This window comes from Streptomyces sp. NPDC001728 (assembly GCF_040297565.1).
Classification (GTDB): Bacteria; Actinomycetota; Actinomycetes; order Streptomycetales; family Streptomycetaceae; genus Streptomyces.
In genome coordinates this window covers 112535-167199 of sequence record NZ_JBEOZK010000005.1, presented here as the reverse complement: position 1 = coordinate 167199, position 54665 = coordinate 112535, and the positions used below count along the sequence as shown (strand labels likewise).

Sequence of the window (54665 nt, the reverse complement as noted above, 5' to 3'; positions counted from 1 at the left end):
GCCGGACGTGCCGCGCCCCGGTCACGTCGACGTTCACGGGCAGGGTCGCGGAGGCGCCGGTGAGCCGGGGCGAGGTCCACAGGACCTTGCCGTCGGCCTCGACCGAGAAGGCCACCTCCCCGTAGCCGTTGATCTCGTCGTCGATGCCGACGTCGGCGGTGAGGGTGGTGCATCGGCCGCCGAGGTAGACCTCGATGTCGGAGTCGGCGTGGGCGCCGATGCCCTTCTCGTAGGTCTGTCCGGCCAGGGTGAGGGGCCGGCCGTCGGTGGCGCCGGACTCGCCGTTGGATCGGTCGCGTTCGGGCGGGCCCCAGCCGTTGGTGGACCGGAGCCAGACCAGGTCGCTCGCCCAGGCGTCGCCGGTCGGCGGCGGGGGCATCACACCGGCCGCGAACCGCTGGACGGCGGTGCGGTCGGTGTCCCCGGCGCGGTGGCGGGCGGTCGCCGTGAGGGTCGCCTCGCCGGGTGTGGCGTCCGCGGCGGGGGTGACGGCGACCTCGACCCGGCGGGTGGTGCCGGCCGGGACGCGGTCGACCGGCGCGGCCGGGGTGACCCGCCAGCCGGCCGGGACGTCCAGGGAGACCCGTACGTCGGTGGCGTCCCGGGTGCCCGCGGTGACGTCCACGGCGACGGTGCCGGGCACCCCGGCGCCGAGCTCCTGCCCGGTGGGTGCGGCCAGGACGGCGGAGGCGCCCGGTACGGCGCCGCCGACCGCGCTGGTGTCGGTCAGGCGCAGTTCGAAGGCGCGGCCGGTGGACAGGGCGGCCGTCTTGACCCGGACCACTCCCCCGCGCTCGTCGCGGTCGTACCACCAGCCCTGGGAGGCGGCCTCGAAGGCGGCCCGGGAGCCGAGGGCGGGCAGCTCGCGCCCGTCGAGCCGGACGGTGCCGGGGGCGTCGCCGGTGTGGAGCGTGAAGGCGTACGGCCGGGCGGTCGGCTTGCCCGTGTACGCGCCCCGGCTCGCGCCGATCCGGACGGTCACGTCGCCGGGGCCGCTGTTCGGGGCACGCACCTCGGCGCGCTGGGTGGCGTACCGGCCGGTGCGGTGGTCGCGGGTGACGCCGTCGTCCTCGTACAGCTCGAAGGAGGAGCTGCCCTGGGGGTAGATGTCCCAGGCGATCGGGTCGCCGGGGGCGCGGTCGGTGTACGAGCGGATGTCGCCGGGCCACATGGGGACGGTCGCCCCGGCCCGTACGAAGAGGGGCAGCGTGTCGAGCGGGGCACTGTAGTCGTCGAGGGTGACGGGGCCTTCGTAGGTGCGCCCGTTCCAGTAGTCGATCCAGGTGCCCTTCGGGAGATGGATACCGTCGCGCTCTACGGCGTCCTTGTAGACGGGGGCCACGAGGAAGTCCTCGCCGCTGAGGAACTCGTACTTCGCGGCCTCGGTCGCGGCCTTCGGGTCGTCCGGGTACTCCAGGGCGAGCGGCCGGGCGAGGCCGACGCCGGTCTTCGTGGCCCGGTACGCATGGCTGTAGATGTACGGCAGCAGTGCCTCGTGGAGCTTGAGGGAGGCGCGGTTGACCGTGGTGTAGGGCTCGCCGTACCGGAAGGGCTGCTTGTCGTTGGCCGCCCAGCCGTCCATGGTCATGGTGACGGGCAGGAAGGTCTTCCACTGGAGGTCGCGGGTGTACGTCTTGGCGCTGCCGCCGAAGATGCCGTCGACGTCACCGGTGGTGTAGGCGAGTCCGGACATGGACGCGCCCGCGTAGGTGGGGATCTGCCAGCGGATGTACTCCCAGCTGCCGGACTGGTCGCCGGACCACTGGACGCCGCATCGCTGGGCGCCGGACCAGCTCTCGGGGGCCCAGGTGAAGCCGCGGGCGTCGCTGTGGGCCTCGATGCCGGCGTGGGCGTCCTTGCAGCCGTCGAGGGCGAACTTGTAGCCCTCGCCGACCCAGGCGACGTCGAGCTTGGCGACCCGCTGGCCGGCCTTGACCTGCTCTTCGAGCTTGTCGATGCCGTCCTCGGTCCAGAGGCCGAGCTTCATGCCGCGCTGCCCGAGCCCCGCGGAGGCCTCGGGGAGGTTCTCGTGGCCGCAGCCGTAGCCGTCGTTGACGAGCATCCACCCGTTGGGCATGTCGTTGGCGACGTAGCCGTCGGCGACCTTCAGGGCGTCGAGGGTGCGGCGCTCGCCCCGGTTGGCGTTGTGGAGGTAGCAGTCGGCGTCGCCGATCTCCAGGCCGTACACGGGCGGCAGGAAGGGCTTGCCGGTGAGCCGGGTGTACTGGCCGATGACGTCCTTGACGGCGTCGCGGCCGGTGCCGGCGAAGTAGTAGGCGTCGAAGCGCTGTTCCTTCGCGCTGGTGGTGACGGGCTCGGTGAAGGCGTAGGTGTTGGGGGCGTAGGTGTTGCGGTAGACGCCGTATCCGGCGGAGGAGAGGTAGAAGGGGACCGAGTTGGGGTGGCCGCCGTCGTTCCAGTTGTAGTCGGCGCCGACCTCGACGGTCTTGTCGCGGTGGGAGGTGTTGCCCCGCCCGTTCTGCATCCCGGCGCCGTAGAACTGCTCGGTGGCGCCGCGGTCGAGGGTCTGGGTGGTGCGGTCGGCGGTCCAGCTGAGGCCGCTGGCCTCGCTCCACAGCGAGGTGCCGTCGGCGCGGACGGCGGCGAAGCGGAGCGGGGACTTGTAGGCCCGCAGGGTCACCTTGGCGGTGCTCAGTTCGTAGCGGTCGCCCCGGTCGCGCCAGCGGGTGGCCGGGGGCGGGCCCTGGGGCAGGGTGATGTCGGTGCCGGTGGGGTCGGTGAACGTGCCGTCGGGGGCCAGTTCGATGCGGAAGGTATCGGCGGTGACGAAGCTGACCCGGGCCTGGGCCCGGCCGGCGGTCAGCCGGTAGACGGCTCCGTCGGCCGCGAAGGCGGTGACCTCGCCGACGGTGGTGCCGGGAGTCGGTGCGGAGGTGTCGGACGGTTCGGCGGTGGCGGTGGCACCGGGGCCCGCGAGGGCGGTGAGCAGCCCGAGCAGTGCACCGGCGACCGCAGCTCTCATGCGCATTGATGATTGCATGGGGCTTATTTAGCGCAGATTCGAGCATCGCGACAGGGCAAAAAGGAACCGCCCCCGGACTTCGTCAGGAAGTCCAAGGGCGGTTGCACAAACGGGAGTTGCGCGGGAGGGGTACTACAGGGCGACGCCCAGGAGTGCGTCGACGGCGCGGGAGACGAGTCCGGGGGCGGAGTCGTCGTCGCCGCCCTCGGCCGTCTGGAGCGCGGCCCAGCGGTCCACCGCGGCGAGCGCGGTGGGGGTGTCGAGGTCGTCGGAGAGCGCCTCGCGGAGCTCCTCGACGAGCGCGTCGGCGGGGGTGCCGTCGGGGCGGGAGACGGCGGCGCGCCAGCGCCCGAGGCGCTCCACGGCGTCCTGGAGGACCTGGTCGGTCCACTCCCAGTCGTCGCGGTAGCGGTGGGAGAGGAGCGCGAGCCGGATGGCGGCCGGGTCGACGCCGTCGCGGCGGAGCTTCGAGACGAAGACCAGGTTGCCGCGCGACTTGGACATCTTCTCGCCGTCGAGGCCGACCATGCCGGCGTGGACGTACGCCTTGGCCATCGGGAACTCGCCGGTGAGGGCCTGGGCGTGGGAGGCGCCCATCTCGTGGTGCGGGAAGATCAGGTCGGACCCGCCGCCCTGCACGTCGAAGCCCATGCCGAGGTGGTCGAGGGCGATGGCGACGCACTCGATGTGCCAGCCGGGGCGGCCCGCGCCGAGGCTGGCGCCGTCCCAGCTCGGCTCGCCCTCGCGGGCGGCCATCCAGAGCATCGGGTCGAGCGGGTTCTTCTTGCCGGGGCGCTCCGGGTCCCCGCCGCGCTCGGCGGAGAGGTGGCGCATCAGCTCGTCGGTGTAGTTCGAGACCTGCCCGAAGTGCGGGTCGGCGTCGACGGAGAAGTAGACGTCGCCTTCCAGCTCGTAGGCGGCACCGGAGTCACGCAGGCGCTCGACGAGCGGGACGATGCCGGGTATGGCCTCGACGGCGCCGATGTAGTGCTGCGGGGGCAGCATCCGCAGGGCGGTCATGTCCTCGCGGAAGAGGGCGGTCTCGCGCTCGGCGAGGCCGACCCAGTCGATGCCGTCGCGGATCGCGCGCTCAAGGAGCGGGTCGTCCACGTCCGTGACGTTCTGGACGTAGTGCACCTGCCGCTTGGTGTCGAGCCACACGCGCTGAACGAGGTCGAACGCGTTGTAGGTCGCCGCGTGACCCATGTGGGTCGCGTCGTACGGCGTGATGCCGCAGACGTAGATACGGGCGACGGGGCCGGGGGCGAGGGTGACTCGTCCGCCGGTCGCGGTGTCGTGGATCCGGAGGTCGCGGCCCTTGCCAGGAAGGGCGGGGACCTCAGAAGCGGGCCAGGCATGCATGACCCGAGCGTAACCGGACAGGTGTTCCGGATACGAACCGGATCCGGGATCTTGACCGATTAGGCGCTCTTGCGGGTCTCAGGCGTGCATGCATACCCCCCAGGGGTGCACACCCATCCCCCCGCGCCTTGGCCGAGACTTTTCGGTCGGTCTCAGACCGGCGGCCAGGGGATCGCCGGCCACTGCCCCGAGGGCTCCGGATGCCGTCCGGTGGCGCGCAGCGCCCCCACCCGGGCGCGTACCGCCGCCACCTCGGCGCCGGTCAGCAGTTCCGCCAGACGGGTGGCGAGCGGCGCCCCGGGCGCCAGCGAGCGGTCGAGCCCGTCGAGTACCCCGGCCGCCTCTGCGGGCAGCTCCTCGCCCGCCCAGCCCCACAGCAGGGTGCGCAGCTTGTCGTCGACGTGGAAGGTGACCCCGTGGTCTATGCCGTAGAGGTGCCCGTCGGGGGCCGGGAGCAGATGCCCGCCCTTGCGGTCGCCGTTGTTGATCACGGCGTCCAGGACGGCGAGCCGCCGCAGCTCCGGGGTGTCCGCGTGGACCAGCAGCGCCGTGCGGTCCTCGTCGACCTGGGCGGGCCCGACGGCCTTCCAGCCCTCTCCCGGCTCGGCGTCCTCGGTGAGGGCGAGCAGCCGGGCCCCGGGATCGGCCTCGATCCACAGCTGGACCATGCCCTCGCCGTACGGTCCGTCGCGGAGCACCGTCGGCGGCACCAGGCCCCAGCCGGTCGCCTCGGAGATCTCGTACGCGGCGACCTCCCGCTGCGCGAGGGTGCCGTCGGGGAAGTCCCACAAGGGCTGCTCCCCCGCGACCGGCTTGTAGACGCAGGCCGCCTCGCGTCCCTCGTAGGCGACGGAGCAGTACAGGACGGCGTTGGAGGCCTCGCGGACCCGGCCGCGGACGGTCAGCTCACCGTGGGCGAGCAGCTCGGCGTCCTGGGTCGAAGGGCTGCTCATGCTCCGCGGCGGTATCCGTTCTGACGCGGGCAGACATGGCCCTCGGGGTCCAGCGGCAGGCTGCAGAGCGGGCAGGGCGGACGGCCGGCGTTGACCACGTCCAGGGCCCGCTTGGCGAAGGCCCGCGCCTGGGCGCCGCTGAGGCGGACCCGGAGCATCGGCGGGCCGTTCTCCTCGTCCTGGAGCATGCGCTCCTCGGCCTCGGCGAGGTCCTCCTCGGAGTCCACGTCGAGCTCGACGAGCGCCTGCGCCTCCACGATCATGCGCTGCTCCTCGCCGTCCCAGGCGAGTGCCATGGTGCCGACCCGGAACTCCTCCTCGACCGGTACGTCGAGGGGGGCGCTGTCCGAGACCTCGGCGGGGGCGACGGCGGGGACGGGCGCGTTGCCCCCGGTGCGGCGGACGACCTCGTCGAGGAGTTCGTCCATGCGCTCGGCGAGCGCGGCGACCTGCGTCTTCTCCAGGGCGACGCTGGTGACCCGGCCGGCCGCGGACGCCTGGAGGAAGAACGTACGGCGGCCAGGCAGCCCGACCGTACCGGCCACGAAACGCTCCGGTGGGTCGTAGAGGAACACCTGACGGGACACGTTTCCCGGCTCCCTTGCGTCTCGACAGTCGTACTACAGCGGCGCGTCCACCCTACTGCGCGAAGGGATCACGGTGCGCCCGCACCGCCCCCGACGGCGGCCGTCCCGCTGCTGTCGGGGTGCTCGCGGGGGCCGAACCCGGCGAAGTCCCCGGTGTCGCCGAGGCGGAGGAGGAAGGGACGCGTGCGCGTCCAGCGGATCACGGTGACCGAGCAGGGGTCGACGTGGATGCGCTGGAAGAGGTCGAGGTGGAGGCCGAGGGCGTGCGCCACGAGCGACTTGACGATGTCGCCGTGCGAGCACATGACGTAGCAGGCGTCCTCGCCGTGCTCGGCGTCGATCCTCGCGTTCCAGTCGTGGACGGCGTCGACGGCGCGGGCCTGCATCGCGCGCATGGACTCGCCGCCGGGGAAGGCGGCGGCGGAGGGGTGCGCCTGGACGATCTCCATGAGGGGTTCGTCGTTCAGCTCGGCCAGTTTGCGGCCGGACCAGTCGCCGTAGTCGCACTCGTTGACGCGGTCCTCGACGTACAGCGGAACGTCCGGGCGGGCTTCGAGGAGGGGCCGCACGGTCTCCCGGCAGCGCTGGAGCGGGCTGGAGACGACGGCGGCGAGCGGGACGTCCGCGAGGCGCCCGGGGAGCGCGGCGGCCTGCGCGGCCCCGCGCTCGTCGAGGGCGATCCCGGGCGTGCGCCCGGCGAGGACCCCGGAGGTGTTGGCGGTGGAGCGTCCGTGCCGGACGAGGATCAGCGTGGCCATGGCCGCCAGCCTAGGCGGTGTCCGGCGGTTCCCCGGCGGGCGGGGAACCGGTCGTTCTCCCGGCGGCCCGGAGGGCGGTCGGGGAGGTCCGGGCGGATCCACGCGTGCGTACCGGGGCCGTTCGATGGAGAATACGGCCCGTGATCGTGGACTCTGCCATCTACCGGGACGGGCGCCGTACGGCCGGGCCCTCCGACCTCTCCGACGCCCTGGCGGAGGCACGCGCCACCGGGGACGCCTTCCTCTGGGTGGGGCTCCACGAGCCCACGGAGGCGGAGTTCGACCATGTGGCCTCCGAGTTCGCCCTGCACCCGCTCGCCGTCGAGGACGCCCTCAAGGCCCACCAGCGGCCCAAGCTGGAGGTCTACGACGACTCGCTGTTCGCGGTGCTCAAGCCGATCGTGTACGAGCCGGAGAGCGACCGGGTCTCGTCCGGCGAGCTGATGCTGTTCATGGGCGACTCGTTCGTGGTGACGGTGCGGCACGGCGAGGGCGCGCCGCTCGCGGAGGTGCGTCGGCGACTGGAGGCCGACCCGGAGGTGCTGAAGCACGGACCGACGGCGGTGCTGTACGCGGTGAGCGACACGATCGTGGACCACTACCTCGATGTGACGGGCGAGCTCCAGGTCGACCTGGAGGAGCTGGAGGCGGACGTCTTCGCGCCCTCCGGGGGCAATCCGACGAACACCGCCGCGCGGATCTACACGGCGAAGCGGCAGGTCCTGGAGTTCCGGCGGGCCAGCGGTCCGCTCGCCGGGCCGATGGCCCGGCTGACGGCGGGCTCGGTGCCGTTCGTGAACGAGCACTCGCAGCCCTTCTTCCGGGACGTCAACGACCATCTGCTGCGCTCCAACGAGCAGGTGGAGGGGCTCGACCGGCTGCTGTCGGACGTGCTGTCGGCGCATCTGGCCCAGATGGGCGTGCGGCAGAACGACGACATGCGGAAGATCTCGGCGTGGGCGGCCATGGCCGCGGTCCCCACGATGGTCGCGGGGATCTACGGGATGAACTTCGATCACATGCCCGAGCTGCACTGGGCGTGGTCGTACCCGGTGGTGATCGGCCTGATGGCGGGCATCGTCCTCACGCTGTACCGGATGTTCAAGCGGCGCGGCTGGATGTGAGGCCGCGCCCCGGGACCCCGGGGCCGGCCTGGGAGCCGGGACCGCAGGCACGGGTCAGAAGGCGGGGGCGGGGGCAGCGGGGCCGCCGAGGGCGTCGAGTCGCTCGGGCATCCGCAGGTCGACCATCCGGTGCCACCCGGCGACCCGCTCGTACGCGTACATGGCGTTGATCCCGGCGGCGAGGACGGCCGCCTTGGGCCTGGGCCAGTCCAGGATGCGGCCCATGTGGCGCATGACGGCGAGGCTGACGTCGCGGTAGACCCGGATCTCGGCGAGGGCCGAGTCGCGCAGGGTCCGCTGGATGAGCCGGCCGTGGCCCGCGCGCGCGAGGCGGAGGAGTTCCTCGTGGCAGTAGGCGAGGTGGTTGGCCTCGTCGTTGTCGATCATGCGGATGGCCCGGCCCAGTTCGGGGTGGTCCCCGAAGTACGTCACGAGCATGGTCATCTGGTCGGCGGCCCGCTGCTCGGTGACCCTGCTGTGGGCGAGGTAGACGATCACGTCCTTCTCGGTCAGCCGCTGGTCCCGGCGGAGCTTGTCGTGCGCCAGACCGATGCCGCGCTGTTCGAGCAGCATCGTGTAGTCGGTGTCCGGCGGTACGGGGACGGGTTCGAGGCCGCGCTTCTTCATCAACGCGTTGAAGATCCGCCCGTGCTTGTCCTCGTCGGCGCCGTGCCGGGTGATCTTGGGCGTGAGCTCCTTCATGCCGGGGGCGACGAGGGCCGCGATCCGGGCGTTCTCCCAGCCGCCCTGCGACTCACCGCTCGCCGCGATCGAGCAGAAGAGCCGGAAGGACTCGTCCTCGTCGATGATTTCCTGGAACAGGCTCCTGGCCGTGAGCATCGCCGCCACCTCCGTGCGGACGTCCGCGTTCCGTACGTCCCGGGAGACCGAGTCAAGTGCCGTCGGCGCCGAGGGGCAACAGGAGGGCTCCCAGGGCTCGGCCGAAAGAGTGAGCCCGGAAGGCGTAACCGGGGGGCCCGTGGAGCGTTGTGCTGCATGACGGCCGTGGCGGGGAAGACCCCCGAGCCCCCACCACGGCCGCAGAAACCACTTCTCGACGGCGCTCCCGCTGTTACGCCAGGCCCGCCCGCTCCATCGCCTCGACGCCCGCCCGCAGGGCCGCCAGCCGCTCGTCCAGGGTGAAGCCGGCCGGGGCGAGGGTGAGGGTGGTGACCCCGGCCTCGGCGTACGCCGTCATCCGCTCGGCGATCCGCGCCACGGAGCCCAGCAGGGTGGTCTGGTCGATCAGGCTCTGCGGCACGGCCGCCGCCGCGCCCGTCTTGTCGCCGGCCAGGTACTTGTCCTGGATCTCGGCGGCCTCCTTCTCGTAGCCCATGCGCTGCGCGAGCTGGTTGTAGAAGTTCTGCTTGCGGCTGCCCATGCCGCCGACGTAGAGCGCGGTGTACGGGCGGAACACGTCCGCCAGGGCGTCGACGTCCTCGCCGAGGGCCAGCGGCAGGGTCGGGCAGACGTCGAAGCCGTCCATCGTCAGACCGGCCTTCTCGCGGCCCGCGCGCAGGTGCCGCAGCGCGGTCTCCTCGAGATGGGCGGCGGAGGGGAAGATCAGCAGGGCGCCGTCGGCGATCTCGCCGGTCTGCTCCAGGTTCTTCGGTCCGATGGCGGCGATGTAGAGCGGGATGTGCTCGCGCTCCGGGTGCACGGTGAGCTTGATCGGCTTGCCGGGGCCGCCGGGCAGCGGCAGCGTCCAGTGCTCGCCCTCGTGGGTGAGGCGCTCGCGGGACATCGCCTTGCGGACGATCTCGACGTACTCGCGCGTCCTGGACAGCGGCTTGTCGAACTTCACGCCGTACCAGCCCTCGGAGACCTGGGGTCCGGAGACGCCGAGGCCGAGCCGGAACCGGCCGCCGGTGAGCGAGTCCAGGGTGGCGGCGGTCATCGCCGTCATCGCGGGCTGACGGGCCGGGATCTGCATGATCGCCGAGCCCACGTCGATCCGCTCGGTCTTCGCCGCGACCCAGGCGAGCACGGTGGGGGCGTCGGAGCCGTAGGCCTCGGCGGCCCAGCACACGTCGTAGCCGAGGCGGTCCGCCTCCTGGGCGACGGCGAGGTTGTCGCCGTCCATGCCCGCACCCCAGTAGCCGAGGTTGATGCCGAGCCGCATGTCCACGCACCCCTTACCCATCAGTAACGTCCCTGTGGGCCGGACTCTAGCGCGCGGCCGGGGCATCCGTCAGGACGTGGTTGTCCACAGGCTCTCTCCGCGTGGTGCCCTGGCCAGTAATCTCGCGCCCATGGAGCAGAGGCATCTCGGACGTACCGGCCTGCGTGTGTCGCGCATCGGACTCGGCACCCTCACCTGGGGCCGGGACACCGACGAGCACGACGCCGCCGAGCAGTTGAAGGCGTTCTGGGACGCGGGCGGCACGCTCGTGGACACCGCCGACGTGTACGGCGGGGGCGAGGCCGAGTATCTGCTCGGACGTCTGATGGAGCGGCTCGTCTCCCGGCAGGACCTCGTCCTCTCGACCAAGGCCGGCAGCGTGCCGGACCCCGACCGGCGCACGGACGGCTCGCGGGGGCACCTGCTCGCCGCGCTCGACGCCTCCCTCGCCCGGCTCGGCACCGACCACGTCGACCTGTGGCAGTTGCACGCCTACGACCCGTACACGCCCCTGGAGGAGTCCCTCCAGGCCCTCGACATCGCCGTACGCAGCGGGCGGGCGCGGTACGCGGGCGTGTCGAACTTCTGCGGCTGGCAGCTCGCGAAGGCGGGCACCTGGCAGCTCTCCGGGGACCGTACCCGGCTCGCGGGGGCGCAGCTGGAGTACTCGCTCCTCCAGCGGGGCGTGGAGCGCGAGGTGCTGCCCGCCGCCCAGGACCTCGGGATAGGCCTGCTGCCCTCGTCACCGCTCGGACGGGGGGTCCTGACGGGCAAGTACCGCACCGGGACCCCGACGGACTCGCGGGGCGCCTCGGAGACGATGGCGCCGTTCGTGGAACCGTACCTGGACGAGGCGGCGAGCCGGATCGTGGACGCGGTCGCGACCGCCGCCGACGGCCTCTCGACGACCCCGCTGCACGTGGCGCTCGCCTGGGTCCGCGACCGGCCCGGAGTGACCGCCCCGATCGTCGGCGCGCGCACCGCACGCCAGCTCACGGCCGCGTTGTCGGTGGAGACCCTTAGTCTTCCTGACGAGATCTGTCGGGCGCTGGACGATGTGTCGGCGCCCGTGCACCGCTATCCGGATCACGACTGGAGCACCTTGTGACCGAGCCTTCCGGGGAGACCGCGCCCGAGGCACCCGAGGACGTGGAGCCGACCGAGGACGCGCAGGAGGCCGACGCCACGGCACCGGTCGCGGTCGGGGACCCCTCCGAGGAGCCCGCCACGCAGGACGGGCCGAGCGACGAGCCGAAGGACGAAGCCGGGGCCGCAGACGAGGCCGACGCCGACGCGGCCGACGCCGACGCGGCCGGTGCCGGAGCTGCCGACGCGGCGGGGGCCGAGACCGGGGAGGCCGTCGCCGAGGCCGCCGACACGCCCGAGTTGAGTGACGCGCAGGCCGAGCTCGCCGCGCAGCGGGAGCTGCGGGCCAGGATCGAGGCGCGGAAGGCCGAGAAGGAAGGGCCGCTCGCCAGCGGCGCCAAGCTGAGCGGCACGGCGGCCGACCTCCTCGCGGCCGTACGGGCCGTCGAGGGCGGCTCGGCCCCGGGCACCGCGTTCTACGAGGCCCCCGCGCCCGCCCCCCGGCGCCCCTCCCCCGAGGCGTCCCCGGCCGCGACCGTACGGCCCCCCGCGCCCCCGCACGCCCCCGCACCGGCCCCCGGCACCACCGAGGCCGTACGGGAGGTCCTGGCCAAGGGCGGCGCACCCGAGGCGCTGGCCGGGCAGGTCGCCGGCGCCCTCGGCGAGGGCGCGGCCTCGGCCCTGCTCGACGACCCCTGGCAGCTGCTCGCGGTGCCCGGGGTGCGCACGGAGCAGGCCGACGGCTTCGCACGGGCGCTGCTCGGTGCCGCGTGCGGCCCCGACGACCCCCGCCGCACGGTCGCCCTGACGGTGTGGCTGCTGGAGCGGGCCGCGCTCCAGGGGCACACCGCCCTGGAGATCCAGGCCGTGCGCGCCGGACTCACCGGGCACCGGGTGCCCGACCCCGAGGCGGCGGTCGGGGAGGCGATCTCCACGGGCGCGGTCCTCGTCTTCCAGGAGGAGGAGACCCCCGCGGAGGAGCCCGAGGCGGACGAGACGGACGAGGAGCCCGAGGCGCCCGTCTCCGAGGAGCCCGCCCCGCCCGTGCTCCTCGGGCTCGACCGGTACGCGCTCGCGGAGGAGAGCCTCGCGGACGGTCTCGCCCGGCTGGTCAAGACGGCGACGGCCGACGACTGGGACGGCTCCGAGCTGGAGCGCGCCGCCGGTGCGCACGGCCTCGTGCTGCACACCGGCGGCGAGGCCTCCCGCGCCGAGCCGGTGGCCCTCGCGGCGGCGGCCCGCGCGCGCGGGCTGCGCACCCTGGTCGCCGTCCACGCCGACAGCGGACGCCGCGCCCTCGGAACCGAGGCGGCGGACGCGGTGACGGTCGCCGCGCTGCTCTCCGGTACGGCGGGTCCCGGCCGCGACGAGGAGGGCGCCTTCGCGCTGGATCTCCTGGTGGTGCTCGACGCGCCGCAGCTGGACGTGGAGACGGCCGCGATGCTCGTGGAGTCCCTTCCGGACGGCTGCCGTCTGGTGCTGAGCGGCGACCCGGAGGTCCTGGGCGCGCCCGGTGCGGGGCGGGTCTTCTCCGATGCGCTCGCCGCCCGGGTGTGCCCCCGGATCGCCTCCCGGCTGCCCGACCCGGGGCCGCTCGGCGAGCTGGTCTCGGGCATCGGCGCCGGAGAGCTGAACCAGGTCGAGGCCCCCGGCAAGGAGATCGTGATCGTCCCCGTGCGGGACGCCGGCGAGGCCGTGCACCGTACGGTCCAGCTGGTGGCCGACTCGGTGCCCCGGGCGATCGGGGTGCCCCCGGAGCAGACACAGGTCCTCACGGTCGGCCACGGCGGCTCGGCGGGGACGCGCGCGCTGAACGCGGCGCTCAAGCAGCGGCTCAACCCCGGCCCCGGCCGCTTCGGCGGCTACGACCCGGGGGACCGGGTCGCGTACGCGCCCGTGCCGGGGCGGACGGTGACGGGCACGGTCCTGTCGGCCGACGCCGAGGGCCTGCGGCTGCGGTGCGCGGACGAGGAGATCCTCGTACCCCGGGACCGGGTGGAGTCGGCGCTGCGGCACGGCTGGGCCCTCACCGCCCACCAGGCGGCCGGGGCGCGCTGGCCCGCGGTGGTCGTGGTGCTGCCCGGGGACGCCGCCGGGGGCCTGAGCAGGCCGTGGGTGTACACGGCCTTCGGCCGGGCGGAGCGCCATCTGTCGGTCGTGCACGGCGTGGACCAGGCGCTGCCGCGTGCCGTGGCCGAGGGGGTGGTTCCGGAGCGTACGACGCGGCTTCGGCCGCTCCTCGAAGCCCTGCTGGCCGTGCCCGAGGAGTAGACCGGGCAAGGACCGCCGGAGGGCCGGGACACCACGATCGGTGTCCCGGCCCTCCGCCGTCTCCCCCGGCTCTCCGTACCGTCAGGAGCCGGAGCCGCCGGCCCGTTCCTCCGCGTCGCCGTCGCCGTCGCCGCCCTCGTCCTCGTCCTCGTCCTCGTCGAAGACGGAGCTGACGTCGAAGCGGCAGATGATCCGTTCCGGATCGGCGTGGTCGAAGGGGGCGTTGAGCCACTCCCCCGGTTCCGGGAGTTCCTCGGCGGCGGTGACCCAGAGCGTGGAGTCCCCCTCCTCCAGGCCGAACTCCTTGTGCCGGGAGGCGATCTCGTCGGGTTCGAACTCGCCGAAGAGCACGCCCAGCGCGGCGAGCGGCGAGACGCCGGCCCTTGCGGCCGGTCCCGTGGTGTCCGCCGGGCCGTCGATCTCGGCGACGCGGCGGGCCTGGGCGAGAAGTCGTTGGGGTTCCGCCACGGCGTAGTCGCGGCGGATCAGCACGCTGAGGGCATGGGGTTCGTCAGGTCCGGCGTAGGGCGGCAGGGCGCCGTCCGCTCCGGGGATCTCGAAGGGGGTGACCTCGTCGTAGCGGTCGTAGAGGAGTTCGTCGTACGCCTCGGCCGCCGTGGCGAGGGCGTTGAAGGCTTCGTAGACGGCCGGGTCGTCGTCCCCCGTGCGGCGTTCGACCGCCGCGAGGTGACGGTCCAGTGCGGCTTTGACCGCCTCGGCGGCGGCGCGTACCTCGGCAGCGGTGGGCTGCGCAGCATCAGACATGGGACAGACGCTATCCGTACCGGGCCGGTGCCCGCACAATAGATGCGATGCCGGAATACGAATTTGTCGACGTGTACGTGCCGCGCGGCGTCTCCCGCAAGGAGGCGGCGCGGCTGCTGACCGACCATGCCGAGTACGGACACTGGGAGTTGGACCGTCTGAGCCTGCACCGGGACGGGAGCCGCAGGGTGCGGCTGAAGCGGCGGATCATCCGCCAGGTCCGGGCGACCTGGTAGCGGAACAGGACGGCGAGAAGGGGCCCCGGTGCGGGGCCCCTTGTGCGTGGTGCGCGACCGGGGCGCCTCAGGCGGCGTTGCGGGCGCGTCGGTAGATCAGCGATCCGGCGAGCAGCAGACCGGCACCGGCGGGGACGATCACGCCGAGCGGCCCGGAACCTGTCTCGGCGAGCTCCTCGACGCCGCGCGGCGGAGTGAGGACCTGTGTCCCGGGAGTGTTCGGCCCGACCTCGCCGGGGGTACCCGGGTGACCGGGAGTGCCAGGAGTACCGGGAGTACCGGGCGTGCCAGGAGTACCAGGGGTGCCAGGCGTACCAGGGGTGCCAGGGGTCCCGGGCGTACCAGGAGTGCCGGGAGTACCAGGGGTCCCAGGGGTCCCCGGGGTCCCCGGGGTCTCCTCCCCGTAACCCGTGTCCCCGTCGTCCTCGCCGTAGCCGCCCTCCTCGCCGTAGCCCCCGTCCGCGCCGTTCGCGCAGTCGTTGCCCGCGACGGCGTTGCCCAGGCCGATGCCCGTGACGCTGTTGCCGCACACGTTCACCGGGACATCGACCGGCACCTCGACGGTGTTGCCGGAGGCGACCCCGGGAGAGCGGCTGGTGTGCCCACCGGCGGACGAGCCGCCGGGACCGCCGGGCCCGGAGATGTCGGCACAGGTGTTTCCCATCGCCGGATTCAGCACTCCGACGACATTGACGGTGTTTCCGCAGGCGTTCACCGGAACGTGCACCGGGACCTGGACGGAATTTCCGGACGCGACGCCCGGGGAATTCGTGGCCGTACCGTACGCACCGGAATCGGCGTGCGCGTATCCGCCACCGATGGCGGCGAAAACGCCTCCGGCTGCCGCAACGATGACCAGACCCTTGCGCGTGACCTGTCGCATAGCTTGTTTCCCTGCCTGCTCGGCTTCGAAAGAGTGCCACCGGGCCGAGGACCCGGGGCGGAAATGGCCACCGGCCCCGGAGTGCATGGCACGCACTCCGGGGCCGGACCGGCTCACACCCTCACGGGGCGAGGCACAACGTCAGGCGTTGACGCAGGTGTTGCCGAAGGCGGGGTTCAGCAGGCCGATCACGGAGACCGTGTTGCCGCACAGGTTCACGGGGACGTGAACCGGAACCTGGACGACGTTGCCCGAGAGGACACCGGGGGAACCGATGGCGGCACCCTGGGCACCCGCGTCGGCAACGGCCATGCCCGCACCCGCGAGAACGAGACCGCCAGTGGCAGCCGCAGCAGCGACGACCTTCTTGATCATTATTCCTCCTAGTTGGAAACGCGGTCCCAGCCGCGGACCGCAACACCTGTAACGAGGGGGAATGGTGGGGGCTACGAGCCTCCGAGTTCATTCACTCTTTCTGGTCACATACAAACGCGCGAACGAATTCGGCGGGCTCCGTCAGCAGGCATCGATGAACCGGTCCAGAACCCGCGCGCCGAACTTCAGCCCGTCCACGGGCACCCGCTCGTCCACACCGTGGAACATGCCGGCGAAGTCCAGCTCCGGCGGCAGCTGGAGCGGGGCGAAGCCGAAGCAGCGGATGCCGAGGTCGTCGAAGGACTTCGCGTCGGTGCCGCCGGAGAGCATGTACGGGACGGCGCGGGCGATCGGGTCCTCGGCGCGCAGCGCCAGCTGCATGGCGTCGACCAGGGCGCCGTCGAAGTCGGTCTCCAGGGCCTTGTCACCGTGCACGTCCTCGCGCTTCACGTGCGGTCCGAGGATCCGGTCGAGGTCGGCCAGGAACTCCTGCTCGTAGCCGGGCAGGAAGCGGCCGTCGACGTGCGCGGTGGCCTGGCCGGGGATCACGTTCACCTTGTAGCCGGCGCCGAGCATGGTCGGGGCGGCCGAGTTCCGCAGGGTGGCGCCGACCATCTTGGCGATGCCGCCGAGCTTGGCGAGGGTGCCGTCCATGTCCTCGGGGTCGAGCGGCGTGCCCAGCGCGTCCGACAGCTCGTCCAGGAAGGAGCGGACGGTCTTGGTGACCCTGACCGGCCACTGGTGGCGGCCGAGCCTGCCGACCGCCTCGCACAGCTCGGTGATGGCGTTGTCGTCATTGGTCATCGAGCCGTGGCCCGCGGTGCCCTCGACAGTCAGGCGCATCCAGTGCATGCCCTTCTGCGCCGTCTCGACCAGATAGAGCCGCAGGTTCTCGTTCACGGTGAAGGAGAAGCCGCCGACCTCGCCGATGGCCTCGGTGACCCCGTCGAAGAGGTCCCGGTGCTTGTCGACCAGGTGCCGGGCGCCGTAGGTGCCGCCGGCCTCCTCGTCGGCGAGGAAGGCGAGGACGATGTCGCGCGGGGGCTTGCGGCCGCTGCGCAGCCGGTCCCGTACGACCGCGAGGGTCATCGCGTCCATGTCCTTCATGTCGACGGCGCCGCGGCCCCAGACGCAGCCGTCCGCGATCTCCCCGGAGAAGGGGTGGTGGGTCCAGTCCTCGGCGTTGGCGGGGACGACGTCGGTGTGGCCGTGGATGAGCAGGGCCGGGCGGGACGGGTCCTCGCCCTCGATGCGGGCGACCGTGGAGGCCCGCCCCTGGTGCGACTCGATGACCTTCGGTTCGAGTCCGACCTCCGCGAGCTTCTCGGCGATGTACTCCGCGGCCGCCCGCTCGCCGGGACCGGAGTGGTCCCCGTAGTTGCTGGTGTCGATGCGGATGAGGTCGCGACAGAGGTCCACGACCTCGTTCTCCGCGGTGACGGTTCGGCCGGTGTTCGACTCGCTCACGCTGCTTCCTCCCACTACGTGCCCCACGTGATTGCTTCGGTGCCCGCCCATCCTCCCGCGTGCCCCCGCCCACGCCCAAGGGCGGCCCTCGGGCGACATGCGCCCGGCACACGACGGGGCCGCGCCGGGGGCCGGCCGGGGTGGTGATCGGGGTGGTGATCGACCACCCCAGATGTTTGCTATTGTTTTCCACGTCGGAAGGGCCGAGCGGCCAGGAAGACAGACACCTTGTCCGGGTGGCGGAATGGCAGACGCGCTAGCTTGAGGTGCTAGTGCCCTTTATCGGGCGTGGGGGTTCAAGTCCCCCCTCGGACACCAGACGGAAGTCCCGGTCGAGATCATCTCGACCGGGACTTCCGCTTTTGTACGTGCGGTCACGAGGCGGAGCGGTGAGACGGAGAGCGAAGGCGCCGGCCGCGCCGCTGCCCCAGCGGGACGGGGTCGATCCCGTCCGCGTACGGCTCCCCGACGATCCGGACGGGGCGTGGGCGACCGTACGGGACCATCTGCTCGACCGGTACGCGGCGGCCGTCGGGGCCGGGCGGGTCGAGGAGATGCTGCGCGAGGGCCGGTTCGTCGGGGTCGACGGGCCCGTGGCCGGGGACGATCCGTACACCGTGGGCCGGTATCTCTGGTTCCACCGGGACTTCCCGGTGGAGGAGCCGGTACCGTTCCCGGTCGGGGTCGTGTACCGGGACGAGCGGATCGTGGTCGCGGACAAGCCGCACTTCCTCGCGACGATGCCCCGGGGCCGGCATGTGACCGAGACCGTGCTCGCCCGGCTGCGGCGGGAGCTCGGGCTGCCGTTCCTCCAGCCCGCGCACCGGCTGGACCGGCTGACGGCGGGACTGGTGCTCTGCGTCGTACGGCCGGAGGACCGGGGGGCGTACCAGACGCTGTTCCGGGACCGGCGGGTGCGCAAGGAGTACGAGGCCCTGGCTCCGTACGACCCGGCGGTGGCGCTGCCGGTGACCCTGCGGAGCCGGATCGAGAAGGAGCGCGGGGTGATGGCCGCCCGGGAGGTGCCGGGCGGCGAGCCGAACGCGGAGAGCCGGATCGAGCTGCTCGGGCACGCGGGCGGGCTCGGGCGGTACCGGCTGGTGCCGGAGACCGGGCGGACCCATCAGCTGCGGGTGCACATGAACGCGCTGGGGCTGCCGCTCCTGCACGATCCGGTCTATCCGGTGGTCCGCGCGGACGGGCCGGAGGACTTCGCGCGTCCGCTGCAACTGCTCGCGCGGACGCTGGAGTTCACCGACCCGTTCACGGGTGAGGGACTGCGGTTCGAGAGCCGGCTGGCTCTCAGTGGCCTCGGCTGATCCACTCCTGGAGGTGCGGGGCCTCGGCGCCGATGGTGGTGGTGTCGCCGTGCCCCGTCCGCACCACGGTCTCCGGAGGCAGGGTGAGGAGCTTCCCGCGGATCGAGTCGACGATCGTGGGGAAGTCCGAGAAGGAGCGACCGGTGGCGCCGGGGCCGCCTTGGAAGAGGGTGTCGCCGGTGAAGACCGTGCCCAGCTCCGGGGCGTACAGGGAGACCGCGCCGGGGGCGTGGCCGGGCGTGTGCAGCACGGTGAGGTCGGTGCCGGCGATGGTGAGGACCTGGCCGTCGGCGAGTTCGCCGTCGGGGCTGTGGTCGGGGTGGGTCTGCTTCCAGAGCGGCTGGTCGGCGGGGTGGAGCAGGATGCGGGCGCCGGTGGCCGCCGCGAGCGCCGGGGCCGCGTCCACGTGGTCGTTGTGGGCGTGGGTGCAGACGATGGCGCGCAGGGCCCGGCCGTCGAGGGCGGCGAGGATGGCGTCGGCGTCGTGGGCGGCGTCGACGACGATGGCCTCGGTGTCGTCGCCGACGATCCAGACGTTGTTGTCGACGTTCCAGGTGCCGCCGTCGAGACTGAACGTGCCGGAGGTGACGAGGTGGTCGATGCGGGCGCTCATCACAGCACCACCACCGAGCGGAGGACGTCGCCCTCGTGCATGCGGGCGAAGGCCTTCTCGACGTCGCCGAGGCCGATGGTCTCGGTGACGAAGGCGGCGAGGTCGATGCGGCCCTGCTGGTGCAGGTCGATCAGCATCGGGAAGTCGCGGGAGGGCAGGCAGTCGCCGTACCAGGAGGACTTGAGCGCGCCGCCGCGGCCGAAGACGTCGAGGAGCGGCAGTTCGAGCTGCATCTCGGGGGTGGGGACGCCGACGAGGACGACGGTGCCGGCGAGGTCGCGGGCGTAGAAGGCCTGCTTGTACGTCTCCGGGCGGCCGACGGCCTCGATGACGACATCGGCGCCGAAGCCGCCGGTGAGCTCGCGGATGGCCTCGACGGGGTCGGTGGAGCGGGAGTTGACGGTGTGGGTGGCGCCCATCGCCTTCGCCGTCTCCAGCTTGCGGTCGTCGATGTCGACGGCGATGACCTTCGCGGCTCCGGCGAGGCGGGAGCCGACGATCGCGGCGTCGCCGACGCCTCCGCAGCCGATGACGGCGACGGTGTCGCCGCGGCCCACGTTCCCGGTGTTGATGGCGGCACCGATGCCGGCCATGACGCCGCAGCCGAGGAGGCCCGCGACCTCGGGGGCGACGGCGGGGTCGACCTTGGTGCACTGCCCCGAGGCGACGAGGGTCTTCTCGGCGAAGGCACCGATGCCGAGGGCCGGGGAGAGCTCGGTGCCGTCGAGCAGGGTCATCCGCTGCTTGGCGTTGTGGGTGTCGAAGCAGTACCAGGGGCGACCCCGGCGGCAGGCGCGGCACTGGCCGCACACCGCACGCCAGTTGAGGATCACGTAGTCGCCGGGCTCGACGTCGGTGACGCCCTCGCCGACCGACTCCACGATTCCGGCGGCCTCGTGGCCGAGCAGGAAGGGGAACTCGTCGTTGATGGCACCCTGCTTGTAGTGCAGGTCCGTGTGACAGACACCGCAGGCCTGGATCTTCACGACGGCTTCACCGGGGCCGGGGTCGGGGATGACGATCGTCTCGACCCGTACCGGTTCGTTCCTGCCGGGGGCGATGACCCCCTGAACGTGCTGCGGCATCGCGAACTTTCCTTCCTCCGAACGGATCTTGCAAGGCTCTTGGGTACCACTATCTCCCGACAAAACGCGAGACGGGGCCGATTCCCGGTGGCGTACGGCGTCCTCACGGAGCCAGTACGTCCAGCTCCTGGAGGGCGCCGACCGCGATCTGCCGGGTGAGTTCCTCGGCGCGGACGGCGTCCCGCTCCCGTACCGCTTCGGCGACCTGGACGTGGAGGGTGACGGCGGCCGGGTCGGGGTCCTCGAACATCACATGGTGGTGGGTGCGGCCGGTGAGGACCTCGGCGACGACGTCCCCGAGGCGGGCGAACATCTCATTGCCCGAGGAGTTGAGCACGACCCGGTGGAAGGCGATGTCGTGGACGAGGTACTCCTCCAGGCGCCGGCCGCGCGAGGTGGCGACCATGCCGAGGGCCTGCTCGGTGAGCTCCCGGCACTGCTCGGGTGTGGCGTTCACCGCGGCCAGGCCGGCGGCGACGGGCTCGACGGCGGAGCGGAGCACGGTCAGCGAGCGGAGCTGGCGGGGGCGGTCGGCGCCGGCGAGGCGCCAGCGGATGACCTGGGGGTCGTACACGTTCCAGCTGGCGGTGGGGAGCACGGTCACGCCGACGCGGCGGCGGGACTCGACGAGGTGCATGGACTCCAGGACGCGGACGACCTCGCGGACCACCGTCCGGGACACGTCGAAGCGCTGGGCCAGCTCGTCGGTGCGCAGCACCGTGCCGGGCGGGTACTCCCCCGCGGTGATCGCGAGACCCAGGGTGGCGAGGACGTGGGAGTGGAGCCCCTGGGCCGGTGTCGTCATGGTGGCAAGCCTATGCGCGCCCGCCTGGATGATCACATCGGGAATTAAAAGTACTACTTTTATGTCACAGCCCCTTGAATACGTCGTACCCAATGGGTTTCATGGGCGCGACGGATCGATGTCGAAGAAGACAGCGAGGCACCACCCATGAGCACCACCCCCCACCCCCAGGTCGTCGTCGTGATGGGCGTCGCCGGAACCGGCAAGACCACGATCGGCCCGCTGGTCGCGGAAGCCCTCGGCCTCCCCTACGCGGAGGGCGACGACTTCCACCCGGCGGCGAACGTGGCCAAGATGACGGCCGGCATGCCTCTGGACGACACCGACCGCGAGCCCTGGCTCGACGCCATCGGGGGGTGGGCGCACGGCCGGGCCGGGCTCGGCGGTGTGGTGAGCAGTTCCGCGCTGAAGCGGAGCTACCGGGACCGGCTGAGGGCCGCCGCTCCCGGTGTCGTCTTCCTCCATCTGACCGGCGACCGGAAGCTCATCGAGGAACGCATGGCCGGCCGCAAGGGCCACTTCATGCCGACGGCGCTCCTCGACTCCCAGTTCGCCACCCTGCAGCCGCTGCAGGACGACGAGGCCGGCGTCGCCGTCGACGTCTCCGGCACCCCCGAAGAGATCACCGCCAGGGCCGCCGCCGCGCTGCGCCGGCTCACCCACTGACCCCCGAGGACTCCACCGTGACCAGTCTCAGCGTCGAGATCCTGGCAGCGGACGCCGCCGAACCCATCACCTCGGCAGGCAACGCCCAGCTCGGCATCGCCGTACTCGCCGGCATCGCCGTCATCGTCCTGCTCATCACCAAGTTCAAGCTGCACGCCTTCCTGGCGCTGACCATCGGGTCGCTCGCCCTCGGCGCGTTCGCGGGGGCCCCGCTCGCGGACACCATCAAGTCCTTCACCACCGGCCTCGGCGCCACCGTCGCCGGTGTGGGCGTGCTGATCGCCCTCGGCGCGATCCTCGGCAAGCTGCTCGCCGACTCGGGCGGCGCCGACCAGATCGTCGACACGATCCTCGCCAGGGCGAGCGGCCGGGCCATGCCGTGGGCGATGGTCCTCATCGCCTCCGTGATCGGGCTGCCGCTCTTCTTCGAGGTCGGCATCGTGCTGCTGATCCCGGTCGTGCTGCTCGTCGCCAAGCGCGGCAACTACTCCCTGATGCGGATCGGCATCCCGGCCCTCGCCGGTCTCTCCGTGATGCACGGGCTGATCCCGCCGCACCCCGGCCCGCTCGTCGCGATCGACGCGGTCGGCGCCAACCTGGGCGTCACCCTCGCCCTCGGTCTCGTCGTCGCCGTCCCGACCGTGATCATCGCCGGACCGGTCTTCTCCCGGTACGCCGCCCGCTGGGTGGACATCCCGGCCCCCGAGAGGATGATCCCCACCCGTCCTTCCGAGGACCTGGAGAAGCGTCCCGGCTTCGGCGTCACCGTCGCGACCATCCTGCTGCCCGTCGTCCTGATGCTGGTCAAGGCGCTCGTCGACATCGTCGTCGACGACCCCGAGAACGGCGTCCAGAAGGTCACCGACGTCATCGGCTCGCCGCTGATCGCGCTGCTCGCCGCCGTCATAGTGGGCATGTTCACTTTGGGCCGGGCGGCCGGCTTCACCAAGGACCGGCTGTCCTCGACCGTCGAGAAGTCCCTCGCCCCCATCGCCGGCATCCTGCTGATCGTCGGCGCGGGCGGTGGCTTCAAGCAGACCCTGATCGACATCGGCGTCGGCCAGATGATCCTGGACTTCTCCGAGAACTGGTCCATCCCGGCCCTGCTGCTCGCCTGGCTGATCGCCGTCGCCATCCGGCTGGCGACCGGCTCCGCGACCGTCGCGACGATCTCGGCGGCGGGCCTCGTGGCACCGCTCGCGGAGGGCATGTCGACCAGCCACACGGCGCTGCTCGTCCTCGCGATCGGCGCGGGCTCGCTCTTCTTCAGCCACGTCAACGACGCCGGGTTCTGGCTGGTGAAGGAGTACTTCGGGATGAGCGTCGGCCAGACGATCAAGACCTGGTCGGTGATGGAGACGATCATCTCGGTGGTCGGCATCGTGTTCGTCCTGCTGCTGTCGCTGGTGCTGTAGCGCAGGCATGAATCGCAGGTGAGGGCCGGTCGTGGCTGACAGAATGTCGGCCATGACCGGCCCTCACGCGCTCAAGCCCTTCCTCCTCGCCTTCCCCGGCCCGCTCCGGGACCGGCTCGTCGCCGCCGTCCTCGCCGGCGAGAAGACCGCCACGACGGGACTCCTCGTCGAGTGGGAGGTCGAGAACGAGGAACTGCCCGAGGTGGGCGAGCGCTCGGCGGTCATCGGCTCGGACGGCCGCGAGGTCGCGGTCGTGGAGGTCACGGAGGTCCGGCTGGTGCCGCTGGGCGAGGTGGACCTCCGGCTCGCCCTCGACGAGGGCGAGGGCTTCCGGTCGGTCGCGGAGTGGCGGGCCGCCCATGAGCGCTTCTGGCACAGCGAGGAGATGCGGGAGGGGCTGGGCGACCCGGACTTCGTGGTGGACGACGGGACGCTCGCGGTGGTGGAGCGGTTCAGGGTGGTGGAGCTGATTCAGGGGGGCTGAGGGGCTGAGGCAGTCAGGGGCCGAGGGGCTGGGAGGGCTGAGGGGACCGAGGGGCGACGGCGCCCCAGGGTCGCCACACCCGTCGGCCCGCCGCCCTCGCCACTACGCGCCCCGTCAGCCCACCGCCCTCGCCACTACGCGCCCCGTCAGCCCGCCGCCCTCGCCACTACGCGCCCCGTCAGCCCACCGCCTTCGCCGCCGCTCGCCCCGCCGCCCTTCCCGAGAAGATGCAGCCGCCGAGGAAGGTGCCTTCGAGGGAGCGGTAGCCGTGGACCCCGCCGCCGCCGAAACCGGCCGCCTCGCCCGCCGCGTACACGCCTTCGAGCGGCTCGCCGTTCGAGGTGAGGACGCGGGAGTCGAGGTCCGTCTCCAGGCCGCCGAGTGACTTGCGGGTGAGGATGTTGAGGCGTACGGCGATCAGCGGGCCCGCCTTGGGATCCAGGACGCGGTGCGGCGCGGCGGTGCGGATGAGCTTGTCGCCCAGGTACTTGCGGGCCCCTCGGATCGCCGTGACCTGGAGGTCCTTGGTGAAGGGGTTGGCGATCTCACGGTCGCGCGCGGTGATCTCGCGGCGCAGGGCCGTCTCGTCGATGAGGTTCTCGCCGGTGATCCGGTTCATGCCCCGCACGAGGGCGCACAGGTCGTTCTCGACGACGAAGTCGGCCCCCTTGTCCATGAACGCCTGGACGGGGCCGGGGACGTCGGCGCGGGCACGGCCGATGACGTCGCGGACCGACTTGCCGGTGAGGTCGGGGTTCTGTTCGGAGCCGGAGAGGGCGAACTCCTTGCCGATGATCCGCTTGTCGAGGACGAACCAGGTGTGGTCGTGGCCGGTCCGCATGATGTGTTCGAGGGTGCCGAGGGTGTCGAAGCCGGGGAAGAGCGGCACGGGCAGCCGCTTGCCGGTGGCGTCCAGCCAGAGCGAGGACGGTCCGGGGAGAATCCGGATGCCGTGCTTGGCCCAGATCGGGTTCCAGTTCTCGATGCCCTCGGTGTAGTGCCACATCCGGTCGCGGTTGATGTGGTGGGCGCCGGCCTTCTCGGCGACGCCCAGCATCAGGCCGTCGACGTGCGCGGGCACGCCGGAGAGCATCCGGGCGGGCGGGGTGCCGAGCCGCTCGGGCCACTGGGCGCGGACGAGGTCGTGGTTGCCGCCGATGCCGCCGGAGGTGACGATCACGGCTTGGGCGCGCAGTTCGAAGGTCCCGGTGGGCGTGCGGGTGCTGGCGGTGCCGCGCTCGGCGCCGGAGGGTTCGAGGATCTCGCCGGTGACGGTGTCGACGGCGCCGGCGGTATTGGCCAGGCCGGTGACCCGGTGGCGGAAGCGGAACCGGACGAGGCCGCGCGCGACGCCCTCGCGGACCTTCCGCTCGAAGGGGGCGACGAGGCCGGGGCCCGTACCCCAGGTGATGTGGAAGCGGGGGACGGAGTTGCCGTGGCCGTTGGCGTCGTAGCCGCCGCGCTCGGCCCAGCCGACGACGGGGAAGAGGCGCACCCCGCGCGCGCGGAGCCAGGCGCGCTTCTCGCCGGCGGCGAAGTCGACGTACGCCTCGGCCCACTTCCGGGGCCAGTGGTCCTCGGTGCGGTCGAAGCCGGCGGTGCCGTACCAGTCCTGGAGGGCGAGGGCGTGGCTGTCCTTGACGCGCATCCGGCGCTGCTCGGGCGAGTCGACGAGGAAGAGACCGCCGAAGGACCAGTGGGCCTGGCCGCCGAGGGACTGCTCGGGTTCCTGGTCGAGGAGGATCACGGTGCGGCCGGCGTCGACCAGCTCGGCGGTGGCGACGAGCCCGGCGAGGCCGGCCCCGATCACGATCACATCAGCGTCGTAGGGCATGGACCGCATCTTGGATACATGCATGTATCGAGTCAACCGTCCTGACCACCCCCGGCGCTCCCGTTTTCTAATGTCAAGCATTAATATGAATGCATGGCGAGGACATCGGGGCCCGAGACCCGGGACAGACTGATCCGCGCGGCGGAGGAGATCTTCGCCGCCCAGGGCGTCGACGGCGCACAGCTGCGGGACGTGGTCGCACGGGCGGGGCAGGCCAATCCGTCCGCCGTGCAGTACCACTTCGGCTCGCGCGCCGGACTCCTCGACGCCGTGATGGCCGGCCGCCAGGCCCGTACGGAGAGCGTGCTCGCCCCTCTGCTCGCGGTCGCCGCCGACGAACCCCGCGCCCTCGTCGAGGCCCTCGTCACCGCCGAGGCCAGCGAGCTGCGCACCGACCGGGGCCGTTGCTGCCTGCGGATATCCGCGCAGCTGAGCCATGAGAGCGGCGTGCGCGCCCGCACCCCCCACCCGACGCTCGCGGGCACCGACTACTGGCGCCTGATCGAGCGGATCGCGGACCGGCTCGCCGCCGACGGGCTGCCCGAGCCGCTCCTCCTGGAACGCCTCGACCTGGCGCTGACCGTGGTCGGCGCGGCGATGGCGGACCGGGCCCGGCAGTACCTGGCCGGCACCGAACCTCTCACCGATGAGGCGCTCTTCCTCGCCGACCTGGTCGAGACCACCACCGCCCTGCTGCGAGCCGCACAGCCGGAGCGGGCGCACCACCGAAAGGACCACTCATGAACGACCTCACCGGCAGGACCGTGATCATCACCGGCGGCGCCCGCGGGCTGGGCGCCGAGGCCGCCCGCCAGGCGGTCGCGGCCGGCGCGAACGTCGTCCTCACCGACGTGCTCGACGAGGAGGGCCGGGCGACCGCCGAGGCGCTCGGCGAGAAGGCGCGCTTCTTCCACCACGACGTGACCTCCGAGGAGGAGTGGGCGGCGGCCGTCGCGTACGCGGTGGCGGAGTTCGGCGGGCTGCACGGTCTGGTGAACAACGCGGGCATCTCCACCGGCGCCCTCCTCGAGACCGAGTCCGTCGAGCACTTCCGCAAGGTCCTCGACATCAACCTGACCGGCGTCTTCATCGGCATGAAGGCCGCGATCCCGGCGATGAGGGAGGCCGGCGGCGGCTCGATCGTCAACATCTCCTCGGCCGCGGGTCTGATGGGCCTGGCCCTGACCGCCGGGTACGGCGCCTCCAAGTGGGGTGTGCGCGGTCTGACGAAGATCGGCGCGGTGGAGCTGGGGACGGCGAAGATCCGCGTCAACTCCGTCCACCCGGGCATGACGTACACCCCGATGACCGCCTCCGTCGGCATCCAGCGCGGCGAGGGCAACTACCCGAACACGCCGATGGGCCGGGTCGGCGAGGCCGACGAGATCGCGGGCGCGGTCGTCTTCCTGCTGTCGGACGCCGCCTCGTACGTGACGGGCGCGGAGCTGGCGGTGGACGGCGGCTGGACCACCGGCCCGACGGTCAAGTACGTCATGGGGCAGTGAGCCCGGCGGCCGGCGCGGTGCCCCGGCGGGATCGGCGAATCCGGCGGTCGGCTCCGGCGGTTTTGCTTGGATGGCGGCATGAGCGCCGCTGAAGAGATTCTCGATGTCGTCGACGAGCACGACCGGGTGACCGGGCAGGCCCCGCGCGGTGAGGTGTACGCGCGGGGCCTGATCCATCGCTGTGTCTTCATCCGGGTCAGGGACGCGGAGGGCCGGGTCTTCGTGCACCGCAGGACGCCGACCAAGCTGGTCTTCCCCTCGCGGTACGACATGTTCGTCGGCGGGGTCGTCGGCGCCGGCGAGTCCTACGACGAGGCCGCGCTGCGGGAGGCCGAGGAGGAGCTGGGAGTGTCCGGGCTGCCCCAGCCCGAGCCGGTTCTGCGCTTCCTGTACGACTCCGGGGGCGTCGCCGGGAAGTGGTGGTCCGCGGTCTACGAGGTCCGCTGCATCCTGCCCGTCCACCCGCAGGTGGAGGAGGTCGCCTGGCACGGGTTCCTGACGGACGACGAACTGGCCGCACGGCTCGGCACCTGGGAGTGGGTGCCGGACGGCCTCGCCGCGTACGAGCTGCTGCGGGCGAGGGCGGCGGAGGGGACGTGACGGGCCGGCCGGTCACCCGGCCGTTAGGGTGCACGGGTGAGCGATTTCGTGCAGAGCCTGCGGCTGTGGTTCGCGCCGCAGCGGGTCCGGGACGAGGGAGAGACCCCCGACTACCGTTTCTCCCTCGCCAACGAGCGGACCTTCCTCGCCTGGATCCGGACCGCGCTCGCCCTGGTCGGCGGTGGTTTCGCCGTCGACCAGTTCCTGCCGGACCTGCGATGGGGGGTACGGGTCGGGCTGGCGCTCGCGCTGCTCGCCGCCGGGGTGCTGTGCGCGCTGCGTGCGGTGAACCACTGGGTGCGCTGCGAGCGGGCGATGCGGCGCGGCGAGGACCTGCCGGTGTCCCGCTTCCCCGCGGTGCTCAGCCTCGTGGTGGCGGTGGTGGCGCTCACCATGGTGGTGGTCGTGCTCTTCGGCTGGGCGGGGCGTTGACGGCGGCGGATCCCGCGCCCGAGGCCCGGGATCCCGGGCTCCAGCCGGAGCGGACCCGGCTCGCGTGGCGGCGTACGACGCTGTCCTGCACGGTGGTCGCGGTGCTCGCCGTCAAGCTGGCCGTCCATGACGAGATCACGGCGGTGGGCGTGACGGGGCTCGCGCTGTCGGCCCTCGTGTGGATCGGTTTCCTGGCCGTCGCCCACCGCCGTATCCGGTCCCTGAGCGCGGCCCGGCCGGTACCGCTCTCGTACCGGGGCGCGTGGCTGGCGACAGGGTGCACGATCGCGCTCGCGGTGTTCGGGGCCGCGCTCATCCGGTGACGCGGGCCCGGGGAGCGGAACCCACCGGGCCCGGGAGCGGTCTCAGGGGACCGTGACCACCACCTTGCCGTTGAGGCCGCCTGCGGCGTTGGCGCGCTGGGCGTCGGCCGCCTGCTCCAGCGGGAACGTCCTGGCCACCCGTACGGTGAGCACGCCCGCGTCGACCAGGTCCGCGAGGGCCGCGAGGTCGACGGGGTCCGGCCGCACCCAGAAGTAGCGGCCTCCGAGGGCGACGACCTCCCCGTCGGCGATCGAGGCGAGCCGGCCGCCCGGGGCGAGCAGCCCGGCGGAAATCCGGAGGAACGGTCCCCCGATGGTGTCGAGGACGGCGTCCACCCCCAGCGGGGCGATGGCCCTGACCTGGGCGGCGAAGGTCGTCTCGTCGTAGCGGACGGGTTCGGCGCCGAGCTCCGCGACCCGCTCCAGCCCGGCGTCGCGTGCCGCGCCGATGACCCGGCAGCCGAGGTCGCGGGCGATCTGCACGGCCATCGAGCCGACGCCGCCGGCCGCCGCGTGGACCAGGACGGTGTCGCGCGGGCGGACCGCGAGGGCCTGGCGGAGCGCCTGGTAGGCGGTGAGGCCGACGAGCGGGAGGGCGGCGGACTCCTCGAAGCCGAGGCTGCGCGGCTTGCGGGCGAGGGTGCGGACGGGGGCGGCGACGTACTCGGCGAAGGTGCCGCGGGACAGGAAGTCCTCACGGACGTACCCCATGACCTCGTCGCCCTCGGCGAACTCGGTGACGGAGACACCGGGCCGTACGACGACTCCCGACACGTCCCAGCCGGGGACGACGGGGAAGACCGCGTCGAGCATCCCGTCGAGGTATCCGGCCTGGCACTTCCAGTCGACCGGGTTGACGGACGCCGCCCGCACCTTGACCAGGACGCCGTCGGGCCCGACCTTGGGGTCGGGCAGCTCGCCGTACTCCAGGACTTCGGGGCCGCCGTACCGGCTGTAGCTGATCGCCTTCATACCCTCGACCCTCGGTGCGCCGGGGCGCGCACGCAAGCGGGGGCGGTACGGGTGGGGGCGGGGGCGGCTCGTCCGGGGGCGCGGCCTTCCGGCGGCGGCGGTCCTGCCGGGCGAGGCCTTCCGGCGGGCGCGGGTCCTGCCGGGCGCCGGTTTCCGGCGGGCGCGGGTCCTGCCGGGCGCCGGTTTCCGGCGGGCGCGGGTCCTGCCGGGCGCCGGTTTCCTCGTGGGCCGGGCAACTGGCAGTCTTCCCCTGTCCAGTTGGGCTCTCACCCGGGGGAATTCCCTTTGTCTGCCACCGATCCCTATGTGGTCGCGCTCGCGCCGAACATCCACGCCTTCGTCCAGCCCGACGGCGGCTGGTGCCTGAACAACGCCGGTTTCCTCGGCGACGCGCGCGAGTCGCTGCTCGTCGACACCGCCGCCACCGAGCGCCGGGCCCGGCTGCTCCGTGAGGCGGTCCTCGCCGAGGGCCTCGCGCCGCCCGGCACCGTCGTGTCCACCCACCACCACGGCGACCACACCTACGGCAACGGGGTGTTCCTGCCCGAGGCCCGGATCGTGGGGCACGAGAACTGCCGCACCGAGCAGCTCGCGGCCGGGCACCAGCTCCATCTGCTGTGGCCGGCGACCGACTTCGGGGACGTCGACATCCTGCCGCCGTCCGTCACCTACCGGGAGCGGCTGACGCTGCACGTCGGGGACATCGAGGTACGGCTGATCCACCCGGGTCCCGCGCACACCACGGGCGACTCGATCGTGCACCTGCCCGAGCAGGGCGTGGTCTTCACCGGTGACCTGGTCTTCCAGGGCGGGACGCCGTTCCTGCCGATGGGGTCGCTGGCCGGTTCGCTGCGCGCGCTCGCCCTGCTGCGCTCCCTCGACGCGCCGACGGTGGTGCCGGGGCACGGCCGGGTGACCGACCCCTCGGCGTACGACGCCACGGAGCGGTACCTGCTCTGGGTGCGGGAGCTGGCCGCGGAGGGGTACGCGCGCGGGGCGACGCCGCTGGAGACGGCGCGGCGGACGGAGCTGGGCGAGTTCGCCGAGTGGCGGGAGAGCGAGCGCCTGGTGGCGAACCTGCACCGGGCGTACGCGGAGCTGGAGGGTCTGCCGGAGGGGTCGCCGCTCGACCCGGCGGCGGTCTTCGGGGACATGGCGGCGATGAACGGCGGGGTGCCGGTGGCCTGCCACGCCTGACCGGCGCGGACGCGCGCCCCGGACCGGGTCCACCGGTCCGGGGCGCGCGCGTTTCCGCGCGGGGGCACGGCGGCTCCTCGCCCTGCGGGCGGGGGCTCGGGAGTCGCATGGCCCACACCCCTCTGGACGACATACCGACTGGTCGGTCATCATGAATGCCGACCGCAGCCGATCCGGAGGTACGCACGTATGAGTTCCGCCCCGCCGCCAGGTCTCGACCCCGAGCAGTTGCGCCGCCACCTCGACCGCGAGCGCCCCGGCCTGGTGTCCGGCCCCCTCGAAGCCCGGCTGATCGAAGGCGGCAGGTCGAACCTGACGTACGTCGTGACCGACGGCGCCGGCCGCTGGGTGGTCCGCCGGCCGCCGCTCGGCCACGTCCTCGCCACCGCCCACGACATGCGGCGCGAGCACCGCGTCATCAGCGCCCTGCACACCACGGCCGTCCCCGTGCCGGAGACGCTGCTGCTCTGCGAGGACGACTCCGTGCTCGGGGCGCCGTTCTACGTCATGGAGTTCGTCGAAGGGACCCCGTACCGCTCGGCCGCCGAACTCGCCCCGCTCGGCCCCGAGCGCACCCGCGCCGCCCTCCTCGGCCTCGTGGACACCCTCGTCGACCTGCACGCCGTCGACCCCGAGGCGGTGGGACTCGGCGACTTCGGCCGCCCCGAGGGCTTCCTCGACCGGCAGCTGCGCCGCTGGGGCAAGCAGCTCGACGCCTCGCGCGGCCGGGAGCTGGCCGGGATCGACGAGCTGCACTCCACGCTGGGCCGGGCGCTCCCCGCGTCTCCCCAGCCCACCGTCATCCACGGCGACTACCGGCTCGACAACGTCCTCATCGGCGAGGACGACCGCATCCGAGCCGTCCTGGACTGGGAGATGTCCACCCTCGGCGACCCGCTCACCGACCTCGGCCTGCTCGTCATGTACAGCACGCCGCTCGACCTGCCGGACTCCCCCATCTCCACCACCGCCACGGCCCCCGGGCACCCGAGCGCCGCCGAACTGGTGGAGCGCTACGCCGCCCGCTCGGGCCGCGACACCTCCGCCCTCGCCTGGTACACGGCCTTCGCCTGGTTCAAGCTCGCCGTGATCCTGGAGGGCATCCACTACCGCTGGACCCTCGGGCAGACGGTCGGCGCGGGCTTCGACCGCATCGGGGAACTCGTCCCCCTCTTCATCGAGCACGGCCTGACCACCCTTCAGGAAGGCTGAACCGCCATGGACTTCGCGTACGACGCACACACCGAGGAACTGCGGGCGAAGCTCCTCGCCTTCATGAACGAGCACGTCCACCCGGCCGAGGCCGTCGCCGAAGAACAGCGCGCCCTGCTCGCCTCCCCCTGGGACACCCCGGCCGCCGTGGAGGAACTGAAGGCGGAGGCCAAGCGGCAGGGCCTGTGGAACCTCTTCCTTCCCGACGCCGAGTACGGTGCCGGGCTCACCAACCTCCAGTACGCGCCGCTCGCCGAGATCACCGGCCGCAGCCCGCACCTCGCCCCGACCGCCCTCAACTGCGCCGCCCCCGACACCGGGAACATGGAGCTGCTCGCCCAGTTCGGCGACGAGGCGCAGAAGAAGCAGTGGCTGGAGCCGCTGCTCGCCGGCGAGATCCGCTCGGCCTTCGCGATGACCGAGCCGGAGGTCGCCTCCTCCGACGCCACGAACATCGAGACCCGGATCCGGCGGGACGGCGACTCCTACGTCGTCGACGGCCGCAAGTGGTACATCTCCGGGGCGATGAACCCCGACTGCAGGATCTTCATCGTGATGGGCAAGACGGACCCCGACGGGGCCGACCCCCGCCGCCAGCAGTCGATGATCCTCGTGCCCCGCGACACCCCCGGCGTCGAGGTGCGGCGCGCGATGCGGGTCTACGGGTACGAGGACCACTATCACGGCGGCCACGCCGAGGTGGTCTTCGACGGGGTACGGGTCCCCGCGGCCAACCTGATCGGCGAGGAGGGCGGCGGCTTCGCCATCGCCCAGGCACGGCTCGGCCCGGGTCGCATCCACCACTGCATGCGGCTCATCGGCATGGCCGAGCGGGCCGTCGAGCTGATGTGCCGACGGGCGGTCGCCCGTACCGCCTTCGGCAAGACGCTCGCCCAGCAGGGCGTCGTGCAGAACTGGATCGCGGACGCCCGGGTGACGATCGAGCAGCTGCGGCTGCTGGTCCTCAAGACGGCCTGGCTGATGGACACCGTCGGCAACCGGGGCGCGCACACCGAGATCCAGGCCATCAAGATCGCGACCCCGCGCGCGGTCGTCGACATCATCGACAAGGCGGTCCAGGCGCACGGCGCGGGCGGGGTCTCACAGGACTTCCCGCTGGCCGAGCTGTGGGCGGCGGCGCGGACGCTCAAGCTCGCGGACGGCCCGGACGAGGTGCACCAGCGGTCGCTGGCGCGCCGGGAGCTGAAGAAGTACCTCTAGTTACCTCTGGTGCCTCTGGTGCCTCTGATGCCTCTGATGCCTCTGGCAGCGGCTCAGGGGCGGAGCGCCCGCAGCAGCAGATCGGCGAGATGGCCCGCCACCTCTTCGGGGGTGAGCGGGCCGTCCGGGCGGTACCACGTGGAGAGGTGGTGCACCGAGCCGAAGTGGTAGTCCACGACGAGGTCGGCGGGGGTCGCGGAGGAGAACACCCCGGCCCGCTGGCCCTCCTCGACCAGTGCGCGGAAGCGCTCGTGGTAGCGCCGCCGCTCCGACCTGACCTGCTTGTTCTTCTCCGGGCTGAGGTGGTGCATGGAGCGGAAGAAGATGGCGGCGTCGTCGAGGTTCTCGATGGTGGTGACGACGACGTCGGCGGCGGCGGCGCGCAGCCGGTCCTCGATGGGCTCGTCGGCGTCCGCGTAGGCGTCGAGGCGCTCCTGCTGGAGGCGCAGGACCCGGGCGTAGACCTCCTGGAGGAGGTCCTCCTTGGAGCCGAAGTAGTGGTAGAGGGCGCCCTTGGTGACCCCGGCGGCCTCGACGATCTCCTGGACGGAGGTGCGGTCGTACCCCTGCTCGGCGAAGAGCCGGGTGGCGGCGGCGAGGAGCCTCTGGGGGACGGGAGTGCCGTTCCCGTCCGTCGTCCTGGCCATGCTTCCGCCGCCTTCCTTGGTGATCGTTTTCGGTCAGCGGAACGTGTTCCCGCCCGTAGATCTTCCCATCCGCCGGGGCTCCTGTTACCGGGTGCCCGTCTCCCAGGTCCGCTGGACGTGGTTCATGGTGCCGAGCCAGCGCTCGGGGTCGGTGGCCCGGTTGCGGTAGTAGTCCGCGACCTCGGGGTGGGGCAGGACCAGGAAGCGGTCGGCGGCGACGGCCCCGATCAGGGCGTCCGCGACGTCCTCGGGCTCGATGGCGGTGGGGGCGAGGACCAGCTCACCGGCCGACCCGGCGGCGGTCAGCATGTCCGTACGGACGCCCTGCGGGCAGATGGCGTGCACCTTGAGGCCGCGGTGGCGGTAGGTGAGGGAGAGCCATTCGGCGAAGGCGTAGGCACCGTGCTTGGAGACGCTGTACGGTGCCGCGCCGATCATGGTGAGCAGTCCGGCGGCGGAGACGGTGGAGACGAACCGGCCGCTGCCGCGTTCCAGCCAGTCCGGAAGCAGGGCGCGGGCCGCGCGGACGTGGGCCATGACGTTGACGTCCCAGGCCGCGGCCCAGACCTCCTCGTCGGCGAAGACGTCGCCGGGCGAGGAGAGTCCGGCGTTGGCACACCAGATGTCGACGGAGCCGCCGAGGGCCTCCCTGGCCTCGTCGACGACGGCGGAGGCGTCGCCGGGGACGGCGAGGGCGCCGATCTCCTCCGCGACGGCCTTGGTGCGCACCGGGTCGAGGTCGTTGACGACGACCCGGGCCCCTTCGGCGGCGAACCGGCGGGCGAGGGCGGCTCCGATGCCGCCGCCCGCTCCGGTGACGACCACGCCTGCGCCCCTGAGCTCGTTCGTGTCCTCGGTCATGGACCCACCTCTCGGCTGTGACGACCGGAACAGACTAACCAGTCGGTATGGAGTCGTGGAAGACCCGGCCCGCACGCCTCGTTCCCCGGGGCGGTCAGGAGCGCTAGCGTGCGTGCCCATGTCACTCCTGGGAGGTCCCGCATGAGCCTGTCGCGTCGGAGTCTGCTGGCCGCCGGAGGTGCCCTCGGGGCGGTGACGGCCGCCGCGCCCACCGCAGCGGCGGCGGGACGGCCGCCGGGGCCCGGCCGGGTGCGGACCGGTTTCGAGCGGCTCGCCGCCGACGGGTACGCGCTCCTGGCCGGCGAGCGGGTCGGCATCGTCACCAACCCGACCGGGATCACCCCGGACGCACGGCACGTGGTGGACGAGATGCACGGCGACGAGCGGGTGGACCTGACCGCCGTCTTCGGCCCCGAGCACGGCTTCCGCGGTACCGCCCAGGCGGGCGGTTCGGAGGGCCGGTACGACGACCCGGCGACCGGGCTGCCGGTCTACGACACGTATCTGAAGAGCGGGCAGCAGCTGGCGGACGTCTTCACCGCCTCCGGCGTGGACACGGTCGTCTTCGACATCCAGGACGTCGGCGCCCGCTTCTACACCTACATCTGGACGCTGTACGACTGCATGGTGGCCGCCGCCCTGGCCGGGAAGCGGTTCGTGGTCCTGGACCGGCCGAACCCGGTGACCGGGCGGGCGGCGCTCGGCCCCGTCCTGGACCGGGCGTTCGCCACGTTCGTCGGGCGCGAGCCGATCGCTCAGGCGCACGGCATGACGGTGGCCGAGCTGGCCCTGCTCTTCAACGGGGAGTTCCTGGCCGCGCCGGTCGCCCTGGAGACCGTACGGATGACGGGCTGGCGGCGAACGGAGTTCTTCGACGCCACCGGGCTGCCCTGGGTGCCGCCCAGCCCGAACATGCCGACGGCCGACACCGCGCTCGTCTACTCGGGCACCTGCCTCTTCGAGGGGACGAACCTCTCCGAGGGCCGGGGCACCACCCGCCCGTTCGAACTCCTCGGCGCCGAGGGGATCGACCGGCGGTGGGCGGAGGCGGCGAACGCCCTCGGGCTCCCCGGGGTCCGCTTCCGGGAGGCGTACTTCGCGCCGACCTTCTCCAAGTTCCAGGGGAGGACCGTGGGCGGGGTGCAGCTGCACGTCGACGACCGCGCGTCCTTCGACCCGGTACGGACCGGCATCGGCCTCCTCGTCACCGCCAGGAGCTCGTGGTCCGGCTTCGCCTGGCGCGCGGACAACTGGATCGACAAGCTGACCGGCTCGACCCGGGTGCGGACACTGATCGACGCGGGGGCGGGTGTCGACGAGGTCGTGGGGGCGTGGGAGACGGACCTGTCGGCCTTCCGGGCGGTACGGAGGGGGTACCTGCTGTACCGGTGAGGGGGTCCGGTCGGCTGGTGAGGTGGGTCCGGGCCGTCGGTGACGGCGGGCCGGGGCACTCCTCACGGCGGGTCCGGGTCACCCGTGACGGCGGGTCCGGGTCACCCGTGACGGCGGGTCCGGGTCACCCGTGACGGCGGGGGCGGGTCACCCGTGACGGCGGGGGCGGTCGGCCGGTGACGGCGGGGGCGGTCGGCCGGTGACGGCGGGGGCGGTCCTCGGGTGACGGGGCGTGCCCCGGGGCGCTGGTGACAGGGGGTTGTCCCCCCTGTCGACCGGGGGGTTCGCGGGATGTTCCCGGGGACATCCCGCCGCCCACGCTGGCCCCATGACGTTCTCCCGTACCTCCTTAAGCCGTCGTCTGCCCCTGGTCGGGCTGCTGGTCGCCGCCTGTCTCGGCACCCTCGCACCCGCCGCCGGGGCGACCGGCGCCCCCGATCCCGCACGCGAACTCGCCCGCACCGCACAGCCCTTGACCGACCTGCGCCCGCTCGACCGGATGATCGGCTCGGCCAAGGTCGTCGGCATCGGCGAGGCCACCCACAGCTCGGCCGAGTTCTTCGAGGCCAAGCACCGGATCTTCGAACACCTCGTGGAACGCCAGGGCTTCACCACCTTCGCCCTGGAGGCCAACTGGTCCACCGGACTGCTCGTCGACGCGTGGGTGCGCACCGGCGCCGGCGACATCCGGGAGATCATGCGGGACGAGTTCCAGGAGTCGTACCGGCTCTGGAACACCGAGGAGTACCTCGATCTGTTCCGCTGGATGCGGCGGCACAACCAGCTCCACCCAGAGCACCAGGTCCGCTTCATGGGCAACGACCTGGGCTACGCGGGCGCGAACCTCTTCGACACCGTCACCGCCTACGTGGCCCGCACCCACCCCGCGCTCCTCCCCCGCTTCCGGGAGCTGTACCGGGCCTCGCGCCCGACCGGCGAGGTCGAGACCTGGATGAAGGGATACCTGACCAAGCCGCTCCCCGAACGCCGGCGGATGGCCGCCGAGGTGAACGGGGCCCTCGCCCTCCTGGAGGGGCAGCGCCCCGCACGGGACCCCCGGGCACGGGAGGCCGCCGCGTGGGCGGTGCAGCACGCGCGGGCCATCGCCCAGGTCGGCACCGAGTACGCCCACGACATGGCGACGGACGCGGGGATCGCCGAGGCGATGCTCTACCGCGACCGGATCATGGCCGAGAACACGGTGTGGTGGCAGCGGCGGACCGGCGACCGGATCGTGCTCTCCGCGCACAACGGCCACGTCGGCTACGAGACCACCCGCCCGGACCAGTACCCGCGGCTCCAGGGCGCCTTCCTGCGGGACGCCCTCGGCCGGGACTACGTGAGCGTCGGCGCGAGCTTCGGACAGGGCTCCTTCAACGCCCACGACACGGAGGCCGCGGGCGAACCGCTGCGGTCCTTCACCGTGGGCCCGCTCGGTCCCGACAGCAACGCCCACACCCTGGACCGGGTGTCGCCGGGCGCCTTCTACCTGGACCTCCGGCGGACGACGCCCGCGGCACGCGACTGGCTCTCCGCGCCCCGCCCGACCCGGAACATCGGGACCGCGTACCCGTGGGCGGGCGATCTGGTGGGGGTGCGCCTCGCCACCTCGTACGACCTGCTGATCCACTTCCCCCGGATCACGGCGGCGCGGCTGCGCTGACCGCCCTGGCGGCGCCGACACGGGTCCCGGCCAGACATGCCTGAGGTCTGGCCGGGGCCCGTCGCGGGCATCCTGGTCATGGGAGCCGCCGCCCGCGCACCGAGCGCCCCGGGCGCGACGGCCACCTCGAAGCGGAGGGACGGTCGGACCGTGACCGGGATGAGTGTGGAGCCGTACAGCGAGATCACCTTCGACAAGGACGGCGACGGGCCGGCGGGGCAGGCCGGGCGCCTCGCCGCGCTGGCCCGGCAGGGGGTCACCGATCTGGTGGTCTTCGCGCACGGGTGGAACAACTCCCCGTCCGGCGCCACCCGGCTCTGCTCCGACTTCTTCGCGCCGTTCCCCGGACTGCTCGCCCCCTGGGTGGAGGCCGGCTACGCGGGCGTGATCTGGCCTTCGATGATGTTCTCCGGCGAGCCGGTGCCCGACTACCGGGCTCTCGTGACGGTCCTCCCCGAGAAGGAAACCGTCCTCGAACGGATCACCGAACTCCTCGTGACGGAGCCGCCCGAGGAGACCGCGTTCGCCGAGTTCGGGGCGCTGCTGCGGGAGCTCGCCGAGGTGGGCCCCGAGGGCTGCCGGGAGGGCCCGGCGGCGGGCCCCCGGGAGCCGGTGCCGGAGTTCCTGGTCGGGGACCCGGTGGAGGTGTGCGCCCTCTTCACGGCGGCGCTGGAGGCGGGGCCGCCGGCACCCGGGCCGGCGGAGGAGGGCGGGTCCGTACCCCCGGAAGGGTTCGGGGAGGGGCTGAAGCGGTACTGGAAGGGCGCCCGGGAGGCGCTGCGGCAGACCACGTACTACGTCATGAAGAAGCGTGCGGGGCTGGTCGGTGAGACAGGGCTCGGGCCGCTGCTCGGCGAGGTCGCCCGTACCGCGCCCGGTCTCCGTGTGCACCTCGTCGGCCACAGCATGGGCGCCCGGCTCGTCGCGTACGCGCTGAGGGGGCTGCCGTCGGGGGCCCGGCCGGTCGCCTCCGTCACCCTCCTCCAGGGCGCGTTCTCGCACTACGCCTTCGCGTCCCGGCTTCCACACGACCCCGGGCGGTCCGGTTCGCTGCGGGACGCGCAGCTGCGGGTACGGGGGCCCGTGGTGGCCTGCTACTCGCGGTACGACACGGCGCTCGGGGTGATGTACCCGCTGGCCTCCCGGATCGCGGGCGAATCCGAGTCCTTCGACAGGGCGGCGTCCCTGGGTGCGGCGGCCGGCCTGCTGGGGGCGGACGACCCGCGCTGGGGGGCGATCGGGCACGACGGGGTCCAGGCCGTACCGGGAACGGCGGCCCGCACCCTGGCTGCGGTGCTGCGCGAGGGGGTGCCGGGGTCGGGCTGCGTGAGCGTGGACGCGGCGGAGGTGGTCCGCTCGCACAGCGACATCTGCCACGAGGAACTGGCCCGGGTGGTGGTGTCGGCGGCGGGGACGGGGAGGTAGGGCGGGCTCGGCTCGCACCAGGTGGCCGGCGGGCCCGGCCGACGGGCTCGGGCGCATGCCGGAGGGCTCGGGCGCATGCCGGAGGCCGTCGTTCCGCCGCTTCTCAGGCGTCCCTCCCGTCCCGCTGATGGTTGCCATCCGAATGTCGATGGAACACGCGGGGCCTCTCGTTCGTCCCTCTGATATCGCGGAAGGACCAGCGGCGGAGGTGGCGAGAGATGGCCGGTTTCCGGAGTCTCGCGAGACAGGTGCGCGATCCGGGGTACGACACGGCGCTGCGCAGGTACTCGCTGCGCAAGTGTTTGGAGCGGTTCGCGCCGTACGGGCACCGGGCCACATGGGACCACCTGTGCCGCCGGCACAGCTTCGGGCCCGAGGACCGGGAGCTCGACCCTGGGCGGCTGGTGGCCGCGCTCGACGAGCTGGAGGAGGCGCGGGCCGTGTGGCTCGCGTACGAGGAGGAGTTCGCCGCCCGTCGGCGGCGCGAGAAGCAGGAAGGGCTGCGCGGGCTCGGCGCGCTCGACGACTGGCACCGGCGCGTCTGGGGCGGCAACGGCGTGGTCAGGTGCGGCGATCCGGCGGTGCACCCGTCGGACCCCCTGCCCGAGGTGCTGCGGCGGCTGATATCGGCACTGGAGAGCGGACCGGGCGAGGGGTGCCCGGTGTGCGCGGGGCCGCGCATCGAGTGGGCCGACCCCGGCGACCCGTACGAACCGTGGCTCGGTCCGGTGTGCGGTGACTGCGGTGTGGGTGTGCCCCGGGCGGTGCTCACCTCGGGTGCGCTGGCGCGCGCCCGGGCAGAGCGGAGCAGGTCGCTGGCGTCGGCGGCGTGAGCCGGCGTCAGGGCGTCTCTTCCGGGGCCGGGCGGCGGACCGGCAGCAGGCGGGAGCCCGCCATGCGTTCACCGAAGGCGTCGTCGGGGTTGGACAGGACGCAGGTCTCCAGGGACAGGCAGCCGCAGCCGATGCAGTCCGTCAGATGGTCGCGGAGCCGCCCCAGTTGTTTGATGCGCTCGTCGAGTTCGGTGCGCCAGGCGGCCGAGAGCCTGGCCCAGTCCTCGTTGGTGGGGGTGCGCTCCTCCGGGAGCTGGGCGAGTGCCTCACGGATCGTGGCGAGGGGGATGCCGACCCGCTGCGCGGCGCGGACGAAGGCGACCCGGCGCAGGGTGTCGCGGCCGTAGCGGCGCTGGTTGCCGGTGGTGCGGCGGCTGCTGATGAGCCCCTTCGCCTCGTAGAAGTGGAGTGCGGAGACGGCGGCCCCGCTACGGGCGGAGAGCTGGCCGACGGTGAGCTCGTGGATCTTCTCTGGAATCTGCGGCACCCGGGGAACCCTACTGGTCCGTTGACAGCGCACCCTTCGCCCCACATGCTGAGCAAGCGCTTAGACAGCGCGACCGGAGGCCTGCACCGGGGCGCCGGGGAGAGCCTGACGAGAGGAAGCAGGGACATGGCCGAGCCGAGGATCTTCACCTCCGCCGAGGAGCTGCGCGCGGGGGTCGGCGAGCAGCTGGGGCACAGCGACTGGCTGGAGATCGACCAGAAGCGCATCGACCTCTTCGCCGATGCCACCGGCGATCACCAGTGGATCCACGTCGACCCCGAGCGTGCCGCCGCCGGGCCGTTCGGCACGACCATCGCGCACGGCTATCTGACGCTCTCCCTGCTGCCGACCTTCGTCCCGCAGGTCCTGTCGGTCCAGGGCATGAGGATGGGCCTCAACTACGGCACGGAGAAGGTGCGTTTCCCCGCCCCGGTCCCGGTCGGCTCGCGGCTGCGTGCCACGGCCGTCCTGACGAAGGTCGAGGAGGCGGGCGGCGGCGTGCAGGTGACGGCCGCGGTGACCGTGGAGCGCGAGGGCTCGGAGAAGCCTGTCTGCGTCGTCGAGTCGGTCTCGCGCTACTACTTCTGAGCGCCGACCATCCTGAGGACGAGGTCGGCGTAGAGCGCGCCGACCTCGTCCGCCGTGTGGCGGCCCTGGGTGTTGAACCAGCGCGAGACGTCGATGCAGAGCGAGAGCACGGCGACCGTGGTGCCGGGCACGTCCGGCACGTCGAACTCGCCCGCCGCCACGCCCTCGTCGATGATGCGGCGCACCGTCGCGTCGGACTCGCGGCGCAGCTCCACGATCTCGGCGCGGTGCTCGGGGCCGAGGGCGTCGAGTTCGTACTGGACGACCCGCGCGGTGGTGTGCCGCTCGGCGTGCCAGCGGACGAAGGAGCGCACGGCGTCGGCGAGGCGCTCGGCGGCGGTGCCCTCGCCGTCGGCGGCGGCCCGGAGGATCTCCAGGGCCTTGTCGTGGCCGATGCGGCTGATCCGGTGGAGCAGCTCTTCCTTGGTCTTGTAGTGGATGTAGAGCGCGGCCGGGCTCATCCCGGCGCGGCCGGCGATGTCCCGGGTGGTGGTCGCGTGGTAGCCGCGCTCGGCGAACGCCTCGACCGCGGCCACGAGCAGCCGTCGGGCCGCCTCGGGCGTGACCTCGCCCCAGGACATGTCCTCGCCCCCGGGCGTCTCCTCCGCCGCGCTCATCCCACACTCCCTCTCGGACCCTGCCAGGACGAACACCATACAACGTGGGTGAGCAAGCGCTTAGCGAGCGGGCGGGTGCGGAGCCGGTCCAGGGCCTCGGAGCCGGTTCAGAGCTTCTGGAAGGGGTCGTGTTCGGCGAGGAGCTTCTCCAGGCGGGCCTGGTCGACGCGGCTGACGATCTGGCCGGCCTCCTGCCGGTCGCGGACGACCTTGGCGAGCGTGAAGGCCGAGGTCGTCAGATAGAGGACCGAGATGGCGAGGAAGGCACGGACCCAGGCGCTGGCGTCGAGCTGGTAGACGCCGACGGCCACGGCCGCGATCGCGATCCCGAAGGAGATGACGGCCTGCAGGTAGTAGGCGGCGGTGTTCTGCTGCTTGACCGGTGTGTCGCTCATGCCGGACAGCATCGGACGGATGCGGCCGGGGCCACATCCGTCCGGGTACTCAGGCGCGCGCCGCGCGCTACTCAGAAGGCCGAGACCCCGGTCAGGGCCCGTCCGATGATGAGCTTCTGGATCTGGCTGGTGCCCTCGTACAGGGTCATGACGCGTGCGTCGCGCAGGAGCTTCCCGACCGGGTACTCGTCGATGTAGCCGTAACCGCCGAAGACCTGGAGGGCGTTGTTCGCGGCGCGGACGGCGGCCTCGGAGGCGTACAGCTTGGCCTTGGAGGCGGCGGTGGCGAAGTCCTGGCCCCGGTCGATCAGATCGGCCACCCGCCAGGTCAGCAGCCGCGCCGCGTCCACGTCGACGGCGATGTCGCTGATGAGTTCCTGCACCAGCTGGTACGAGGCGATCGGCTTGCCGAACTGCTCGCGCTCCCCCGCGTACCGCACGGCCGCGTCGAGGGCGGCCTGTGCGATGCCGACGCAGCCCGCCGCGACCGACATACGGCCCTTGGCGAGGGCGGACATGGCGACGGTGAAGCCCTTGCCCTCGGGCCCGAGCATCGCGGACGCGGGGACCCGGACGTCCTGGAGGACCAGTTCCGCGGTGGCCTGGCCGCGCAGCCCGAGCTTGCCGTGCACGGCGCGGCGGGTGAGGCCGGGGGTGTCGGCGGGGACGAGGAACGCGGAGACGCCCCTGTGGCCCGGGGTGTCGTCGGTGCGGGCGAAGAGCAGGACGACATCGGCCCAGGTGCCGTTGGTGATGAACATCTTGCTGCCGCTGACGAGGTAGTCGTCGCCGTCGCGCACGGCGCGGGTGGCGAGGTTCCCGGCGTCGGAGCCGGTGCCGGGTTCGGTGAGGCCGAAGCAGCCGAGCGCCTCACCGGAGGCGAGCCGGGGCAGCCACTCCCGCTTCTGCGCCTCGTCGCCCCAGGCGGCGACGGTCTTGGCGACCAGCCCGAGGGAGACGGAGACGATGCCGCGCACGGAGGAGTCGCCGCGGCCGAGTTCCTCGGTGACGAGGCAGTAGGCGAGGTGGTCGCCGCCGGAGCCGCCGTACTCCTCCGGGATCGTGAGTCCGAGGAAGCCGACGGCGCCGAGCTTCTTCACGATCGCCCGGTCCACCTCCTCGGCACGGTCCCACGCGACGGCGTGCGGGGTGACCTCGCGTGCGACGAAGTCCACGGCGAGCCGCCGCACGGCTTCCTGTTCCTCACCGAGTGCCAGATCCACGCTGCCCCACCTCACCCGTCCCATTAATTACCACTGCTAGTTTCTGGTGTGCGGGCCTACTATGTGCGCCATGGCCCGACCGCGCAAGCCCCTGCTCAGCCGAGACCGCATCGTCGAGACGGCGGGCGCGCTCGTGGACGCGGAAGGCCTCGCCGCGCTCTCCACCCGTCGCCTCGCGGCCGAACTCGGGGTGAGCGGTCCCTCGCTCTACAACCACTTCCGCACGAAGGACGAGATCCTCGACGCCGTCGCCGACGCGGTGAGCGCGAAGGTCGACCTGTCGATGTTCGAGGAGACCGACGGCCGCGACTGGCTGACGGCGCTGCACGACTGGGCGGTCTCCTACCGCGCCGCGCTCGCCGACCACCCGCAGATCGTCCCGGTGCTCGCCCGCGGGCCCGGCCGCCGCCCGGCGGGGCTGCGGGTCGCGGACACCGTCTTCGGCGCGATGGTCCGTGCCGGGTGGCCCCCGGCGCAGGCCACCTCCATCGGCGCGCTGATGCGGTACTTCGTCACCGGCTCGGCCCTCGGCTCCTTCGCCCGCGGCTTCGTCGACGACGAGACGGCCTACGACCCCGCCGCCTACCCCCACCTCGGCCAGGCCCACCTGCTCGCGGAACACCGCCAGAAGGTCGACGAGGGCGCCTTCGACACGGGCCTGCGGGCCCTGCTCGACGGACTGCGCCTCCAGTACGAGGGCCTGGCGCGACGGACGGCGGAGTCAACCGGTGGTACGGGCGCGGGGCCCGGCGGTCCGCCGGCAGGACTCAGCGGCCCGGCCTCGGGGCCCGGAGGCCAGGCCTCGGCGCCCGGCTCGCCGGTCACGGGGCCCGGCGGGCAGGCCTCGGCGCCCGGCTCCCCGGTCACCGGGCCCGGCACATCGACCGCGAGGCCCGGCGGTCCGGCCTCGGGATCGGGCGACCCGGCAGCCGCCGCCCACCACACTTCGGCCGTCGCCGAAGCGTGAGTGCGGGAGGCTCGGTACATGGCAGCCGGTGACCTCGCCGCTCTCGCGGCGATCTTCGCGGACGAGACCCGTGCCGCGTTCCCGCTCGCCTCGCTCGGCAGGCGGGCCTGGACCGCCGGCGAACTCGCCCGGCACGCGGGCGTGGCGCCCTCCACCACCAGCGAGCACCTCGGCACACTCGTCACCGGCGGGGTGCTCATCGAGGAACGGCAGGGCCGCCACCGGTACGTCCGCCTCGCCGACCCCGGGATCGCGCACCTCGTGGAGGACCTCGCCACCCGGTCCGAGCCGCCCGTGGCCGCGCCGCCCCGCTCCCTGCGGGTTCCGCGAACGCCGGGCGGGCGACGGCCCGGGGCCGGACCTGTCACGACCATCTCGCCGGGCGGCTCGGCATCACGATCACGGAGGCGATGACCGGTCGCGGACTGCTCCGCCAGGACACCGGTTTCGCCCTCACGGACCGGGGCCTGGCCTGGTTCGAGGGGCTCGGCATCCCCCTCGTAGGGGTGTGACCGAGATGCGCGCCAAAGGGACGACGGGATCATCTTGAAGCCCTGACGCGCCCGGATCTACGTGCGGCGGCGTGCGGCGGGGTCATCTTCGGCAACGTACCGGGCAACCGAGTCGACGCCGGGGCGGGAGTACCGCTCCACGGAGCGGGCGGATGCGCCGTCTCGGTGCCGCTCTATCGCGATTCACGGCGGTTGGGGCCGAGTTCATCCCTGTCGCCCTTGACGGCTAACACCAGTAGCCGTAACTTGACGCCCCATAGCTAACGGCGTTAGCCGCGTTGATCACTCGCGAAGTGAAAGGGCTGCGGTGAGCACTCCCACAGGCGAAGCCGGGCCACCCGTCATGGCCGACCGTGCGCGGCAGATCATGGCCGCTGCCCGGGAGTTGCTCGACGCTGAAGGGCCGGATGCGTTGTCGATGCGACGCATTGCCGAGCGCGTCGGCATCCGGGCACCTTCCTTGTACAAGCACTTTCCCGACAAGGCCGCTGTCGAGGCCGGGCTTCAAGCACAGGGGATGGTGCGCCTGGCGCAGGACCTGGAGGCCGCTGAGGCCGAGATCGGCGACGATCTTCCCCTGCTGGTACTCGCGAGCGCCTATCGGCAGCATGCGCTCGCCGGTCCGCATCTCTACCGCCTCACCCACACTCGGCCGCTCGCCCGCCCCGCGCTCCCCGAAGGGCTCGAAGACCGCGCGGCGATGCCCCTGGCTCGCGCGGTGCATGGCGACATCGATATCGCGCGGTCGTTCTGGGCGTTCGCCCACGGCATGGTGACACTCGAACTCGACGGTCGATTTCCGCCCGGCGCGGACCTGGACGCCGCATGGCGCACCGGCTGCGAGGCGTTCGCCGACCTCCTCCGGAACAAGAATGGCGGCGATGCCCTGTGACGGCCGTCGCCAAGCGTTCCGCTCCTGGCCTCCCCCCTGCTCCTGCTCTGGATCGCCGCACTCGGCACCACGCTCAGGCGCTGGCCCTGAGTACTCGCTCGACCGGGCGATGTGCGGACAACTGCCGCTCGGGGTGCCCAGCGGTCACGGCTCCTGGACAAGGAGCTCCGGCAGGAGGCCGTCCGGTGCACGCCTGATGACCCATCCCCTTCACCAAGCCTGCTACGGAATGACCATGGATCTCGCCTACCTTCCCAGCCCGTCAACCGGGGTACTGCACCTCGGCCCGGTGCCGTTGAGGGCATACGCCTTCTGCATCATCCTCGGCGTGTTCGTGGCCGTCTGGCTCGGCAACCGGCGCTGGGTCGCACGGGGCGGGGACCGGGGCGTCATCGCCGACATCACCATCTGGGCCGTGCCGTTCGGCCTCGTCGGCGGACGGCTGTACCACGTGCTCACCAGCCCCGACGCGTACTTCGGCAAACACGGCGAGCCAATCCGGGCTCTGTACGTGTGGGAGGGCGGGCTCGGCATCTGGGGCGCCATCGCCCTGGGCGGCCTTGGCGCGTGGATCGGCTGCCGTCGCCGCCGCATCCCCCTTCCCGCCTTCGCGGACGCCGTCGCCCCGGGCATCGCCGTGGCCCAGGCGATCGGCCGCTGGGGCAACTGGTTCAACCAGGAGCTCTACGGCCGCCCCACCACGCTCCCTTGGGGCCTGGAGATCGACCGCGCACACCGCCCATTCGGAATGCTCGACATCGCCACGTATCACCCCACCTTCCTCTACGAGTCGCTCTGGGACATCGGCGTCGCCGCACTGGTCCTCTGGGCGGCCCGGCGGTTCGCACTCGGCCACGGCCGGGCCTTCGCCCTGTACGCCGCTGCCTACACGGCCGGCCGATTCTGGACGGAGTACCTGCGCATCGACGAGGCCCACACGTTCCTCGGCCTGCGCCTGAACGACTGGACCTCCGTCGTGGTCTTCCTCGGCGCGTTCGCCTACCTCATCGCATCGGCCCGCCGCCTCCCCGGCATCGAGGACGTGTCGCGGCCCCGGAGCGAGGACGGAACGGAGAGGGCCGACAAGCCTCGTATCACCACGCTGACTTCAAGCGTCGACGCGTCCACCGGCACCCCGGCCAGGGCGAATGCCGACTGACGGTCTGAACGGACTCACTCCAGGAGAGCCACTCCCAACCATTCGGCGCCCCGCCCCCAGCTGGATCTCGCCCCCGTCGCCTCGCAAGGAGTGAACACATGACATCCCCAACCCGCCACAAGGCCAATCGAAGTTCGGCATCGAGCCTGGTCCGCGGCGCCTGGGCCCTGCTCTCCGTGTTTCTGTTGGCCTGGACTGTGCTCGAGATGGTCAACCACGGCGGCGGGACGATTCCGCTGGGCATATCGGGCTTCATCGCTCCCGACCTGACGCTGTTCGTCGGGCCGTCGGAGCCGCGCGAACCCGGGCAGCTCCCACGCGGCAGGGTGCCCGCCTACAACCTCGTCCACCGGCCGATCGTCCCCGTTCTGGGGCTCATCGTCGTCCCCTTCCTGCCGGGCGACGGACCAGGTGCCAACGTCGGGCTGTTCACCTTCGCGCTCGGCTGGCTGCTGCACATCGCCTCGGATCGGGCGCTCGGCTACGGACCGCGCACTGCCGACGGCTGGCAGCGCTGAGCGCCGACCGAGCAGCTTCGCGGACCCGGACGTGGCCACCGGCGAGATCATCACCTCCATCCACCGCGGGCACCGGAACTCGAAACACCGACCACCACACCCGCGAAGATCAAGTACTGGCGGCTTCTGGACATACCTCGGTACCGCCCCTGGTACGGCTCACGTCTGACGGCCGGCAGGCGTTCAGAGGCCACGCCGCGGCCCTGGAGCGGATCGTCGCAACGGCTCGCGCCCCGCAGGGCTGCGAGCTGGACGGCTGCCCGCCGCGAATGCGGATGACGACCACACGAGAAGGAGGCTATGGATGTTGCGGTTGAGTCGGGGTTCGGGTCGGTTGTACAGCGTGATGCTCATGCCGGCGGCAGCGGTCCTGCTTGTGGATCAACTCACCAAGTTCTGGGCGGTCTCCGCGCTGTCCACCGACGAGAGCGTTACCGCGATCCCGACTGTGATCCGTTTCCGGCTGCTGTACAACGCCGGCGCCGCGTTCTCCATCGGCTCCGGCGCGACATGGGTGTTCGCCCTGGCGGCGGCGGGCGCGGTGGCGGGCGTCCTCTATGCCGGACGCCGGCTGTCCTCTCGCGGGTGGGCGCTCGCGCTGGGCGCACTGCTCGGCGGCACGGTGTCCCACCTGGGTGACAGGCTCTTCCGCGAGCCCGGTTTCGCCCGCGGGCATGTCGTGGACTTCATCGACTACGGCCCTTTCGTGGGGAACGTCGCCGACATCGCACTCGTCTGCGGATGCATTGCGCTGGCGCTGCGGTGCCTGCGTGGTGTGCCGCTCGCCAAGGCACCAGGTGAAGAGCCTCCCACTGACGTGTCTACGGCGATGTCTGGCTCGACATCGCCTGGCGACTGATCCTCTCCGCCACTTCGACGGTACGGCCCGTACTCACGCCAGGAGGCTCGCGGCCGGTCAAGTGGCCCGGCTGAGTCCAGCAGCGGTGAGGTCCTGCTCGCGCAGCAGGGTGAAGTCGACGTCGAGCTTCGGGTCGTACCCGTCGGGCTGGATGCCGAGTTCGTCCGTGGAGTACTCGCCGAACCGGTTGATGTGTTCGGTCAGGTACGGCGAGATGTGGGCCAGGTCTTCCGGGTCGATCTCCCTTCCCTCCTCCAGCAGTTGCCGCACGATCTCCGCGATGTCCAGGGCGTTGTGGAAGATCACCGCGTTCGTGAGCAAGGCGTTGGACTTCATCGCCCTCTCCTGCTCGACGGGGTCGTTGTCGGCGATGACGCCGCGGTTGCCGAAGCCGCTCACGGGCCCCGCGCGCGGCGGGCAGGAAGCCGGCACCCCACCGGCTCCACGCACCCCCGCGATATTGCGGTGAGCGCCGAACCGTCCGCGCCCTACCGTCGGGGCATGCAGAAGCAATCCTCCCGGCTCGCCCTCGTCGCCGCCGGGGTCACCGTCGTCCTCTGGGCCTCCGCCTTCGTCTCCATCCGCAGCGCCGGGGCCGCCTACTCCCCCGGCGCACTGGCGCTCGGGCGCCTGCTCGCCGGGTCCCTGGTTCTCGGGACCGTCCTCCTGATCCGGCGGGAGGGGCTGCCGCCCCGGGCCGCCCTGCCGGGGATCCTGGTGTCGGGCCTGCTCTGGTTCGGGGTCTATATGGTGGTGCTCAACTGGGGCGAGCGGGAGGTCGACGCCGGGACGGCGGCGATGGTGGTGAACATCGGACCGATCCTGATCGCGCTGCTCGGCGCGCGGTTCCTGAGGGAGTCGCTGCCGCCCCGGCTGCTCGCGGGCATGGCGGTGTCCTTCGCGGGCGCGGTGACCGTGGGCCTCTCGATGTCCGGCGCCTCCTCCGGCGGCCATGCCTCCGTGCTCGGGGTGCTGCTCTGCCTTCTGGCGGCGGTGGCGTACGCGGGCGGGGTCGTGGCGCAGAAGCCCGCGCTCGCGCACGCCGGCGCGCTCCAGGTGACGACCTTCGGGTGCCTGGTGGGGGCGGTGGCGTGTCTGCCGTTCGCCGGGCAGCTGGTCGAGGAGGTGGGTTCGGCGCCGCTGTCGGCGACGCTGAACATGGTCTATCTGGGGGTCTTCCCGACCGCGCTCGCGTTCACCACCTGGGCCTATGCGCTGGCCCGTACGACGGCGGGACGGATGGGCGCGACGACCTACGCCGTACCCGCCCTGGTCGTCCTGATGGCCTGGGCGTTCCTGGGTGAGCTGCCGGGGCCGCTCACCCTCGCCGGGGGTGCGCTGTGCCTGGCCGGGGTGGCTGTTTCCCGCTCCCGCGCGCGGGCTTCCGGGAGCGCCGGAACGGCTGAATCCACCTGACAGGGCATACGCCCGGTTCCGGACACTTCGCGGCCGGTCCATGACGGGGAGCCTCCCCCGACCAGGAGGGCAAACCCCTGTCAAGCCCGAGTTTCGGCCCGGCGGCCGAGGGGACACGTTTCATGGCCTCCCGGCCGGATAGTTTCGAGTCGGTCACAGGCGCAGGCCGGAACGTAACGCTCCGGCAGTTCTCGTAAGCCGACGGGGGAGCTCATGGCGATTCAGCAGCGGGCGGAGCGGACAAGACGGGAAATCCTGTCGGCGGCCGCACGGGTCTTCGACGGGATGGGATACGAACGGGCGTCGTTGGCCCGGATCGCGGGCGACGCACGGGTGACCACCGGCGCGCTCGTCTTCCACTTCGCGACCAAGGCGGATCTGGCGACGGAGGTACGGGTGCGGGCCCGCGCGGTCACCCGCATCACGGTCGAGTCGGCCTGCCTGTCCACGGAGGGCGTGGGCGGCACGGCCATCGACAAGCTGGTGATCGCGACCCACGCGCTGATCCGGCTCTTCGAGACGGACCCGACGGCGCGGGCCGGTGAACGTCTGTCGCGCGAACTCCAGTTACCTGGCCCCGGGCTGTCCCGGGACTGCCCCTGGCGGCGCGAGGTGGCCCGCCTCGCGCGCTTCGCGGCGGCGGAGAAAGCGCTGCGGCCCGGCGTGGACGCGACGGCGGTCGCGGCGCTCATCGGGTACGTGATCACCGGGGTCGAGCTGGAGATGCGCGCCCCCGGCTCGCCGGCCGACGAGACCTGGCCGGCCGAGGAGACCAGGGAGCCCCGGGGGCCCCGGCCGTCCGCCGAGAGCGGCGCCCTGCACGGGCCGGCCGAACAACGACTCGCCCGCATCTGGGAGTTGATCCTGCCGGGCCTGGTGCATCCGACCACCCGGAACCGCGGCTCCCGTCCCCGGCATCACGGCACCGCGGCACCTGACGCCGACACCAGGGCACCACGGCCCTGACCCCCGCCCAGCGCGCCGGCCCGGGCCGCCACCCGGGCCCCCTCACTCCCCCGAGCGCAGCAGCTGCCGGGCGAAGTCCGCGAGCGAGCGGCCGATGCGCTCGGTCGACAGGCCGAGTTCGTGCCGCTGGAACTGGAACAGCTCGGGTGACAACGGGCTGAGCGCGATGTCGATCAGCGGGTCCGGGTCCTGGATGCCGTGGCCGACGAGCAGCGTGCGGACGTGCACGCGCCAGAAGCCGTAGGCGCCGGTCCGGAAGCGCGCGGGGCCGGTCTCCGCCCCCAGCGCCAGCGGCAGATGACGTTCGAGCAGATCGAGCATCGCGAGATAGAACGCCGCCAGGCGCTCTCCGGCGGGCGCACCGGGACCCAGCGGCGGCGGGCCGTAGATGAGCTGCCCCTGGAGCCGGCGCTCGTGCTCGTCGAGCAGCGCCACGGCGACCGACGAGGGGTCGGGGAAGCTCCGGTAGAGCGTGGCGCGGCCCACCCCGGCGGCCTTGGCGATCCGGTCCATGGTGACGGAGCGTGGATCCTGCTCCGCGAAGAGCTGCTCCGCCGCGGCCAGGATCAGGGCGCGGTTGCGCTCCGCGTCCGCCCGCCGGCGCGGGGCGACCGGCTGTTCGTCCGCCGCCTGGAGATCACCAAGGAGCCCGCCGACCCGGTGCACGGAGGCGGCTCCACGTCCGCGCTGCTCGTCGTCGCTCATGGACCAGACCTTACTTCCCTCGGGGCTAAGTGGACACCTTGTCCGTTTGCCATCTCTCATGGCATGCTAAACGGACTCAGTGTCCACTTACCCGCTCGCCATCCCCGCCCCAGGGAGATCAAGATGCACACCGCGCTACTCGCCGCGGCCCTGCTGGTCGGCTGCCTCCTGGCCGTCCAGGCCTCGGTGAACCTCCAGCTCAACTCGGCCGTCGGCACCCCGTACGGCGCCTCGACCATCCAGCTCGGCGTCGCCACCGGTCTGCTGACCGTGCTCGCGATCGCGGCCGGAGCCCTCGGCGCGCTCGGCAAACTGCCCGACGTCGAGCCCTGGCAGCTGCTGGGCGGACTCGCGAGTCCGCTCTACATCACCAGCGGCATCCTGCTCTTCCCACGGCTCGGCGCCCTCGCCGCCGTCGGGCTCTTCGTCACCGGCCAGATGTTCGCCTCGCTCGCGCTCGACCTCTTCGGTCTCCTCGGTCTCGAGCAGAAGGACCTGAGCATCGGCATCGTCGTCGGCGCGGTGGCCGTCCTCGCCGGCATCGTCGTGATCATCCGGGGCATGAAGGCCGCCGCCCCTCCCGGCGCCCCCAAGATGTCGAGCGCCGGCCGGGCCGGCTGGCTCGCGCTCGGTGTCATCGCCGGTGGCGTGCTCCCCGTACAGGGCGCGGTCAACGCCCAGCTGCGCGCCCAGCTCAAGGAGCCCATCACCGTCGCCGTTATCAGCTTCGCCGTGGCGACCTTCACCATCGCCGTCGTCCTGCTCGTGCTCTACGCGACCCGGAAGACCCCGAAGCCCAAGATCGCCCCGCTGAAGAAGATGCCCTGGTGGGGCTGGCTCGGTGGCGCCTGCGCCGCCGCGTACGTCACCGGCACCTTCCTCCTCATCCCCACCATCGGTGCGGCCGTGACCATCGCCCTGACCGTCACCGGCCAGCAGCTGACCTCGGCGCTGATCGACCACAAGGGCCTGTTCAAGCTCCCGCAGCGCTCGCTCACCAAGGAGCGCGCCCTCGGCCTCGCCCTGCTGATCGCCGGCTCGCTCACCATCCAGCTCGTCTGACCGGGGCCGCGTCCGCCCCCGGGTCCTCACCCGGGGGCCACGGCCCGCTCGGTGCGTCATGAAAGGTGTGCCATGAAACCCTCCTACACCGCCGGGCCGGACCTCCACGTCCTTCCCTCGGCACTGCCCATCCCGGGCCTCGGCGACCAGCCGGTGAACGCCTTCCTGCTGAAGTCCGGTGAACCGCTGCTCGTGGACACGGGCATGCCCGTCGACCGCGAAGGCTTCCTGGAGTCCCTCTGGTCGCTCATCGAGCCGGCGGATCTGCGCTGGGTCGTCGTCACCCACGACGACCGCGACCACACCGGCGCGCTCGCCCGGATCCTTCAGGCCGCGCCGAACGCGAAGGTGCTCGCGAACGCGATATCACTGACGCGAATATCGGAGGAGTTCAGCATTCCGCAGGAACGGGTAGTCACTGCGAACCCGGGAAGCCGTGTGAAAGTCGGGGACCGTGAGCTGAGTTTTCACCGGCCGCCCACTTTCGATTCACCCGGAACTCTTGCCGTGTTCGACCATTCCGATGGAACGCTCTACAGCTCCGACAGTTTCGGTACCGTGGTCGAGGAAATAACCCAGGAGTTCGGCGAGCTGTCCGAGGAGGAATTCTTCCACGGCTTCGAGGTGCTGAACCGCGCGATAGCACCCTGGACCGCGCTGGTCGACGAGGCGAAATTCCTCCGGCCGGTGCGGGAGCTCGCCGCCCTGCGCCCCGCGAAGCTGCTGAGCGCGCACGGGCCGACCGTCCGCGAGGACGCCGTGCCACGGCTCTTCGAGGCCATGGCCCGTATCCCCGCCCTGCCCGCCTGGCTGCCGGGCGCCGACCTCGAAGCGGCGCTGGACGCCGTCGAATCCCCCGCCGGCTGAGCCTCCGCTCCGCCCGCGCACGAAACGCCGGCCGGGCCTCCGCCCCGCCGGCCGCACGAACCGAGGAGAACCATGTCCGACCCGACCACCGCCGACCTGACCCCGCCGCGCGGAGTCGTCACCGTCTTCTCCGACATCTGGTGTTCCTTCGCGCACATCGCCATCCACCGGCTGCACGCCACCCGGGCCCGCCTCGGCCTGGAGGAGCAGGTCTCCTTCGACCTGCGCGCCTTCCCGCTGGAACTGCTGAACGACGCCCCGAGCCCGCGCCCCGGCACGGACAGCGAGGTCGCCCGGATGGCCAGCCTGGAGCCGGCCGCCGGCTGGCAGCTGTGGCAGGCCAAGGACTGGCTCTACCCGTCGACGACGCTGCCCGCCCTCGAGGCGGTGCTCGCCGCGAAGGAGCAGAGCCTGAACGCCTCGGAGCAGCTCGACCTCGGGCTGCGCCGGGCCTTCTGGGCCGAGTCCCGCTGCATCAGCCACCGCAAGGTGATCCTGGACGTGGCCGCCGAGACGGGCGCCGTCGACGTCGACGCGCTCACCGAGGCACTGGACGACGGCCGGGCCCGCCGCACCCTCTCCGACCAGGCCGCGCTCTCCAAGAGCGACCGGGTGAACTGCAGCCCGCACCTGTTCCTGCCCGACGGCTCCGAGCACGCCAACCCCGGCATCGACGTGGGCTGGGAGGGGGCTTACGGCATCGGCTGGCCGGTGATCGCCTCGGACGACCCGAAGGTGTACGAGGACATCCTGCTGAAGGCCGCCACTGAATAGTTGAACAAGCCGCGGAACGCGGCCGGACAACGGGAACGACGGTCAGGCATTCCTATTCGAGGAATGCCTGGCCGTCGTTCCTTTTTTTCGCCGTCAGAACATCGCGGTGATTATTAATTGCGTGACCCGGCCGTTATTCGCAAGGGCACTCGAAGCTCCTACAGTCATTCACGCCGCCGGAATTCCGGGCGGAGATTCGTATCGACAGCGGGAGTTCTTCATGTCGTTGACCGACAAGGCAGACGTCAGCACGTTCGTCGACCTCACCCAGCACGAGATCGAAGCCCTGAAGACCCGGTTCAACCTGGCCGACGCTCACACCCACCAGCGTCAGTCCGCTTCCCAGGAGCGGATCGTCTCGCGGCTTCCCGAGCTCTGGCACGAGTCCGAGTCGAAGCAGCAGGCGCACTTCGAGCGCCAGTTCATCGACGCCTTCTTCCGTCTGCACCAGCAGCCCACCGCCCGTGCGATGGACCGCACCCTCCTTTCCTACTCCGCCAGCGTGTCGACGATGGTCGCCGGCATGTTCCTCAAGCAGCGCGGGATGTCGGTCCAGCTCGTCGAGCCCTGCTTCGACAACCTGGTCGATCTGCTCCGCAACATGCAGGTGCCGATCTCCCCGCTCGCCGAGTCGGCGCTGCACGAGAAGGACGCCATCTACGAGCGGCTCGTCGAGCAGGTCGACGCCGACGCCATCTACCTCGTCGACCCCAACAACCCCACCGGGTTCACCCTGCTCGCCGAGAAGCTGGAGGGCTTCCGCGAGGTCGTCCGCTACTGCGTGGACCACGACAAGGTCCTGGTGATGGACTTCTGCTTCGCGTCCTTCGCGCTCTGCGACGAGGGCATCGGCCGGGTGGACATCTACCAGCTCCTCGAGGAGTCCGGCGTCACGTACATGGTGATGGAGGACACCGGCAAGACCTGGCCGATCCAGGACGCCAAGTGCGCCATGATCACGGCCAGCCGGAACATCCAGGAGGAGGTCTACAACCTCCACACCAGCGTCCTGCTGAACGTCTCGCCGTTCGTCCTCAACATGGTCACGCAGTACATCGAGGACTCCATCACCGACGGCTTCGCCTCCGTCCGCGACATCATCAAGACCAACGGCGACGCGGCCCGCGCCGCGCTGCACGGCACCATCCTGGAGTTCCAGGAGCCGGTCGTGGGCACCAGCGT

General features: G+C 72.2%; 55 protein-coding genes, 1 tRNA gene and 2 pseudogenes (2 of these 58 running past the window's edge). 34 read left to right on the top strand and 24 right to left on the bottom strand.

Features of this window, described 5'->3' with window-relative positions:
- From ABT154_RS10500 to ABT154_RS10480, 5 genes are all read right to left on the bottom strand, one after another.
- Positions 1–3001 carry the 5' portion of an NPCBM/NEW2 domain-containing protein gene (locus ABT154_RS10500; RefSeq protein WP_351855428.1) on the bottom strand. It extends 77 nt beyond the left edge of the window, so 3001 of the gene's 3078 nt are visible here — the first part of the coding sequence; its start codon is at positions 2999–3001; its stop codon lies off the left edge, out of view.
- Positions 3002–3115: 114 nt separating this feature from the next.
- Positions 3116–4345 carry a cysteine--1-D-myo-inosityl 2-amino-2-deoxy-alpha-D-glucopyranoside ligase gene (mshC, locus tag ABT154_RS10495; RefSeq protein ID WP_351855426.1) on the bottom strand — a complete coding sequence of 410 codons (1230 nt, stop codon included), beginning with the start codon at positions 4343–4345 and terminating at the stop codon, positions 3116–3118.
- Between the two features lie 152 nt (positions 4346–4497).
- On the bottom strand, positions 4498–5298 hold the full coding sequence (locus ABT154_RS10490; RefSeq protein WP_351855423.1) for an SCO1664 family protein: 801 nt from the start codon (positions 5296–5298) through the stop codon (positions 4498–4500).
- Positions 5295–5885, bottom strand: coding sequence for a DUF3090 domain-containing protein (locus ABT154_RS10485; protein WP_317876817.1), 591 nt, complete (start codon positions 5883–5885; stop codon positions 5295–5297). The genes ABT154_RS10490 and ABT154_RS10485 overlap by 4 nt, the downstream gene beginning before the upstream one ends.
- 68 nt (positions 5886–5953) lie before the next feature.
- A complete protein-coding gene (locus ABT154_RS10480) occupies positions 5954–6643 on the bottom strand; it encodes a histidine phosphatase family protein (protein ID WP_351855419.1) in 690 nt (229 codons plus the stop codon).
- A 131-nt stretch (positions 6644–6774) separates the two neighbouring features.
- On the opposite strand from ABT154_RS10480, the gene corA reads away from it, so the two are divergent.
- Complete coding sequence (gene corA, locus ABT154_RS10475) at positions 6775–7767, top strand: magnesium/cobalt transporter CorA (protein WP_351855784.1); 993 nt, start codon at positions 6775–6777, stop codon at positions 7765–7767.
- Between the two features lie 54 nt (positions 7768–7821).
- Here the strand turns inward: corA and ABT154_RS10470 are convergent, their stop codons facing one another.
- Positions 7822–8607, bottom strand: a complete 786-nt coding sequence (locus ABT154_RS10470) for a ferritin-like domain-containing protein (RefSeq protein WP_351855415.1) — start codon at positions 8605–8607, stop codon at positions 7822–7824.
- Positions 8608–8839: 232 nt separating this feature from the next.
- Positions 8840–9889 carry an LLM class F420-dependent oxidoreductase gene (locus ABT154_RS10465; protein WP_351855782.1) on the bottom strand — a complete coding sequence of 350 codons (1050 nt, stop codon included), beginning with the start codon at positions 9887–9889 and terminating at the stop codon, positions 8840–8842.
- A 130-nt stretch (positions 9890–10019) separates the two neighbouring features.
- On the opposite strand from ABT154_RS10465, the gene ABT154_RS10460 reads away from it, so the two are divergent.
- Positions 10020–10997 (top strand): aldo/keto reductase, encoded by a 978-nt coding sequence (locus ABT154_RS10460; RefSeq protein ID WP_351855413.1) that lies wholly within the window; start codon positions 10020–10022, stop codon positions 10995–10997.
- The gene (locus ABT154_RS10455) at positions 10994–13246 is read left to right on the top strand and encodes a helix-hairpin-helix domain-containing protein (RefSeq protein ID WP_351855411.1); all 2253 of its coding nucleotides are present in this window, start codon (positions 10994–10996) and stop codon (positions 13244–13246) included. Before ABT154_RS10460 ends, ABT154_RS10455 begins: the two co-directional genes overlap by 4 nt.
- Before the next feature lie 81 nt (positions 13247–13327).
- Here the strand turns inward: ABT154_RS10455 and ABT154_RS10450 are convergent, their stop codons facing one another.
- Positions 13328–14011, bottom strand: coding sequence for a hypothetical protein (locus tag ABT154_RS10450; RefSeq protein WP_351855409.1), 684 nt, complete (start codon positions 14009–14011; stop codon positions 13328–13330).
- Between the two features lie 47 nt (positions 14012–14058).
- Here ABT154_RS10450 and ABT154_RS10445 point away from each other — a divergent pair, with 47 nt between their 5' ends.
- Positions 14059–14247, top strand: coding sequence for a DUF5703 family protein (locus tag ABT154_RS10445; RefSeq protein WP_030692832.1), 189 nt, complete (start codon positions 14059–14061; stop codon positions 14245–14247).
- Positions 14248–14314: 67 nt separating this feature from the next.
- Here the strand turns inward: ABT154_RS10445 and ABT154_RS10440 are convergent, their stop codons facing one another.
- The 3 genes from ABT154_RS10440 to ABT154_RS10430 form a co-directional block, all read right to left on the bottom strand.
- Positions 14315–15130 carry a chaplin gene (locus ABT154_RS10440; RefSeq protein ID WP_351855406.1) on the bottom strand — a complete coding sequence of 272 codons (816 nt, stop codon included), beginning with the start codon at positions 15128–15130 and terminating at the stop codon, positions 14315–14317.
- Between the two features lie 141 nt (positions 15131–15271).
- A complete protein-coding gene (gene chpH, locus ABT154_RS10435) occupies positions 15272–15505 on the bottom strand; it encodes a chaplin ChpH (RefSeq protein ID WP_030218232.1) in 234 nt (77 codons plus the stop codon).
- A 141-nt stretch (positions 15506–15646) separates the two neighbouring features.
- Complete coding sequence (locus tag ABT154_RS10430) at positions 15647–16972, bottom strand: M20/M25/M40 family metallo-hydrolase (protein WP_351855403.1); 1326 nt, start codon at positions 16970–16972, stop codon at positions 15647–15649.
- Positions 16973–17202: 230 nt separating this feature from the next.
- Here ABT154_RS10430 and ABT154_RS10425 point away from each other — a divergent pair.
- A tRNA-Leu gene (locus ABT154_RS10425) sits at positions 17203–17290 on the top strand.
- A 71-nt stretch (positions 17291–17361) separates the two neighbouring features.
- Positions 17362–18291, top strand: a complete 930-nt coding sequence (locus ABT154_RS10420; RefSeq protein WP_351855400.1) for a pseudouridine synthase — start codon at positions 17362–17364, stop codon at positions 18289–18291.
- Here the strand turns inward: ABT154_RS10420 and ABT154_RS10415 are convergent.
- From ABT154_RS10415 to ABT154_RS10405, 3 genes are all read right to left on the bottom strand, one after another.
- Complete coding sequence (locus tag ABT154_RS10415) at positions 18275–18904, bottom strand: MBL fold metallo-hydrolase (protein WP_351855398.1); 630 nt, start codon at positions 18902–18904, stop codon at positions 18275–18277. The two genes, ABT154_RS10420 and ABT154_RS10415, sit on opposite strands and share 17 nt — an antisense overlap.
- On the bottom strand, positions 18904–19989 hold the full coding sequence (locus ABT154_RS10410; protein WP_351855395.1) for an S-(hydroxymethyl)mycothiol dehydrogenase: 1086 nt from the start codon (positions 19987–19989) through the stop codon (positions 18904–18906). The genes ABT154_RS10415 and ABT154_RS10410 overlap by 1 nt, the downstream gene beginning before the upstream one ends.
- A 103-nt stretch (positions 19990–20092) precedes the next feature.
- Positions 20093–20794 (bottom strand): FadR/GntR family transcriptional regulator, encoded by a 702-nt coding sequence (locus tag ABT154_RS10405; RefSeq protein ID WP_317874123.1) that lies wholly within the window; start codon positions 20792–20794, stop codon positions 20093–20095.
- 147 nt (positions 20795–20941) lie between these two features.
- On the opposite strand from ABT154_RS10405, the gene ABT154_RS10400 reads away from it, so the two are divergent.
- From ABT154_RS10400 to ABT154_RS10390, 3 genes are read left to right on the top strand one after another with little or no spacing between them, the layout of a single operon-like run.
- Positions 20942–21460: a gluconokinase gene (locus tag ABT154_RS10400; protein WP_351855392.1), complete on the top strand. Its 519-nt coding sequence runs from the start codon at positions 20942–20944 to the stop codon at positions 21458–21460.
- 17 nt (positions 21461–21477) lie between these two features.
- On the top strand, positions 21478–22875 hold the full coding sequence (locus ABT154_RS10395; RefSeq protein WP_351855389.1) for a GntP family permease: 1398 nt from the start codon (positions 21478–21480) through the stop codon (positions 22873–22875).
- Between the two features lie 52 nt (positions 22876–22927).
- Positions 22928–23359, top strand: coding sequence for an ASCH domain-containing protein (locus ABT154_RS10390; protein ID WP_351855388.1), 432 nt, complete (start codon positions 22928–22930; stop codon positions 23357–23359).
- A 178-nt stretch (positions 23360–23537) separates the two neighbouring features.
- Here ABT154_RS10390 and ABT154_RS10385 read toward each other — a convergent pair whose 3' ends face one another.
- Positions 23538–25193, bottom strand: a complete 1656-nt coding sequence (locus ABT154_RS10385; RefSeq protein WP_351855780.1) for an FAD-binding dehydrogenase — start codon at positions 25191–25193, stop codon at positions 23538–23540.
- Positions 25194–25286: 93 nt separating this feature from the next.
- Between ABT154_RS10385 and ABT154_RS10380 the strand changes: the two genes are divergently transcribed.
- The 5 genes from ABT154_RS10380 (at position 25287) to ABT154_RS10360 (ending at position 28053) form a co-directional block, all read left to right on the top strand.
- Positions 25287–25937 (top strand): TetR/AcrR family transcriptional regulator, encoded by a 651-nt coding sequence (locus tag ABT154_RS10380; RefSeq protein WP_351855386.1) that lies wholly within the window; start codon positions 25287–25289, stop codon positions 25935–25937.
- Entirely contained in the window at positions 25934–26698 is a 765-nt protein-coding gene (locus ABT154_RS10375) for a glucose 1-dehydrogenase (RefSeq protein ID WP_351855384.1), read from the top strand. Before ABT154_RS10380 ends, ABT154_RS10375 begins: the two co-directional genes overlap by 4 nt.
- A 78-nt stretch (positions 26699–26776) precedes the next feature.
- Complete coding sequence (locus ABT154_RS10370; RefSeq protein ID WP_351855382.1) at positions 26777–27298, top strand: NUDIX domain-containing protein; 522 nt, start codon at positions 26777–26779, stop codon at positions 27296–27298.
- A gap of 36 nt (positions 27299–27334) precedes the next feature.
- Complete coding sequence (locus tag ABT154_RS10365; RefSeq protein WP_351855380.1) at positions 27335–27730, top strand: YidH family protein; 396 nt, start codon at positions 27335–27337, stop codon at positions 27728–27730.
- Positions 27727–28053, top strand: a complete 327-nt coding sequence (locus ABT154_RS10360; RefSeq protein ID WP_351855378.1) for a DUF202 domain-containing protein — start codon at positions 27727–27729, stop codon at positions 28051–28053. The genes ABT154_RS10365 and ABT154_RS10360 overlap by 4 nt, the downstream gene beginning before the upstream one ends.
- Positions 28054–28095: 42 nt before the next feature.
- Here the strand turns inward: ABT154_RS10360 and ABT154_RS10355 are convergent, their stop codons facing one another.
- Positions 28096–29025, bottom strand: a complete 930-nt coding sequence (locus ABT154_RS10355; RefSeq protein ID WP_351855375.1) for an NADP-dependent oxidoreductase — start codon at positions 29023–29025, stop codon at positions 28096–28098.
- Positions 29026–29310: 285 nt separating this feature from the next.
- On the opposite strand from ABT154_RS10355, the gene ABT154_RS10350 reads away from it, so the two are divergent.
- The 3 genes from ABT154_RS10350 (at position 29311) to ABT154_RS10340 (ending at position 32655) form a co-directional block, all read left to right on the top strand.
- A complete protein-coding gene (locus tag ABT154_RS10350; protein ID WP_351855372.1) occupies positions 29311–30222 on the top strand; it encodes an MBL fold metallo-hydrolase in 912 nt (303 codons plus the stop codon).
- Positions 30223–30411: 189 nt separating this feature from the next.
- Positions 30412–31434 (top strand): phosphotransferase family protein, encoded by a 1023-nt coding sequence (locus tag ABT154_RS10345; protein ID WP_351855369.1) that lies wholly within the window; start codon positions 30412–30414, stop codon positions 31432–31434.
- 6 nt (positions 31435–31440) lie between these two features.
- Complete coding sequence (locus ABT154_RS10340; protein ID WP_351855367.1) at positions 31441–32655, top strand: acyl-CoA dehydrogenase family protein; 1215 nt, start codon at positions 31441–31443, stop codon at positions 32653–32655.
- A gap of 53 nt (positions 32656–32708) precedes the next feature.
- Here ABT154_RS10340 and ABT154_RS10335 read toward each other — a convergent pair whose 3' ends face one another.
- Positions 32709–33302, bottom strand: coding sequence for a TetR/AcrR family transcriptional regulator (locus ABT154_RS10335; protein WP_056566227.1), 594 nt, complete (start codon positions 33300–33302; stop codon positions 32709–32711).
- Positions 33303–33386: 84 nt separating this feature from the next.
- Positions 33387–34163, bottom strand: coding sequence for an SDR family oxidoreductase (locus ABT154_RS10330; protein WP_351855363.1), 777 nt, complete (start codon positions 34161–34163; stop codon positions 33387–33389).
- Positions 34164–34304: 141 nt separating this feature from the next.
- On the opposite strand from ABT154_RS10330, the gene ABT154_RS10325 reads away from it, so the two are divergent.
- From ABT154_RS10325 to ABT154_RS10310, 4 genes are all read left to right on the top strand, one after another.
- Positions 34305–35555 (top strand): exo-beta-N-acetylmuramidase NamZ family protein, encoded by a 1251-nt coding sequence (locus ABT154_RS10325; RefSeq protein ID WP_351855360.1) that lies wholly within the window; start codon positions 34305–34307, stop codon positions 35553–35555.
- Positions 35556–35883: 328 nt separating this feature from the next.
- A complete protein-coding gene (locus ABT154_RS10320; protein WP_351855357.1) occupies positions 35884–37218 on the top strand; it encodes an erythromycin esterase family protein in 1335 nt (444 codons plus the stop codon).
- A 159-nt stretch (positions 37219–37377) separates the two neighbouring features.
- Complete coding sequence (locus ABT154_RS10315) at positions 37378–38643, top strand: alpha/beta hydrolase family protein (RefSeq protein WP_351855355.1); 1266 nt, start codon at positions 37378–37380, stop codon at positions 38641–38643.
- A gap of 218 nt (positions 38644–38861) precedes the next feature.
- Positions 38862–39476 carry a hypothetical protein gene (locus tag ABT154_RS10310; protein WP_351855353.1) on the top strand — a complete coding sequence of 205 codons (615 nt, stop codon included), beginning with the start codon at positions 38862–38864 and terminating at the stop codon, positions 39474–39476.
- Between the two features lie 7 nt (positions 39477–39483).
- Here the strand turns inward: ABT154_RS10310 and soxR are convergent, their stop codons facing one another.
- Positions 39484–39963 (bottom strand): redox-sensitive transcriptional activator SoxR, encoded by a 480-nt coding sequence (soxR, locus tag ABT154_RS10305; RefSeq protein WP_351855351.1) that lies wholly within the window; start codon positions 39961–39963, stop codon positions 39484–39486.
- Positions 39964–40089: 126 nt separating this feature from the next.
- On the opposite strand from soxR, the gene ABT154_RS10300 reads away from it, so the two are divergent.
- Complete coding sequence (locus tag ABT154_RS10300; protein WP_351855349.1) at positions 40090–40551, top strand: MaoC family dehydratase; 462 nt, start codon at positions 40090–40092, stop codon at positions 40549–40551.
- On the opposite strand, the gene ABT154_RS10295 is transcribed toward ABT154_RS10300, so the two are convergent.
- From ABT154_RS10295 to ABT154_RS10285, 3 genes are all read right to left on the bottom strand, one after another.
- A complete protein-coding gene (locus ABT154_RS10295; RefSeq protein ID WP_351855346.1) occupies positions 40542–41168 on the bottom strand; it encodes a TetR/AcrR family transcriptional regulator in 627 nt (208 codons plus the stop codon). The two genes, ABT154_RS10300 and ABT154_RS10295, sit on opposite strands and share 10 nt — an antisense overlap.
- A gap of 107 nt (positions 41169–41275) precedes the next feature.
- Positions 41276–41563 (bottom strand): YiaA/YiaB family inner membrane protein, encoded by a 288-nt coding sequence (locus ABT154_RS10290; RefSeq protein ID WP_317877618.1) that lies wholly within the window; start codon positions 41561–41563, stop codon positions 41276–41278.
- 71 nt (positions 41564–41634) lie between these two features.
- Positions 41635–42786 carry an acyl-CoA dehydrogenase family protein gene (locus ABT154_RS10285; RefSeq protein ID WP_351855344.1) on the bottom strand — a complete coding sequence of 384 codons (1152 nt, stop codon included), beginning with the start codon at positions 42784–42786 and terminating at the stop codon, positions 41635–41637.
- A 70-nt stretch (positions 42787–42856) separates the two neighbouring features.
- On the opposite strand from ABT154_RS10285, the pseudogene ABT154_RS10280 reads away from it, so the two are divergent.
- The 6 genes and pseudogenes from ABT154_RS10280 to ABT154_RS10255 all read left to right on the top strand — a co-directional run.
- Positions 42857–43492, top strand: a pseudogene (locus ABT154_RS10280) (TetR/AcrR family transcriptional regulator); the annotation flags it as partial.
- A 279-nt stretch (positions 43493–43771) separates the two neighbouring features.
- Positions 43772–44253, top strand: a pseudogene (locus tag ABT154_RS10275) (ArsR/SmtB family transcription factor); the annotation flags it as partial.
- A gap of 355 nt (positions 44254–44608) precedes the next feature.
- A complete protein-coding gene (locus tag ABT154_RS10270) occupies positions 44609–45157 on the top strand; it encodes a TetR/AcrR family transcriptional regulator (RefSeq protein ID WP_351855341.1) in 549 nt (182 codons plus the stop codon).
- 235 nt (positions 45158–45392) lie between these two features.
- On the top strand, positions 45393–46316 hold the full coding sequence (lgt, locus tag ABT154_RS10265; protein ID WP_351855339.1) for a prolipoprotein diacylglyceryl transferase: 924 nt from the start codon (positions 45393–45395) through the stop codon (positions 46314–46316).
- 98 nt (positions 46317–46414) lie between these two features.
- Positions 46415–46834, top strand: a complete 420-nt coding sequence (locus tag ABT154_RS10260) for a DUF4260 domain-containing protein (RefSeq protein ID WP_351855336.1) — start codon at positions 46415–46417, stop codon at positions 46832–46834.
- A 346-nt stretch (positions 46835–47180) separates the two neighbouring features.
- A complete protein-coding gene (locus ABT154_RS10255; protein ID WP_351855777.1) occupies positions 47181–47693 on the top strand; it encodes a signal peptidase II in 513 nt (170 codons plus the stop codon).
- A 57-nt stretch (positions 47694–47750) separates the two neighbouring features.
- On the opposite strand, the gene ABT154_RS10250 is transcribed toward ABT154_RS10255, so the two are convergent.
- A complete protein-coding gene (locus ABT154_RS10250) occupies positions 47751–48125 on the bottom strand; it encodes a Tn3 family transposase (RefSeq protein WP_351855334.1) in 375 nt (124 codons plus the stop codon).
- Positions 48126–48194: 69 nt separating this feature from the next.
- On the opposite strand from ABT154_RS10250, the gene ABT154_RS10245 reads away from it, so the two are divergent.
- Positions 48195–49109 carry a DMT family transporter gene (locus tag ABT154_RS10245; protein ID WP_351855332.1) on the top strand — a complete coding sequence of 305 codons (915 nt, stop codon included), beginning with the start codon at positions 48195–48197 and terminating at the stop codon, positions 49107–49109.
- Between the two features lie 213 nt (positions 49110–49322).
- Positions 49323–50075 (top strand): TetR family transcriptional regulator, encoded by a 753-nt coding sequence (locus ABT154_RS10240; protein ID WP_351855330.1) that lies wholly within the window; start codon positions 49323–49325, stop codon positions 50073–50075.
- A 42-nt stretch (positions 50076–50117) separates the two neighbouring features.
- Here ABT154_RS10240 and ABT154_RS10235 read toward each other — a convergent pair whose 3' ends face one another.
- A complete protein-coding gene (locus ABT154_RS10235) occupies positions 50118–50780 on the bottom strand; it encodes a TetR/AcrR family transcriptional regulator (RefSeq protein WP_351855328.1) in 663 nt (220 codons plus the stop codon).
- Between the two features lie 123 nt (positions 50781–50903).
- Between ABT154_RS10235 and ABT154_RS10230 the strand changes: the two genes are divergently transcribed.
- From ABT154_RS10230 to ABT154_RS10215, 4 genes are all read left to right on the top strand, one after another.
- Positions 50904–51842 (top strand): DMT family transporter, encoded by a 939-nt coding sequence (locus tag ABT154_RS10230; RefSeq protein ID WP_317875314.1) that lies wholly within the window; start codon positions 50904–50906, stop codon positions 51840–51842.
- 72 nt (positions 51843–51914) lie between these two features.
- Positions 51915–52709, top strand: a complete 795-nt coding sequence (locus ABT154_RS10225) for an MBL fold metallo-hydrolase (RefSeq protein WP_351855325.1) — start codon at positions 51915–51917, stop codon at positions 52707–52709.
- A 72-nt stretch (positions 52710–52781) separates the two neighbouring features.
- Positions 52782–53483 (top strand): DsbA family oxidoreductase, encoded by a 702-nt coding sequence (locus ABT154_RS10220; protein ID WP_332434250.1) that lies wholly within the window; start codon positions 52782–52784, stop codon positions 53481–53483.
- A gap of 220 nt (positions 53484–53703) precedes the next feature.
- A protein-coding gene (locus ABT154_RS10215) for a pyridoxal phosphate-dependent aminotransferase (protein WP_351855322.1) crosses the window boundary here: on the top strand, positions 53704–54665 show its 5' portion. Its footprint extends 217 nt past the window's final position; 962 of the gene's 1179 nt are visible here — the first part of the coding sequence; it begins with the start codon at positions 53704–53706; its stop codon lies off the right edge, out of view.

Coding starts and splice junctions, on each gene's coding strand:
- mshC (WP_351855426.1), bottom strand. CDS start 4,345: ATGCATGCCTGGCCCGCTTCTGAGGTCCCCGCCCTTCCTGGCAAGGGC.
- ABT154_RS10490 (WP_351855423.1), bottom strand. CDS start 5,298: ATGAGCAGCCCTTCGACCCAGGACGCCGAGCTGCTCGCCCACGGTGAG.
- ABT154_RS10480 (WP_351855419.1), bottom strand. CDS start 6,643: ATGGCCACGCTGATCCTCGTCCGGCACGGACGCTCCACCGCCAACACC.
- ABT154_RS10470 (WP_351855415.1), bottom strand. CDS start 8,607: ATGCTCACGGCCAGGAGCCTGTTCCAGGAAATCATCGACGAGGACGAG.
- ABT154_RS10465 (WP_351855782.1), bottom strand. CDS start 9,889: ATGCGGCTCGGCATCAACCTCGGCTACTGGGGTGCGGGCATGGACGGC.
- ABT154_RS10460 (WP_351855413.1), top strand. CDS start 10,020: ATGGAGCAGAGGCATCTCGGACGTACCGGCCTGCGTGTGTCGCGCATC.
- ABT154_RS10450 (WP_351855409.1), bottom strand. CDS start 14,011: ATGTCTGATGCTGCGCAGCCCACCGCTGCCGAGGTACGCGCCGCCGCC.
- ABT154_RS10445 (WP_030692832.1), top strand. CDS start 14,059: ATGCCGGAATACGAATTTGTCGACGTGTACGTGCCGCGCGGCGTCTCC.
- ABT154_RS10440 (WP_351855406.1), bottom strand. CDS start 15,130: ATGCGACAGGTCACGCGCAAGGGTCTGGTCATCGTTGCGGCAGCCGGA.
- chpH (WP_030218232.1), bottom strand. CDS start 15,505: ATGATCAAGAAGGTCGTCGCTGCTGCGGCTGCCACTGGCGGTCTCGTT.
- ABT154_RS10415 (WP_351855398.1), bottom strand. CDS start 18,904: ATGAGCGCCCGCATCGACCACCTCGTCACCTCCGGCACGTTCAGTCTC.
- ABT154_RS10410 (WP_351855395.1), bottom strand. CDS start 19,989: ATGCCGCAGCACGTTCAGGGGGTCATCGCCCCCGGCAGGAACGAACCG.
- ABT154_RS10405 (WP_317874123.1), bottom strand. CDS start 20,794: ATGACGACACCGGCCCAGGGGCTCCACTCCCACGTCCTCGCCACCCTG.
- ABT154_RS10400 (WP_351855392.1), top strand. CDS start 20,942: ATGAGCACCACCCCCCACCCCCAGGTCGTCGTCGTGATGGGCGTCGCC.
- ABT154_RS10390 (WP_351855388.1), top strand. CDS start 22,928: ATGACCGGCCCTCACGCGCTCAAGCCCTTCCTCCTCGCCTTCCCCGGC.
- ABT154_RS10385 (WP_351855780.1), bottom strand. CDS start 25,193: ATGCCCTACGACGCTGATGTGATCGTGATCGGGGCCGGCCTCGCCGGG.
- ABT154_RS10380 (WP_351855386.1), top strand. CDS start 25,287: ATGGCGAGGACATCGGGGCCCGAGACCCGGGACAGACTGATCCGCGCG.
- ABT154_RS10375 (WP_351855384.1), top strand. CDS start 25,934: ATGAACGACCTCACCGGCAGGACCGTGATCATCACCGGCGGCGCCCGC.
- ABT154_RS10370 (WP_351855382.1), top strand. CDS start 26,777: ATGAGCGCCGCTGAAGAGATTCTCGATGTCGTCGACGAGCACGACCGG.
- ABT154_RS10355 (WP_351855375.1), bottom strand. CDS start 29,025: ATGAAGGCGATCAGCTACAGCCGGTACGGCGGCCCCGAAGTCCTGGAG.
- ABT154_RS10345 (WP_351855369.1), top strand. CDS start 30,412: ATGAGTTCCGCCCCGCCGCCAGGTCTCGACCCCGAGCAGTTGCGCCGC.
- ABT154_RS10340 (WP_351855367.1), top strand. CDS start 31,441: ATGGACTTCGCGTACGACGCACACACCGAGGAACTGCGGGCGAAGCTC.
- ABT154_RS10335 (WP_056566227.1), bottom strand. CDS start 33,302: ATGGCCAGGACGACGGACGGGAACGGCACTCCCGTCCCCCAGAGGCTC.
- ABT154_RS10330 (WP_351855363.1), bottom strand. CDS start 34,163: ATGACCGAGGACACGAACGAGCTCAGGGGCGCAGGCGTGGTCGTCACC.
- ABT154_RS10325 (WP_351855360.1), top strand. CDS start 34,305: ATGAGCCTGTCGCGTCGGAGTCTGCTGGCCGCCGGAGGTGCCCTCGGG.
- ABT154_RS10320 (WP_351855357.1), top strand. CDS start 35,884: ATGACGTTCTCCCGTACCTCCTTAAGCCGTCGTCTGCCCCTGGTCGGG.
- ABT154_RS10315 (WP_351855355.1), top strand. CDS start 37,378: ATGAGTGTGGAGCCGTACAGCGAGATCACCTTCGACAAGGACGGCGAC.
- ABT154_RS10310 (WP_351855353.1), top strand. CDS start 38,862: ATGGCCGGTTTCCGGAGTCTCGCGAGACAGGTGCGCGATCCGGGGTAC.
- ABT154_RS10300 (WP_351855349.1), top strand. CDS start 40,090: ATGGCCGAGCCGAGGATCTTCACCTCCGCCGAGGAGCTGCGCGCGGGG.
- ABT154_RS10295 (WP_351855346.1), bottom strand. CDS start 41,168: ATGAGCGCGGCGGAGGAGACGCCCGGGGGCGAGGACATGTCCTGGGGC.
- ABT154_RS10290 (WP_317877618.1), bottom strand. CDS start 41,563: ATGAGCGACACACCGGTCAAGCAGCAGAACACCGCCGCCTACTACCTG.
- ABT154_RS10270 (WP_351855341.1), top strand. CDS start 44,609: ATGGCCGACCGTGCGCGGCAGATCATGGCCGCTGCCCGGGAGTTGCTC.
- lgt (WP_351855339.1), top strand. CDS start 45,393: ATGGATCTCGCCTACCTTCCCAGCCCGTCAACCGGGGTACTGCACCTC.
- ABT154_RS10260 (WP_351855336.1), top strand. CDS start 46,415: ATGACATCCCCAACCCGCCACAAGGCCAATCGAAGTTCGGCATCGAGC.
- ABT154_RS10255 (WP_351855777.1), top strand. CDS start 47,181: ATGCTCATGCCGGCGGCAGCGGTCCTGCTTGTGGATCAACTCACCAAG.
- ABT154_RS10245 (WP_351855332.1), top strand. CDS start 48,195: ATGCAGAAGCAATCCTCCCGGCTCGCCCTCGTCGCCGCCGGGGTCACC.
- ABT154_RS10240 (WP_351855330.1), top strand. CDS start 49,323: ATGGCGATTCAGCAGCGGGCGGAGCGGACAAGACGGGAAATCCTGTCG.
- ABT154_RS10235 (WP_351855328.1), bottom strand. CDS start 50,780: ATGAGCGACGACGAGCAGCGCGGACGTGGAGCCGCCTCCGTGCACCGG.
- ABT154_RS10230 (WP_317875314.1), top strand. CDS start 50,904: ATGCACACCGCGCTACTCGCCGCGGCCCTGCTGGTCGGCTGCCTCCTG.
- ABT154_RS10225 (WP_351855325.1), top strand. CDS start 51,915: ATGAAACCCTCCTACACCGCCGGGCCGGACCTCCACGTCCTTCCCTCG.
- ABT154_RS10220 (WP_332434250.1), top strand. CDS start 52,782: ATGTCCGACCCGACCACCGCCGACCTGACCCCGCCGCGCGGAGTCGTC.